The 57,671-nt window shown below is 71.6% G+C and carries 46 protein-coding genes, 1 pseudogene and 1 riboswitch (2 of these 48 cut by a window edge); of the genes and pseudogenes, 16 read left to right on the forward strand and 31 right to left on the reverse strand.

The genetic code is table 11. The features are described from left to right. Both ACFVT1_RS27765 and ribD read right to left on the reverse strand, forming a co-directional pair. Positions 1-229: the start of a riboflavin synthase gene (locus tag ACFVT1_RS27765; RefSeq protein WP_389800255.1), read on the reverse strand. It extends 389 nt beyond the left edge of the window; the window shows 229 of its 618 coding nt (coding positions 1-229); it begins with the start codon at positions 227-229; its stop codon lies off the left edge, out of view. Continuing rightward, complete coding sequence (gene ribD, locus ACFVT1_RS27770; RefSeq protein ID WP_389800257.1) at positions 230-1,330, reverse strand: bifunctional diaminohydroxyphosphoribosylaminopyrimidine deaminase/5-amino-6-(5-phosphoribosylamino)uracil reductase RibD; 1,101 nt, start codon at positions 1,328-1,330, stop codon at positions 230-232. It abuts the gene before it with no gap. A gap of 158 nt (positions 1,331-1,488) precedes the next feature. Then, a riboswitch (FMN riboswitch) is annotated at positions 1,489-1,619 on the reverse strand. 78 nt (positions 1,620-1,697) lie between these two features. Between ribD and ACFVT1_RS27775 the strand changes: the two are divergent. After that, a pseudogene (locus tag ACFVT1_RS27775) lies at positions 1,698-1,908 on the forward strand (hypothetical protein); the annotation flags it as partial. Positions 1,909-2,102: 194 nt separating this feature from the next. On the opposite strand, the gene ACFVT1_RS27780 reads toward ACFVT1_RS27775, so the two are convergent. Then, the gene (locus tag ACFVT1_RS27780; RefSeq protein ID WP_389800258.1) at positions 2,103-3,293 is read right to left on the reverse strand and encodes an ROK family transcriptional regulator; all 1,191 of its coding nucleotides are present in this window, start codon (positions 3,291-3,293) and stop codon (positions 2,103-2,105) included. A gap of 160 nt (positions 3,294-3,453) precedes the next feature. Here ACFVT1_RS27780 and ACFVT1_RS27785 point away from each other — a divergent pair, with 160 nt between their 5' ends. Together ACFVT1_RS27785 and ACFVT1_RS27790 are read left to right on the forward strand one after the other, a co-directional pair. After that, on the forward strand, positions 3,454-4,686 hold the full coding sequence (locus tag ACFVT1_RS27785) for an MFS transporter (RefSeq protein WP_389800260.1): 1,233 nt from the start codon (positions 3,454-3,456) through the stop codon (positions 4,684-4,686). 176 nt (positions 4,687-4,862) lie between these two features. Next, the gene (locus tag ACFVT1_RS27790; protein WP_389800262.1) at positions 4,863-6,254 is read left to right on the forward strand and encodes a uracil-xanthine permease family protein; all 1,392 of its coding nucleotides are present in this window, start codon (positions 4,863-4,865) and stop codon (positions 6,252-6,254) included. A 194-nt stretch (positions 6,255-6,448) separates the two neighbouring features. Here the strand turns inward: ACFVT1_RS27790 and ACFVT1_RS27795 are convergent, their stop codons facing one another. Continuing rightward, on the reverse strand, positions 6,449-8,026 hold the full coding sequence (locus ACFVT1_RS27795; RefSeq protein WP_389800264.1) for an FAD-dependent monooxygenase: 1,578 nt from the start codon (positions 8,024-8,026) through the stop codon (positions 6,449-6,451). Between the two features lie 102 nt (positions 8,027-8,128). Here ACFVT1_RS27795 and ACFVT1_RS27800 point away from each other — a divergent pair, with 102 nt between their 5' ends. Next, positions 8,129-8,671 (forward strand): CGNR zinc finger domain-containing protein, encoded by a 543-nt coding sequence (locus ACFVT1_RS27800; RefSeq protein WP_389800266.1) that lies wholly within the window; start codon positions 8,129-8,131, stop codon positions 8,669-8,671. 196 nt (positions 8,672-8,867) lie between these two features. On the opposite strand, the gene ACFVT1_RS27805 is transcribed toward ACFVT1_RS27800, so the two are convergent. From ACFVT1_RS27805 to ACFVT1_RS27830, 6 genes are all read right to left on the reverse strand, one after another. Further along, positions 8,868-9,800 (reverse strand): GNAT family N-acetyltransferase, encoded by a 933-nt coding sequence (locus tag ACFVT1_RS27805; RefSeq protein ID WP_389800268.1) that lies wholly within the window; start codon positions 9,798-9,800, stop codon positions 8,868-8,870. Beyond that, positions 9,797-11,968, reverse strand: a complete 2,172-nt coding sequence (locus ACFVT1_RS27810) for a peptidase C14 (protein WP_389800270.1) — start codon at positions 11,966-11,968, stop codon at positions 9,797-9,799. Before ACFVT1_RS27810 ends, ACFVT1_RS27805 begins: the two co-directional genes overlap by 4 nt. 64 nt (positions 11,969-12,032) lie before the next feature. Further along, positions 12,033-12,872 (reverse strand): SDR family NAD(P)-dependent oxidoreductase, encoded by an 840-nt coding sequence (locus ACFVT1_RS27815; RefSeq protein WP_389800272.1) that lies wholly within the window; start codon positions 12,870-12,872, stop codon positions 12,033-12,035. A gap of 189 nt (positions 12,873-13,061) precedes the next feature. Then, complete coding sequence (locus tag ACFVT1_RS27820) at positions 13,062-13,907, reverse strand: amidohydrolase family protein (protein ID WP_362212828.1); 846 nt, start codon at positions 13,905-13,907, stop codon at positions 13,062-13,064. Continuing rightward, positions 13,904-15,091 carry a mandelate racemase/muconate lactonizing enzyme family protein gene (locus ACFVT1_RS27825; RefSeq protein ID WP_389800274.1) on the reverse strand — a complete coding sequence of 396 codons (1,188 nt, stop codon included), beginning with the start codon at positions 15,089-15,091 and terminating at the stop codon, positions 13,904-13,906. The genes ACFVT1_RS27820 and ACFVT1_RS27825 overlap by 4 nt, the downstream gene beginning before the upstream one ends. Continuing rightward, complete coding sequence (locus tag ACFVT1_RS27830; RefSeq protein WP_389800276.1) at positions 15,091-16,461, reverse strand: aspartate aminotransferase family protein; 1,371 nt, start codon at positions 16,459-16,461, stop codon at positions 15,091-15,093. Before ACFVT1_RS27830 ends, ACFVT1_RS27825 begins: the two co-directional genes overlap by 1 nt. A 292-nt stretch (positions 16,462-16,753) precedes the next feature. Here ACFVT1_RS27830 and ACFVT1_RS27835 point away from each other — a divergent pair, with 292 nt between their 5' ends. From ACFVT1_RS27835 to ACFVT1_RS27880, 10 genes are all read left to right on the forward strand, one after another. Beyond that, positions 16,754-17,611, forward strand: a complete 858-nt coding sequence (locus ACFVT1_RS27835; RefSeq protein WP_389800278.1) for an IclR family transcriptional regulator — start codon at positions 16,754-16,756, stop codon at positions 17,609-17,611. A 207-nt stretch (positions 17,612-17,818) separates the two neighbouring features. Then, positions 17,819-19,969 carry a peptidase C14 gene (locus tag ACFVT1_RS27840; protein ID WP_389800280.1) on the forward strand — a complete coding sequence of 717 codons (2,151 nt, stop codon included), beginning with the start codon at positions 17,819-17,821 and terminating at the stop codon, positions 19,967-19,969. 125 nt (positions 19,970-20,094) lie between these two features. After that, positions 20,095-21,351 (forward strand): Gfo/Idh/MocA family protein, encoded by a 1,257-nt coding sequence (locus ACFVT1_RS27845; protein WP_389800282.1) that lies wholly within the window; start codon positions 20,095-20,097, stop codon positions 21,349-21,351. 47 nt (positions 21,352-21,398) lie between these two features. Then, positions 21,399-22,652, forward strand: coding sequence for an ABC transporter substrate-binding protein (locus ACFVT1_RS27850; RefSeq protein WP_389800284.1), 1,254 nt, complete (start codon positions 21,399-21,401; stop codon positions 22,650-22,652). A gap of 108 nt (positions 22,653-22,760) precedes the next feature. Then, on the forward strand, positions 22,761-23,669 hold the full coding sequence (locus ACFVT1_RS27855) for a carbohydrate ABC transporter permease (RefSeq protein WP_389800286.1): 909 nt from the start codon (positions 22,761-22,763) through the stop codon (positions 23,667-23,669). 2 nt (positions 23,670-23,671) lie between these two features. Then, positions 23,672-24,619 carry a carbohydrate ABC transporter permease gene (locus ACFVT1_RS27860; RefSeq protein ID WP_389800288.1) on the forward strand — a complete coding sequence of 316 codons (948 nt, stop codon included), beginning with the start codon at positions 23,672-23,674 and terminating at the stop codon, positions 24,617-24,619. A gap of 6 nt (positions 24,620-24,625) precedes the next feature. Continuing rightward, positions 24,626-25,654: an NAD-dependent epimerase/dehydratase family protein gene (locus ACFVT1_RS27865; RefSeq protein WP_389800290.1), complete on the forward strand. Its 1,029-nt coding sequence runs from the start codon at positions 24,626-24,628 to the stop codon at positions 25,652-25,654. Positions 25,655-25,662: 8 nt separating this feature from the next. Beyond that, entirely contained in the window at positions 25,663-26,718 is a 1,056-nt protein-coding gene (locus tag ACFVT1_RS27870; protein ID WP_389800292.1) for a dihydrodipicolinate synthase family protein, read from the forward strand. Next, complete coding sequence (locus ACFVT1_RS27875) at positions 26,702-27,724, forward strand: hydroxyacid dehydrogenase (protein ID WP_389800294.1); 1,023 nt, start codon at positions 26,702-26,704, stop codon at positions 27,722-27,724. The genes ACFVT1_RS27870 and ACFVT1_RS27875 overlap by 17 nt, the downstream gene beginning before the upstream one ends. Before the next feature lie 73 nt (positions 27,725-27,797). Beyond that, the gene (locus ACFVT1_RS27880; RefSeq protein WP_389800295.1) at positions 27,798-28,646 is read left to right on the forward strand and encodes a fumarylacetoacetate hydrolase family protein; all 849 of its coding nucleotides are present in this window, start codon (positions 27,798-27,800) and stop codon (positions 28,644-28,646) included. 28 nt (positions 28,647-28,674) lie between these two features. Here ACFVT1_RS27880 and ACFVT1_RS27885 read toward each other — a convergent pair whose 3' ends face one another. From ACFVT1_RS27885 to ACFVT1_RS27905, 5 genes are all read right to left on the reverse strand, one after another. Beyond that, positions 28,675-30,381 (reverse strand): flavin monoamine oxidase family protein, encoded by a 1,707-nt coding sequence (locus ACFVT1_RS27885; protein WP_389800296.1) that lies wholly within the window; start codon positions 30,379-30,381, stop codon positions 28,675-28,677. 50 nt (positions 30,382-30,431) lie between these two features. Continuing rightward, positions 30,432-31,229: a carbon-nitrogen hydrolase family protein gene (locus ACFVT1_RS27890; protein WP_389800298.1), complete on the reverse strand. Its 798-nt coding sequence runs from the start codon at positions 31,227-31,229 to the stop codon at positions 30,432-30,434. A gap of 361 nt (positions 31,230-31,590) precedes the next feature. Beyond that, positions 31,591-32,046: an Lrp/AsnC family transcriptional regulator gene (locus ACFVT1_RS27895; protein ID WP_351202323.1), complete on the reverse strand. Its 456-nt coding sequence runs from the start codon at positions 32,044-32,046 to the stop codon at positions 31,591-31,593. 110 nt (positions 32,047-32,156) lie between these two features. After that, the gene (locus tag ACFVT1_RS27900) at positions 32,157-33,614 is read right to left on the reverse strand and encodes an aldehyde dehydrogenase family protein (protein ID WP_389800300.1); all 1,458 of its coding nucleotides are present in this window, start codon (positions 33,612-33,614) and stop codon (positions 32,157-32,159) included. Positions 33,615-33,815: 201 nt separating this feature from the next. Then, positions 33,816-35,282, reverse strand: a complete 1,467-nt coding sequence (locus ACFVT1_RS27905; protein WP_389800302.1) for a GuaB1 family IMP dehydrogenase-related protein — start codon at positions 35,280-35,282, stop codon at positions 33,816-33,818. A 307-nt stretch (positions 35,283-35,589) separates the two neighbouring features. On the opposite strand from ACFVT1_RS27905, the gene ACFVT1_RS27910 reads away from it, so the two are divergent. Next, positions 35,590-36,612 carry a terpene cyclase gene (locus ACFVT1_RS27910; protein ID WP_389800304.1) on the forward strand — a complete coding sequence of 341 codons (1,023 nt, stop codon included), beginning with the start codon at positions 35,590-35,592 and terminating at the stop codon, positions 36,610-36,612. A 107-nt stretch (positions 36,613-36,719) separates the two neighbouring features. On the opposite strand, the gene ACFVT1_RS27915 is transcribed toward ACFVT1_RS27910, so the two are convergent. From ACFVT1_RS27915 to fmt, 6 genes are all read right to left on the reverse strand, one after another. Continuing rightward, positions 36,720-37,736 (reverse strand): sugar-binding transcriptional regulator, encoded by a 1,017-nt coding sequence (locus ACFVT1_RS27915; RefSeq protein WP_389800585.1) that lies wholly within the window; start codon positions 37,734-37,736, stop codon positions 36,720-36,722. A 164-nt stretch (positions 37,737-37,900) separates the two neighbouring features. Further along, on the reverse strand, positions 37,901-38,584 hold the full coding sequence (gene rpe, locus ACFVT1_RS27920; RefSeq protein WP_389800306.1) for a ribulose-phosphate 3-epimerase: 684 nt from the start codon (positions 38,582-38,584) through the stop codon (positions 37,901-37,903). 486 nt (positions 38,585-39,070) lie between these two features. Further along, the gene (locus tag ACFVT1_RS27925) at positions 39,071-40,033 is read right to left on the reverse strand and encodes a hypothetical protein (protein WP_389800307.1); all 963 of its coding nucleotides are present in this window, start codon (positions 40,031-40,033) and stop codon (positions 39,071-39,073) included. Positions 40,034-40,454: 421 nt separating this feature from the next. Beyond that, positions 40,455-41,486, reverse strand: a complete 1,032-nt coding sequence (locus tag ACFVT1_RS27930; RefSeq protein ID WP_389800309.1) for an alpha/beta hydrolase — start codon at positions 41,484-41,486, stop codon at positions 40,455-40,457. Positions 41,487-41,940: 454 nt separating this feature from the next. Beyond that, positions 41,941-43,374, reverse strand: a complete 1,434-nt coding sequence (locus ACFVT1_RS27935; RefSeq protein ID WP_389800310.1) for an RsmB/NOP family class I SAM-dependent RNA methyltransferase — start codon at positions 43,372-43,374, stop codon at positions 41,941-41,943. Positions 43,375-43,499: 125 nt separating this feature from the next. After that, positions 43,500-44,432 (reverse strand): methionyl-tRNA formyltransferase, encoded by a 933-nt coding sequence (fmt, locus tag ACFVT1_RS27940; RefSeq protein ID WP_389800312.1) that lies wholly within the window; start codon positions 44,430-44,432, stop codon positions 43,500-43,502. 229 nt (positions 44,433-44,661) lie between these two features. On the opposite strand from fmt, the gene ACFVT1_RS27945 reads away from it, so the two are divergent. Beyond that, a complete protein-coding gene (locus ACFVT1_RS27945) occupies positions 44,662-45,210 on the forward strand; it encodes a hypothetical protein (protein WP_389800314.1) in 549 nt (182 codons plus the stop codon). Between the two features lie 129 nt (positions 45,211-45,339). On the opposite strand, the gene ACFVT1_RS27950 is transcribed toward ACFVT1_RS27945, so the two are convergent. The 10 genes from ACFVT1_RS27950 to carA form a co-directional block, all read right to left on the reverse strand. Then, positions 45,340-47,484, reverse strand: a complete 2,145-nt coding sequence (locus ACFVT1_RS27950; protein ID WP_389800316.1) for a primosomal protein N' — start codon at positions 47,482-47,484, stop codon at positions 45,340-45,342. Between the two features lie 143 nt (positions 47,485-47,627). Next, positions 47,628-48,851 carry a methionine adenosyltransferase gene (gene metK, locus ACFVT1_RS27955; protein WP_362205722.1) on the reverse strand — a complete coding sequence of 408 codons (1,224 nt, stop codon included), beginning with the start codon at positions 48,849-48,851 and terminating at the stop codon, positions 47,628-47,630. Between the two features lie 243 nt (positions 48,852-49,094). Beyond that, entirely contained in the window at positions 49,095-50,297 is a 1,203-nt protein-coding gene (gene coaBC, locus ACFVT1_RS27960; RefSeq protein ID WP_389800318.1) for a bifunctional phosphopantothenoylcysteine decarboxylase/phosphopantothenate--cysteine ligase CoaBC, read from the reverse strand. Positions 50,298-50,429: 132 nt separating this feature from the next. Continuing rightward, positions 50,430-50,702, reverse strand: a complete 273-nt coding sequence (rpoZ, locus tag ACFVT1_RS27965; RefSeq protein WP_003970369.1) for a DNA-directed RNA polymerase subunit omega — start codon at positions 50,700-50,702, stop codon at positions 50,430-50,432. A gap of 94 nt (positions 50,703-50,796) precedes the next feature. Beyond that, positions 50,797-51,414, reverse strand: coding sequence for a guanylate kinase (gene gmk, locus ACFVT1_RS27970; protein WP_389800320.1), 618 nt, complete (start codon positions 51,412-51,414; stop codon positions 50,797-50,799). A 38-nt stretch (positions 51,415-51,452) separates the two neighbouring features. Beyond that, a complete protein-coding gene (locus tag ACFVT1_RS27975) occupies positions 51,453-51,776 on the reverse strand; it encodes an integration host factor (RefSeq protein ID WP_389800322.1) in 324 nt (107 codons plus the stop codon). A gap of 244 nt (positions 51,777-52,020) precedes the next feature. Continuing rightward, positions 52,021-52,860 (reverse strand): orotidine-5'-phosphate decarboxylase, encoded by an 840-nt coding sequence (gene pyrF / locus ACFVT1_RS27980; RefSeq protein WP_389800324.1) that lies wholly within the window; start codon positions 52,858-52,860, stop codon positions 52,021-52,023. Further along, positions 52,857-53,966 (reverse strand): quinone-dependent dihydroorotate dehydrogenase, encoded by a 1,110-nt coding sequence (locus tag ACFVT1_RS27985; protein WP_389800326.1) that lies wholly within the window; start codon positions 53,964-53,966, stop codon positions 52,857-52,859. Before ACFVT1_RS27985 ends, pyrF begins: the two co-directional genes overlap by 4 nt. A 56-nt stretch (positions 53,967-54,022) precedes the next feature. Continuing rightward, a complete protein-coding gene (gene carB, locus ACFVT1_RS27990; protein WP_389800327.1) occupies positions 54,023-57,331 on the reverse strand; it encodes a carbamoyl-phosphate synthase large subunit in 3,309 nt (1,102 codons plus the stop codon). Next, on the reverse strand, positions 57,324-57,671 hold the 3' end of the coding sequence (carA, locus tag ACFVT1_RS27995) for a glutamine-hydrolyzing carbamoyl-phosphate synthase small subunit (RefSeq protein ID WP_389800329.1). 810 nt of this gene lie beyond the right edge of the window; only the last 348 of its 1,158 coding nucleotides appear in the window; the start codon falls outside the window, past its right edge; it ends in the stop codon at positions 57,324-57,326. The genes carB and carA overlap by 8 nt, the downstream gene beginning before the upstream one ends.

Genomic DNA, 57,671 nt, shown 5'->3' on the forward strand with positions numbered 1-57,671 from the left:
TCTCCAGGGCGCCGAGGCTGGACCGGTTGAGGGTCTCGGCCATCACATCGGCGGTGAACTCGCCGTCGCCGAGGTCGACGACGGTGAGGCAGACGCCGTTGACGGCGATGGAGTCGCCGTGCTTCGCGCCTTCGGTGACCACGGGACCGCGCAGGCGGAAGCGGGAGGCGTCGCCGAGTTCCTCGACGGCGGTGACTTCACCCAGTTCTTCGACAATTCCGGTGAACACTCAGTTTCCCTTCCGGGCAGGGCCGGGGACGGCGGTGATGCGCAGATCGGGGCCGATACGGACGGTCTCGGTCACATCGAGGCGCAACGCCTCGGCGATGGTGGAGATTCCGGCGTCGGCGAGGGCCGCGGGGCCGGCGCCGAGAAGCACGGGGGCGAGATAGCCGACGACCTTGTCGACCGTTCCCGCGGCGACGAAGGCCCCGGCCAGGGTCGGGCCGCCTTCGAGGAGTACGGAGCGGATGCCCCGCCCGTACAGGGCGGTGAGCAGGGCGGGGATGTCCAGGCCGGGGCCGGTGGCGGCGCGCGGCAGCCTGAGCACGGCCGCTTCGGGAAGGTGGCGGGCGTCGGCGTCCTCGGCGACGGCGACCAGGGTGGGCGCGGTGCCGTCGAGGACGCGGGCGCCCGGACGTACGGCGGTGGCGCCGGTGTCCACGACCACCCGCAGGGGCTGCACGGCGCCGTCGACACCCCGTACACCGAGCTGCGGGTCGTCGGTGCGGGCCGTGCCGGAGCCGACCACGACGGCGTCGGTCTCGGCGCGCAGGCGGTGGACGTCCGCGCGGGACTCGGCAGAGGTGATCCAGCGGCTGGTGGCGTCGGCGGCCGCGATCCGGCCGTCGAGGGTCGCCGCGTACTTCCACAGGACGTACGGGCGGCGGAGGCGCGCCGAGGCCAGCCAGGCCGCGTTGCCCGCCTCGGCCTCGTCCGCGAGAAGCCCCTGCTCGGCCTTGATCCCGGCCGCGCGCAGGGTGTCCGCGCCGCCGGTGGCCTGCGGGTTCGGGTCGCCGACCGCGTAGACGACCCGGGCGACCCCGGCCTCGATCAGCGCCTGGGCACAGGGGCCCGTGCGGCCGGTGTGGTTGCAGGGTTCGAGGGTGACGTAGGCGGTGCCGCCCCGGGCCCGGTCGCCCGCGGCGCGCAGGGCGTGGATCTCGGCGTGCGGCCCGCCGGCGCGCTGGTGGAAGCCTTCGCCGGCCCGGTGGCCCGCGGCGTCGAGGACGACGCAGCCGACGACCGGGTTGGGGCTGGTGGAGCCGAGACCGCGGGCGGCGAGCGCGATCGCTCGGCGCATGGCAGTGATGTCGGCTGCGGTGTCCACCGGGTCCTCCTGCCTCTTCGGGCACGGACTCCGGGGCCTGTCGATGACGACAGATGAAGCGGGAACGCAACAGGGGAACGCCGAATGCCGGAACGCACGGATGGGATCGGTTGCCCGAAGACCATCCGCCGACGGCGGCGTACCCGTGAAACGGCCCGCCGCGCACTGCCTCCCATCCGGACTTTAACCGTCGGTCCAGGAATTTCACCTGGTCAACCGGCCGCTGGCTGCGGACGGGTCGCGGACTATAACCGCCGGTTCGGAATTGCACCGACCCCGGAGTGCGCTGCTACTGGTACACGGTCAGTGTGCCATGCCTGCCGAGAGGCCATATGGGTGAGTGTGTGTGGAGTGGCTCACAGCGGCCGACAGCGGCGGGCGGGCGGGCTCCGGCGGCTTCCCCCGATGGCGACCAAGGCCGACGGGTCGGTGAACGAGGCGGGCATCGACACCTTCGCCGGCTCGGCCGTCGGCCTCGTCCAGAAGTACGGGTTCAGCGGCGTCGGCATCGGAAGTACCGCTTCAACGGCGTCGACATCGACTGCGCGTACCCGACGGCCATGAGGGCCGGCCGCCCGGACAGGGGCGGTCCCGGAGATCGGGGCGCTTCCCGGTCCGGCCCGCGCCCGTCCGCGGGCGACCGGACCGGGACGGCCCCTGCCGTTCGTACGGCCGCCGGGCCGGGCGTACGCCGGGCAGCGGCGCGGAGACCGCTTGAGCCCCGAACGGGGAGCGGGCACGGCGGCGCCCGGGGAACATCTCGCCGCGCGGTTCAGCCGGCCGGAGTGAACAACTCGTCCTGAGCCGCCTCCCGGGCCGCCAGCAGCGCGCCGCGGAGCACCGCGGCGCCGCCCAGCCGCCCCGCCCTGACCTCGGTGCGCAGCGGAGACATCCCCGCGAGCCGTTCCTCGACCCGCGCCGCGAGCGCGTCGCCGCCCGCGTGACCGACCTCGCCCGCGAGCAGCACACAGCCCGGGTCGAGGACCGAGGCGATGGCGGCGGCGCCGAGCGCGAGGCGTTCGGCGAGGGCGTCCAGGAACGCCTCGCTGTCCCCCTCCCCCGCCAGCGCGGCCCGTACGGCGACCGCGGCGCCCGGCTCCTTGTCCCCCTCGGCCGCTCCCTGGGGCACCTGGATCCCGTGGGCGGCGGCCAGTTCGCAGACCGGCGCGGAGCCTGCCAGCGAGTGGAACCCGCCGTCGCAGTTGACGGCCGACGGAGTGCCGGTGGTGCCCGGCACCGGCAGGAAGCCGATCTCGCCCGCGCCGCCCGAGGCCCCGCGGCGGAGCTTCCCGTCCAGCATGACGGCGGCACCGACGCCGTGGCCGAGCCAGAAGAGGACGAAGGTGTCGCGGTCGCGGGCCGCGCCGATGCGGTGTTCGGCGACGGCGGCGAGATTGGTCTCGTTCTCGACCAGCACGGTGGCGGGCAGCCGCTGCTGGAGCACCCGGACCAGCCGCCGGTGCCAGGCGGGCAGCCCGGTGGTGTCGCGCAGCTCGCCGGTGACCGGGTCGATCAGCCCGGGTGCGCCGATGCCGACGCTGTGCAGCGGGGCGGCGCCCGCCTCGCGCGCGGTGCGTTCCAGCAGTGCCGCGGCCTGCTCGGCGGCGGCCTCGGTCCCGGTGTCGCTGCCGATGGGCAGGGTGGCCTCGGCCAGCGTGGCACCCAGGAGATCGGCGACGACCACGTCGACGCTGCCGGTGCGTACGTCGAGCGCGGCGAGATGGGCGCGGTCGGCGGCGATCCCGTACAGCCGGGCGTTGGGGCCGCGGCGCTCGGCGCCCGCCTCACCGACCACCCGGACCAGGCCGGCCCCCTGGAGCCGTTCGACGAGGTCGGCGACGGTGGGGCGGGAGAGTCCGGTCAGGGTCTTCAACTGCGTGGCCGTCAGCGGGCCGTCCTGCTGGAGCAGTCGCAGGGCGAGCCGGTCGTTGATGGCCCGAGCGGTGCTCGGTGATGCGGGCATGCCGGGATCCTTCCAGATCGCTGCCGTACGGGACGGAGGGGCGGGCCTGAGCAAACACACTATTTATCAGGCAGGGTTCCTGATAGTTTACGGCCCGCAGCGTGGAGACGGGCGCCGGGGTCGCCGGCGGCAGAGGATTCCCAAGGGAGGGCACGGCGGTATGACAACGGATTCCACCGAGGCGGTCTTCGGCATGGAGCAGGTGAGACGGGCCAGGTTCGCCGTCGCCGCGGTCTTCACCGTGCACGGCGCGGTGACCGGCAGCTTCGCCACCCGGGTGCCCTGGATCCAGGACCACGCCGGGGTCAGCGCCGGGCAGCTCGGACTGGCCCTCGCCTTCCCCGCGATCGGCGCCTCGCTCGCGATGCCGCTGGCCGGCGCGATCAGCCATCGCTTCGGCGCCAGGACCGCGCTGCGCGGACTGCTGGCCCTGTGGACGCTGGCGCTGATCCTGCCGGCGATGGCGCCCAACCTGCTGACGCTGTGCGCGGCGCTCTTCGCGTACGGGGCGTCGGCCGGCATGTCGGACGTGGCGATGAACGCCCTCGGCGTGGAGGTGGAGAACCGCCTCGACAAGTCGATCATGTCCGGGCTGCACGGCATGTGGAGCGTGGGCGCCCTGATCGGTTCGGCGGCGGGCACGGTGGCCGCGCATCTGGGCACCGACGCCCGGCTGCACCACTGCGTCGCCGCCCTCGTCCTCACCGCACTGGGCCTGCTCGCCTGCCGGGGCGTACTGGACCTGCGCAGCGAACCGGACGAGGAGCCGCCGCCGCGCTTCACGCTGCCGCCGAAGTCGGCGCTGATCATCGGTGCGGTGGGCTTCTGCGCGGTGTTCGCGGAGGGGGCCAGCCTGGACTGGTCGGCGGTCTATCTGCGGGACATCATGGACACCTCCGCGGGGCTCGCCGCGGCGTCCACGACGGCGTTCGCGCTCACCATGGCGGTGGCCCGGATCGTCGGTGACAAGGTCGTCGACCGCTTCGGTGCGGTCAGGACGGTACGGGTGGGCGGCGTCCTCGCAACGGTGGGCGGGCTGCTCGTGGTCGCGTCGCCGAGCGCGGCACCGGCCATGTGCGGTTTCGCGCTCCTCGGTCTCGGTGTCGCCGTGGTCGTGCCGCTCGCCTTCGCGGCGGCCGGGCGCAGCGGCCCGAACCCGAGTCAGGCGATCGCGGGCGTCGCCACCATCACGTACACCTCCGGGCTCATCGCCCCGTCCGCGATCGGCTCACTGGCCGAGGCGACGTCGCTGGTGGTGTCGTTCGGCCTGGTGACGGTGCTGGCGTTCGGCCTGGTGCTGGGGGCCGGGGTGCTGCGGGCGGGCGACCGCAGGGCCGCGCCGTCCTCGGACACCGGTGCTCCGAGTGCGGCGGCGGCCGAGCCGCGCCCCTGAGCCGCGGTACGGGCGGGGCGCGGGCCCCCGCCCGTACCGCGGGCCGCGCTCCCGCGTCCACGGCCCGACCGCGGGCGCGCCCCGATCCGGCATTACCATGGCGCTGATCATTTTCCGCGGTGTGCACCATGCCGGGCGAGGCACTGGACTCCGCACCTACACACTAGGGAGCGACCATGGGCCTCGGCGTGCGCTGGACCTTGCACGGCGACGGGAAGACCCCCGCACCGGGGGCCGTGGTCCGGCCGGACGAACGGCTTTCATGGCCTCGTACGTTCGGGCTCGGCGCCCAGCACGTGGTCGCGATGTTCGGCGCGTCGTTCGTCGCTCCGGTGCTCATGGGTCTGGACCCGAACCTGGCGATCATGATGTCGGGTGTCGCGACGGCCATCTTCCTGCTGGCCACGCGCGGCCAGGTGCCCAGTTACCTCGGCTGTTCGCTCTCCTTCGTCGGGGTCGCCGCGACGATCCGGGCGAGCGGCGGCTCCAGCGCCGTGGTCACCGGTGCGGTCTTCGTCGTCGGTGTGGTGCTCTTCCTCGCCGGGCTCGCGGTGCAGCGGTTCGGTGCGCGGATCATCCACGCGGCGATGCCGCCGGTGGTTACCGGCGCCGTCGTCATGCTGATCGGCTTCAACCTGGCTCCGGTGACCGCGTCGACGTACTGGCCGCAGGATCAGTGGACGGCGCTGCTGGTGATGCTGTTCACCGGATTGGCCGTGGTGTGCCTGCGGGGATTCTTCTCGCGTATCGCGATCTTCCTGGGCCTGGTCTTCGGGTACGTGCTGTCCTGGGTCCTCGACCGGGTCTTCGGGAAGATCCACTCCCCGGCGGGCGGCGCCGGGGCCGTCGACCACTGGCGGCTCGATCTGTCGGGTGTCGCCAAGGCCGACTGGATCGGCCTCCCGTCCTTCCACGCGCCGAGCTTCGAGTGGTCGGCGATCCTGGTCGCCCTGCCGGTGGTCATCGCGCTGATCGCCGAGAACGCCGGACATGTGAAGGCCGTCGGCGAGATGACCGGCGCCTCGCTGGACGACAAGCTGGGCACGGCGATCGCCGCCGACGGTGCCGCCTCGATGCTGTCGACCGCGGTGGGCGGCCCGCCGAACACCACGTACTCGGAGAACATCGGCGTCATGGCCGCGACCCGCGTCTACTCCACCGCCGCGTACTGGGCCGCCGCCTGCTTCGCTCTGCTCTTCGGGCTCTGCCCCAAGTTCGGCGCGGTCGTCGCCGCCGTCCCCGGGGGTGTGCTCGGCGGCATCACCGTCATCCTGTACGGCATGATCGGCCTCCTCGGCGCCCAGATCTGGCTGCACGCCGGGGTCGATCTGCGCAATCCGCTGAACCTGGTCCCGGCCGCCGCGGGCATCATCATCGGCGTCGGCGGGGTCAGCCTGAAGGTCTCCGACAACTTCGAGCTGAGCGGCATCGCGCTCGGCACCATCGTGGTGATCACCGGCTACCACGTGCTGCGGGCCTTCGCCCCCGCCCACCTCAAGACCCAGGAACCCCTGCTGGACTCGGGGACGTCCGCGTACGACGAACAGCACCCGGACGACAGGTCCTAGTACGACGCCCCTGCGCCGAACGCCGACCGGTCCCCCCGGGCGCCGCGGCCCCACCGGGTGACGGCGGCCTCGCCGCGCCGGTGGCCGCCGTACGGGAGGTGCGTGCGCCGGCGGGACCGTTCCGCGACCGGCCGCGGAAGCCGGGCCGGGCGCGGAAGCCGGGCCGGGCGCGGAAGCCGGGCCGGGCGCGGGTCTCACGCGGTGGACAGGACGCGGTGCAGGACCTCCGCGAGGGCGGTGCGCGAGGAGCCGGAAGCGCACCAGGCGACATGCCCGTCGGGGCGGACGAGGACGGCGTCGTCCGACTCCGCGCCGCCGCGGTGGCGGGCCCACTGCCCGGGGACGGCTTCGCGCTGCGTGCCGGTGTCGAGCGGGCGGACGACGACCGGGATTCCCGTCCCGCGGACGATGTCGGCCTGCCGGCGCCATGCCGGACTGTCGGTCCTCGTGAGGAGCGTGAAGCCGGGGCCGACGAGGTCGAGGGTGGAAGTGACTCCCGGCGGCCCGCCGACCAGGCCCACGTGGGGCGCGCGCCGCCCGGGGGCGCAGCCCGGGTGGCAGCCCGTGGGGTCCAGTGCTTCGTGACCGGCCGTTCCGGCAGGGGCGACGACGGCGGTGGACCGGTAGTCGGCGGTCAGCAGGAGTTCGTCGTCGATGCGGTAGCCCGCGCGGTTGCGGGCGTTGTCGGTGGAGATGTCGAGGACCCGGCGGGCGACCGGCCGGCGTTCGGCCTCGTAGCTGTCGAGCAGGGCGTCGGTGGCGTGTCCGGCGACGACGGCTGCGAGCTTCCAGGCGAGGTTGTCCGCGTCGCCGATGCCGGTGTTCATTCCGTGCCCGCCCGTCGGCGGGATCGCGTGAGCCGCGTCGCCCGCGAGGAGGACGCGCGAGCTGCGGTAGGCGGCGGCGAGCCGGGCGTCCATCCGCCAGGTCATCGTGTCGCGCACGGTCACGTCCAGATCCGGGATGCCTGCCGCTGTGCGGATGAGTCCGGCCAGGTGTCCGTGGTCGGAGAGGCCCTGCGGCTGATCCGCCTCCGGATCCAGCGGGTACTGGTAGATCCAGTGCCGGTCGTTGTCGACGGCCATGAAGCCGCCGCGTCCCGGCACCGTGAGGAAGTACGAGGCGCTCGCACGGTCGGCCACGACATCGCCCAGGGGCGCCTCGAAGCGGACGCTGAGGTACCGGCCCAGACCGGTGGGGCCTTCCCTCGCGATTCCCGCCGCGGCGCCTACGGTGCCGGCGGCGCCGTCACAGCCGATGGCCCAGTCCGCGCGCACGGGGTGCCGGGTTCCGGTGGCGGTGTCCTCGACGACGGCTTCCACGCCGCGGCCGTCGTCGTCCAGGGACACCAGCCGCGTGCCGAACCGGATCCGCGAGCCGGCCAGGTCCTCGGCGCGCCGCAGCAGGATCGGTTCCAGGACGTCCTGGGAGCAGATCAGACCCGGTGACGGGGTGTGCTCCTCCCCGCTGTCGGCAGACCCGTGCGCCGGCTCGGTACGGACGAAATCCGGATCCACGAGGTCGCGCCCGCGGTAGAAGAAGACCTGGGACGCGGGGAGACCGGCCTCCCGGATGGCAGCCTCCAGGCCCATCCGCCGGAAGATCTCCATGGAACGGGCCGACAGACCGCGCGCCTTCGGATGACGGGAGGTCTTCGGGCGGGCCTCGACCAGCAGGTGGTCGACCCCGTATCCGGACAGCAGGGCCGACAGGGTCAGGCCGACCGGGCCGCCCCCGGCAATCAGTACGGACACTTTCGAAGGAACAGACATGACCCTCCCCATGCGCATGACCCGCCGGCCAAGTAACGACTAATTCTCGATTTGACGTTACCATGGGGTGGGACAGGACGGCGCGAAGCAAAAGGAGACGCGATGAGCGGCAGCAGCCCCGGTGACGGCAATCCACGTGGTCTGTACTTCCTGACCGACCTGGTCAACACGGTCCGGGACGGCGGACCGGCGAACGCGGCCGATCTCCGAGCCGTGGTGGAACGCCACGGCGGACCGCCGATCGCGCTGACCGACACCACCGCGCGGGAACTCCGCGACGCGGCCGTCTCCCTCATCCGGATCCTGGACCTGGACGACGAGGACCGGGCGGCCGATGCCATCAACACCCTGCTCGACCGGTACCCCGCCCGGCCGCGGCTGGCCCGCCTGCCCGGACGCCCCTGGTCACTCCACGCCCAGGCTCCCCACGACGCGGAACCCGCCCACTGGCTCCTGTCCACGGCCGCCCTCGCCCTCGCGCTCTGGCTCGGCGAACGCGGCTACTGCGCCTGGGGCCGATGCGCGGCACCGGGATGCCACCGCTACTTCATCGACACCGGCCGCCGCTCACCGCAGCGCTACTGCACGCCCCGCTGCGGCACCCGCGTACGCGTCGCCGCGCACCGCGCCCAGCGCGACCAGTGAGCCGACCGGGGCCGCCTGCGCCACGGCGCCCGCCCCGGCACACGGGGCGCGGCCGCTCCCCCGCCCCGATGCCTCCGGCCGGTCGCTGCCGTGGCGGGTCCGCGGCGGGGGCGCCGGCCCACGGCGCGGTTCGCGCCGGAACGCACGGACCCGCCCGCTCCCTGCCCTTCTGGCGGACCTGCCCGCCCCGGCCCTCCTAGAAGCAGTCGCCGTACCAGTGCACCGCACCGGGCGCCGTGACCGTGGCCCGGACGGATTCGGCGGTGGCGTGCAGCGGGCGCGCCATGCCCACGTGCTCCTCGACCGGCCGGGGGTCCGCCAGCAGGGCCGGCAGGGCCGCCCGGACCCCGGGGCCGTCGGGGATCCGGACCCGGGCCCGGCTCAGCCCCGCGCCCCGGCCCTGCTCACCGACGGCGGCGAGCAGTTCGCCCAGACACCCGGGTGCGCCCGCGAACTCCCGCACCTCCACGTACTCCCCCGCGTGCTGGGCCACGATCCAGCCGACGAGAGCCCCCGACGCGGGGTCCTCCGCCACGAGCGACCGCTCGGCCGGGCCGTACCAGGCGGGTACCCGCACCGCCCAGTCCTCGGGTGCCCGCAGCGAACTGAGTGCCCGGTTCGCGTTGTACGCGTGGTGCAGGGCGACCACCTCCGCACCGTCCTGAGCAGTGGCCGCACGGACCCGGAACGCCCCGGGGGCGGCCCGGGGCGCCAGCGTCCCCTCGGTGTACGCGCTGCCGAACTCCTGCCATCCCGAGCCCCGGTAGACGCCGGGCGTGCCGGTGAACAGCAGGGACCAGGCGCACTGTTCGGCCCTCATGGTGCGCTCCGCCTCCACCAGCAGCCGTCGCACCAGGCCCTGGCCCCGGGCTTCGGGCCGGGTGGCCACGCTGCCGATGCCGCCGACCCGCTGCGGGGTGCCGTGCGCGTCGCGGATCAGCCGGGGTACGTAGACGACGACCGCGTCGATCCCGCCTCCGGGACCGTTCTGCGCGACGAACGTGTGCCGGTGCCGGTCCGGGTCGAGGGCGTGCAGGGCGGCGATGTGCGGGGCGTCGAAGCACCGTTGCCACAGGGCGGCCAGGGCCGGATCGTCGGCCGCGGTCGCGGTCCGCAGGACGGCGGTCACAGGATCAGGTTCCCGTCCGTGCGGACCGAGTCGCCGTCCGCGGGCATCGCGGCGCGCTTCGTACCGTCCTCCACGCACGCCGTGTGCAGGACCGAGTCCAGGGCCTCCGGGGCGAGATGGAGCGTGCCGCCGGTGAAGCGGCTGCCGGTCGCCGCGTAGTGGTTCGTGCCGTCGGTGATGCGCACATGGGCGGTGTCCGGTCCGGAGGCGGCGCTGCTGAGCGCGGTGATGTCCCAGGTCACCTTCCCCGGGCCGGCCGCCCGGCCGAGCAGCGCCTTGGCCTTGTTGCTGCCGGTGAGGCGGGCCCCGCCGGTGACGGTGAGCCGCTGATCGCGCACGGCGCTGAGTTCGATGCCGGTGTTGTCGTAACTGCCGCCGTCGATCCGCAGATCGGCCGATCCGACCGAGAGCGGGGCGGCGTTCTCGGCGCCGGTGACGGTGCAGTCGGTGAAGTGGACGGGCCCCGCACCGCGCAGGACCGCGCCGTCGACACCCTTGAAGGTGCAGCGTATGAAGTGGACGGGAGCGGTGACCGGCGTCTGGACGAGGACGGCGCCCGCGGGCAGCTCGAAGGAGCAGTCGCTGATGGTGGTCGGGCGGGTGGAACGGGCGGAGCGCTGGGCGACCGCGAAGGTCTTGGCGGTGCAGCCGCGGACCTGGGCGCCGTCGGCGTTGACGGTGAGGGTGCCGGCCTGGTCGAAGGTGGGGCGCGCGATCACCGTGATGTCTTCGAGGGTCAGATCGGTGATCTTGGTGTTGGCGGTGAACCAGGAGCAGACGTGTCGGCGTACGGTGATCCGCTTGGCGGAAATGCCCCACTGCGCACCGGAGTTGGCGATGTCCATCAGCCCGGAGTTGCCGTCGAAGAGCAGGTCGTGCTCGTACTGCCCGTGGGTCGTGAAGGGGTTGCCGCCCGCGTCGTCGCCGTCGCCGTGGCAGTTCACGACGGTGCAGTAGGCGGAAGCGGTGAGGTCGTTGAGGTGGCGGACGTTGCTGGTCGTGCAGTCCGCGACCCGTCCGTACAGGCAGTAGATCTGCTGGGTGAGGTAGCCCGCGCCGCCGTACTCGACGGTGGGCGGGTTCTTCAGGCTGCACTCCTCGGTGCGGAACCGGGTGCACCAGCGGCGCATGATGACCGGCCAGAAGGATCCGGTGGCGTGGATCCCGGAGACGTCGCAACCGACGGCGTACTCGAAGCTGACGGGGTGGGAGCCGGTGTACTCGTCGGGCCCCGCGCCCTCGAAGGCGATGTTGCGGATGTGGGTGTTGCGGACCGGCTCGACGCGGGTCCAGGTGAGGGTGCGGCCCGCGGCGAGTTCCCAGCCGTTGAGGTAGCCGATCCGGATGTGGTCCGCGTCGACGATCTCGGTGATCTCGACCAGCTTCTGCAGCTCGCGTTCGTCTCCGCCGCCGCCCGCGACCGGGTCGACCTGCACGGCCCACCACTGGCCGACCTCGAACGCCTTGGCGTCGGGGACCGGGAAGGTGTCGGTGAGTTCGATGACCTTGCCGGAGAGCGTGTGTTTGACGGTGGTGTCGGTGACGGTGCCGCGGAAGGAGAGGACGGCGCCGAAGGGGTTGTCGTGGGTGTTCTTCTCGATGCCTTCGGTGCGCATGCGGTGGCCGCCGAAGTCGAGTTCGATGTGGGAGCGGTCGAAGAGGTGGCGTTGGGTGAAGAGGAGGTCGGTGTGGGCTTCGATGCGGTGGACGCTCCGGTCGGCGATCATCGCGTCGAGGGCGGCGTCGGCGGGGGTCTTGGCGTCGAAGTGTCCGAAGGTGCGGAAGTCGAGGGTTCCGGTGTGGAGCTGGAGCCAGCGGCCGGTCCTGGTGTCTTCGGGGGCGAGGACCGTTCCGCCGTTGTGTGCGGCGGTGGACTTCCGGTCCCAGCGCACGGCCATCGCGCCGCCGTCGCCGGGGGTGTGGTAGCCGGCGATCAGGACCTGGGTGCCGTGGTCGAGCGGCTTGGTGTTCAGCCTGCGCAGCTCGGCGACGGTGTCGACCCGCAGCACGTCGCCCGCGTGCGCGGGTGCGGCCTGTGCCGAGCCGGTGGCCACGGCCGAACCGGCCATGACCAGACCGGCCAGTCCCGAAGCCCGCAGCAGAGCACGACGGGACGAAGCGGAGGAGGAGGCGGAGGAGGAGGCTGGGGACGATGCATGGACGGACATGGCGGAGGTGCTCCTCGCGGTGTCGATGCGTGCTCGATGAGGACCGACTGCCGGCCGGTCGCGGTCAGATCGTGTTGCGGTACGGCGGCATGAAGCGCATACGCGGCATCTGGTCGGCCAGCACGCCCCCGTCGACGACGATGCGTGCCCCGGTGAGGTACGCCCCGGCGTCCGAGGCGAGCAGCAGCAGTGCGCCCACGCACTCGTCGGGCTGTGCGTACCGGCCGAGCGGGATGCGCTCGCGGTACGCGGATTCGAAGGCCTCCCGGTCGAAGGGGAATTCACCGTCGATGGGCGTCTCGACCATGCCGGGAGCGAGGGTGTTGGCGGTGATGCCGTGCGGGGCGAGTTCGACCGCCAGGGTCTCGGTGAGCAGTTGGGCAGCGGCCTTGGAGGCGTTGTAGTGGGCCAGGCCCGCCTCCGCCACCAGCGCGTTCTTCGACGTGATGGTGATGATGCGGCCGGCGACGGAGTCCGCCGTCATGTGCTCGGCGACGCGCTGGCTGAGGAAGAAGACGGCGTCGACGTTGACCCGCATGATGTGCGACCAGCTCGCGGGGGTGATCTCGTTGAAGCGCTCCAGCGCCGCCGTTCCCGCGTTGTTGACCAGGATGTGCAGCGGTCCGGCCTCGGCGCGCAGGGCGTCGACGAAGCCGGGCAGCGCGTCGATGTCCGCGAGGTCCTGTCCGTAGGTTCGGACTTGGCGGCCCAGTGCCTCGACGGCCGCCGCGGTCTCGGCGACGCCGTCGGCGCCGGGGAGGTCGACGAGGACCAGATCGGCGCCCGCTTCGGCGAGCCCGACGGCGAAGGACCGGCCGAGGCCCCTGGCGGCTCCGGTCACGACCGCGGTGCGGCCGGTCAGGTCGAAGCGTTCGGTTCCGCGGGGCGGGGCGGCAGCGGTCATGGCGGGGGTTCCTCCAGGCGGAGAGGTACGGAGAAGGGTGCGGCGGGTCGGGCCCTGATCCGCCGGAGGAATCCGGGCCGCCGCGCAGGGACACTGGGGTGGGAGCGCGACGGCCCGGCTGCCGGCCGGCGCCCTCGGACAGGGGGTTGACCCGGGCGCGGGCCGGCAGGTTCGTGGGGAACGGCCCAATCAGCCGTTCAGGCCCAGCAGGTCCAGCGACGGGCGGTGGATGATCTCCTCCACCGCGTCCGCGTCGAGCGGCGGCAGTCCGGGGATGCCGGGGATGCGGGCGATCTCCCGCAGCCCCTTCACCGAGTCGTCGACCGTCGTGAACGGGTAGTCGCTGCCGAACATCAGCTTGTCGAAGACCCCGTAGTCCTGGACGAGCCGGAGGCTGTGCCAGAGCTGGAAGGGCCGGTAGTGCAGGGCGCTGATGTCCGCGTACACATGGGGGTGCTTGCGGATGACCGCGATGCACTCGCCCTCGAAGGGGTGGCCGAGGTGGGCGAGGACCATCCGCAGTTCCGGGTGGCGGATGGCGACCGCGTCCAGGTGGCGGGGCATCGCCCACTCCAGCGGCGCCTTCGACACGAAGGTCGTCCCGGTGTGCACGAGGAGCGGGAGGCCGTGCCGTTCGGCGTAGCCGTACAGCTCGTCGTACTCCTCGGCGGCCGGGTCGAAACCCGCGTACATCGGCATCAGTTTGATGCCGCGCAGGCCCAGTTCCTGGTGGCCGTAGCGGAGTTCGTCCTGCCAGCCGGGCTGGGTGGGGTCGAGGGAGAGGTAGCCGATCAGCCGGTCGGGGTGCTGTCCGGCGTACGAGGCGACAGCCGCGTCGTCGACCCAGAGGCCGCTGCGCCGGGCCTTGCCCCCGACGACGATCGTGCGGGTGCCCTCGGGTGCGGTGGCGGCGTACTCCTCCCACTTCACCGTGAGGTCGACCTCGCCCGCGTGAGCGCGGGCGGAGTCGGACTTGAAGGGGTCGGTGAAGTCGTGGCTGTGCCGGAAGAGGTGCGAGTGGACGTCGACGATCATGTCCGGTTCCGCTTCTCCCAGCCGTCCGCGAACATGTTCCAGAAGCGGTGGCTGGGCGGGTGCTCCTCGAAGACCTCGTCGACCAGCTCGACACCCAGGCCCGGGGCGGTCGGCAGGCCGATGCGGCCGTCGACGATCGGAAGGGTGCCCTTGAGCGCGTCGAAGACGTAGTCCTCCAGGAGTCCGTCGAAGGTTTCGAGGATCTTGAAGTTGGGGACGCCGAGCGTCGCGTGCACCGAGACGGTGGTGCAGAGCGGCGAGTTGGAGTTGTGCGGGGCCACGAGCATGCCGTGGGTGTCGGCGATCGCGGCGAGTTTCCTGACCTCGGTGAAGCCGCCGGCCATCGAGAGGTCGGGCTGGATGATGTCGACCGCGTTGGTGGCGAAGAGCTGCTTGTACTCGTAGCGGTTGTGGAAGTGCTCACCGCCGGAGATCGGGAACGCGGCGCGCTGGCGCAGTTCCGCGTACCGCTCGATGTGGGTCCAGGGCATCGGCTCCTCGAACCAGCCGATGTCGAAGGGTTCCAGCTCCCGTACCAGTCGGGCCGCGGTCGGCATGGCGAATCGCGCGTGGCCCTCGATGAAGAGGTCCACGTCCGGTCCGATGGCCTCGCGGACGGCGGCCACGAGGTCGACGGAGCGGCGCAGTTCGGCGCGCTCCAGCTCGTGCAGACCGGGGCCGAAGGGGTCGAACTTGAGGGCGGTGAAGCCCTTCGCGACGGTCTCCTTCGCCTTGGCGGCGAAGGTCTCGGGCTCGCGTTCGCCGGTGTACCAGCCGTTGGCGTACACGCGCACGTCGTCCCGGCAGGCACCGCCGGTCAGCCGGTACGCGGGGACGCCGAGCGCCTTGCCCATCAGGTCGTACATCGCCTGGTCGAGGCCGGACAGGACGATGCCGCCCATGTCTCCGCCGCGCAGGAAGTCGCCCTGGTAGACGCGGAGCCAGAGCTCCTCGATGTCGAAGGGGTCGGCGCCGATGAGGTGCCGCTGGGCCAGCGCCTCGGTGAGCGCGCAGACCTCGCGGACCCGGTAGGGGTGGGTGATCTCGCCGATGCCGGAGAGGCCCTCGTCGGTGTGGACCCGGACGTAGCCGAAGTCGCGCCACGAGGTGCCGAGCATCAGCGTCTCGACCCGGGTGATCCGTCCGGCGGGGCCCGCCGGGCGGGTGCGGTTGACGGTAAGCATCAGCGGGTCGCTCCACCCATGGTCGAGGTGTTCTCCAGGTCACGGGCGCCGCCGTCGGCGAGGACCGCCGTGACGGCGGCCTCGGTGCCTTCGATCAGGCGGTCCACGTCGGCGTCGGTGTGGGCGTAGCTGATGTGGCTGCGCTTGAGGTTGAGCGGCAGCTCGAACAGGCCGTGGTCCAGGAGCCTGCGGCGGTAGCCGACGAAGAGCGAGGCGTCGTTGTCCAGCAGGTCCGCGTAGGTGCGGGGGGCCTCGCCCGGCATGAAGTAGCTGACGAAGACGGAGCCGTAGCCGGTGACGACCGCGGGGACGCCGAGGCGCTCGTACAGTCCGGTCAGCTCGGTACGGACACGCTCGCCGAGCCGGAAGACGTGCTCGTGGACCGGCTCCTCGCGAAGCTTGCGCAGGGTGGCGAGGGCCGCGGCGACGACGGACGGGTGGCCGTTGTACGTGCCGGCGAAGAAGGCGGGGGCGCCGGGGCGGGTGGAGAAGAGGTCCATCAGGTCGGCGCGGCCGCCGATCGCGCCGACGGGGGCGCCGTTGGCGATGGCCTTGCCGAGGGTGGTGAGGTCGGGGGTGACGCCCGAGATCTTCTGCCAGCCGCCGATGTCGTGGCGGAAGCCGGTGATGACCTCGTCGAAGATCAGGACGCTGCCGGCCTTGGTGGTCTCCTCCCGCAGCGTGGTGAGGAACTCCTGGTACGGCAGGAGCGCGCCCACGTTGTGCGGGACGGGTTCGACGATGACGGCGGCGATGTCGGAGCCGTGCTCGGCGAAGGTGCGGCGGACGGCCTCGCTGTCGTTGAAGGGCAGGACGAGGGTGGCTTCGAGGACCTCGGGCAGGATGCCGGTGGAGATCGGGTCGTGGCCGCCGACCTTTTCCGGGGCGGAGATGACATTGAGGCTGACCGCGTCGTGCCAGCCGTGGTAGCAGCCCTGGAACTTGACGACCAGGCGGCGGCCGGTGGCGGCGCGGGAGACGCGCAGCGCGTGGAACGTGGCCTCGCTGCCGGTGCTGGTGAGCAGCACCTTCTCGATCGACGGGATGAGCTCGGTGAGCTGTTCGGCGAGGAGGACCTCGCCCTCGGTGACACCGACGCCCATGTGGCCGAGGGTGGCACCGGCCTCGGCGGTGGCGCGGGCGACGTCGGGGTCGTTGTGGCCGAGCAGCGGCGGGCCGAACGCCGAGTGGAAATCGGTGTACTCGCGTCCGTCGGCGGTACGGAACCGTGCGCCGTCGGTCCCGGTGACGACCAGGTCGGTCAGTCCGGGAACGCTGCGCTGACCGCTGTTCACGCCGCCGGGTACGACCTGGCGGGCGCGCTCGGCGAGTCGGGCTCCGGATTCGTTGCCTACCGGGCCTGAACTCATGATGCTTGCTCCTTGCGTCGAGAGTCGTCGGTTTTCGCAGGCCCTGCCCGGCCTGTGAGTCCCTGGCGCCATCCGCCCGGCAGTCGCCGCAGGAAGAGGGTGAATCCGTGGTGCTTGGGTGGTGCGTTTCGCTTTTTCTGAACGCTGTTCTGTAGAGCAGAACAGTGCCTGGATATTACGTGCGCCCTCAGGGTCGGTCAACCCCTTTCGGGACGCAATAAGGCCGGTTCTCAGGCTTTCTTGGCGGAGAAAGCACCTTCCGACTTCCCGAAAGGCACTAGGCTGTTCTGCTATGACGAACAGTGCTGCCCCAGAAGAACCGAAGTACTGGGTCAAGAGCGTGGCCAGGGCAGCGGACATCCTCGAAGCGCTCGCCGCCCCCGCGCAGGGGAACGGCCTGAGTGTCACGGAGGTCGGCCAGGCCTGCTCCATCTCCAAGAGCGCCGCCTTCGGCATGCTCCAGACCCTGCGTGCCTACGGCCTCGTCTCGGACGACGGCGAGGGCATGAACCGCCGCTACCGGCTCGGCATGAGCCTGGCCCGGCTCGGCGACCGGGCCCGCTCCCAGGTGTCCCTGCGCGGAGTGGCCCACCCCGTCCTGAGCGAGCTCACCCGGACCACCGGCATGGCGTCCAGGCTCGCCGTGCCCGAGGACGGCCACGCGGTCGTCGTGGACCAGGTCGAGCTCGACCAGCGCGTCCGGCTCGATCTGCGGATGGGCCAGCGCGAGCTGCCGCACTGCACGGGCCTGGGCAAGGCGCTGCTGTCCGCGATGCCGCCGAGCGAGGCCGCCGCGGTCGTCGAACGGTTCGGGCTGCCCCGGCGCACGTCCCGCACGATCACCGACCCGGCCACCTTCCTGTCGCATCTGCGCGACATCGCCCGGGTCGGCTACGCCCTGGACGACGAGGAGGACGCCGAGGGCATCATCTGCATCGGCGCGCCGGTCTTCGACGACCGCGCGGTATGCGCCGGAGCGGTCTCCATCACCGGCCTCAAACTCGGCCTGCCGGCCTGGCGCTACCAGGAGCTGGGCGGCCAGGTACGGGACGCGGCCCGGCGGATCAGCCTCTCGCTGGGCTGGGTCGACGACGCCGAGGACACCGCACCCGACACCGACACATCGCATTCCGACGGGTTCGGGTCTTGACCAATCGGCTCAACCCGCCGTAGGTTCCCTGCCAACCCCAGTGACACTCGCACGTCACCGGCGATTTACCCCTTCCGGTCCCCTTCCGACGCCTGCCCATCGCGTCGTGAACATCCGACGACCGGACCCTTTTCAGCCATCCGCCCATGGCAGTCCACCGCAGGAACGCTCCCTCTTTCTCGGCACTTCTCGGAAGGCGAAGTCCGCATGAGCGTTCCGCACCACCCCTCCTCCGCTTCGTCCCGTCGTGCTCTGCTGCGGGCTTCGGGACTGGCCGGCCTGGTCATGGCCGGTTCGGCCGTGGCCACCGGCTCGGCACAGGCCGCACCCGCGCACGCGGGCGACGTGCTGCGGGTCGACACCGTCGCCGAGCTGCGCAGGCTGAACACCAAGCCGCTCGACCACGGCACCCAGGTCCTGATCGCCGGCTACCACACCCCCGGCGACGGCGGCGCGATGGCCGTGCGCTGGGACCGGAAGTCCACCGCCGCACACAACGGCGGAACGGTCCTCGCCCCCGAAGACACCAGGACCGGCCGCTGGCTCCAGCTCCACACCGGAACCCTCGACTTCCGCACCTTCGGCCACTTCGACGCCAAGACCCCCGCCGACACCGCCCTCGACGCGATGATCGCCGACCGCAGCGTCCACCGCATCGAAGCCCACACCGACCTCCTCTTCACCCAACGCCACCTCTTCGACCGCTCCCACATCGAACTCGACTTCGGCGGCCACCGCATGCGCACCGAAGGCATCGAGAAGAACACCCACGACAACCCCTTCGGCGCCGTCCTCTCCTTCCGCGGCACCGTCACCGACACCACCGTCAAACACACGCTGAGCGCGGCGATGCCGGATCTCTCGGACCTCTTCGAGGTCGGCGACTCCGCGAAGTTCTCCGTCGGCCAGTGGTGGGCCGTGGAGATCAACGCCCTGTCGGGGCAGTACGAGAAGGAGATCCAGCGTCTCGTCCAGGTCACCGATGTCGTCGACTCGACGCACATCCGGGTCAACTACCAGATCGGCTGGGACCTGGCCGCCGGCCGCACCCTCACCTGGACCCGCGTCGAGCCCGTCGACCGCGCCCACGTCCGCAACCTCGTCTTCGAGGGCTGGGGCGAGGACGAGATGACCGGCTCGCACCCGGTCGCGTACGAGTACGCGGTGCGCTGCGACGTCTCCGGGATCGAGGCCATCGGCACCTTCTGGCCGGTCGTGATGCGCCGCTGGTGCACGTACTACCGCACCGAGCAGTGCTCGCTGACCAACCCCAAGTCCGTGACGTACGGCGGCGCGGGCTACCTCACCCAGCAGATCTACTGCCTGTACGGGCACGTCGAGGACTGCCACACCTCCAACGCCCGCCACCTCAACGACTTCACGGCCTCCGCCTACTGCTACGTCACCAACTGCCACGGCGACGGTGACGACGAGGGCCCGTTCGTGACGCACGGGCAGTTCGAGCACGACCTCGTCTACACCGGCAACTCCGGCCTGATGACGTTCGCCAACTCCGGCGCCGCCTGGGGCGGCAGGGCCAAGCGGATCACCGTCCGCCGGCACGCCTGCTCCTGGTTCGTGGCCCGGGTCAAGATCACCGATCTGACGCTGGAGGACGTCCTGGTCATCGGCAAGAAGTCCCTGGCCGGCTCCGGCATGCTCTGGGTCAACGCCGACGGTGTGCAGATGCGCGGTTGCACGGCCTCCGGTCCGCTGATCGTCTCCCGGGCCTCCGACCTCTCCGCCCGCCCCAATGTGATCGCCGACTCCTCGTTCGCCTTCGCGGCGGGCGCGGAGATAACCCAGGCCAATGTGACCGCCCCGCTCACCCTGCAGCGCAATACCCTGAAGGGCGTCGACGGCGCGGTCCTCAACGGCACCGGACCGCTCGTCCTGGACCAGTGCACCCTGACCGGCTCCAAGGACACCGCCCCGGTCTCGCTCGCGCACGCCGACATCACCGTCCTCGGCGGCGAACTCCGCGACACCGGCCTGAAGCTGACCTCGTCCAAGGACCAGCGCCTGCGCGTCGACGGAACACGGCTGACCGGAACCAACAAGGACGGCGCCCTGCTGGCCCGTACCGGCTCCGGACGGACCGTCGACTGGCAGCTGGCCGGCCTCGACTCGACCGCGCCCGAGGGCACCGCCCATGTGCTGGTCACCGAGGGCGCCAACCGCTACCGGGCCACCGGCTCCACCTTCACCGGCGGCCGGCTCGAACTGCGGCCCGCGGCCTTCGGCGGCACCTCCAGCCATCTGCTGCACACCGGTTGTGTCGAGGACGGCACCGAGCGCACCGCGATGCCCGACGAGGGCGACCGCGTCGCCCACACCGCGGCCACGCTGCGCTTCTGACCACCTCGGGGACTCCCGTCCGGATCAGGCCGGGCTCGCGGGGTCTGGCACCCGCGCTCTCCGGTCCGGCCTGATCCGAACGAACAGCCCCACCCCTCCCCATCCATCGAGTACCAGGGATTCCCGTGTCCACGCATACCCCGATCACCGGCCGGCCCGTACGGGTCGCGCTCGTCGGCGCCGGCAACCGCGGTCTGACGTACGCCGAGTGGATCAAGGCGCACCCCGAGCGCGCCGAGCTCGTCGCCGTCGCCGATCCCCGCCCCGCGGCGCGGGCCGCCGCCGGTGCGCCCGTCGAGTTCGACGACTGGCGGCCGCTCGTCGAGAACCGCATCGCCGACGCCGTCATCGTCGCCACCCAGGACCGCTTCCATGTGGAGCCGGTACTGGCCCTGGCCGAGGCCGGATACGCGATCCTCGCCGAGAAGCCCCTCGCCCCGACCGAGGACGAGACCCGGCGCATCGTCGAGGGCGTGGAGCGGGCCGGGGTCCTGTTCGCGGTGTGCCACGTCATGCGGTACACCCCGTACACCGACCTGGTGAAGGAGGTCGTGGACTCCGGCGTGCTCGGCCAGCTGGTCTCCCTCGACCATCTGGAGCCGGTCGGCTGGTGGCACTACGCCCACAGCTATGTGCGCGGGCCGTGGCGCAGCGAGAAGGACTCCTCCCCGATGCTGCTCGCCAAGTCCTGCCACGACCTGGACTGGATCACGTACGTCATGGGCGGCCGGATCGAACAGGTCACGAGTTTCGGCGGGCTGAAGCACTTCCGGCCGCAGAACGCTCCGGCCGGGTCCGCCGACCGCTGCCTCGACTGTGCGGTCGAGTCCGACTGCCCGTACAGCGCGCTGAAGCTGTACATGCCGACGCTGCGCGAGAAGGGCGCGGTCTGGCCGGTCACCCATGTCACCGAGGCGACCGACGAGGCCGGGCTGGTGCGGGCGTTGCGCGAGGGGCCGTACGGCGTCTGCGCGTACCGCAGCGACAACGACGTGGTCGACCACCAGGTGCTGGCGATGCAGTTGACGGACGGGGTGACCGCGACCTTCCAGATGGTCGCGTTCACCGAGCAGACGCATCGCCAGACCCGGATCTTCGGCTCGCACGGCTGGCTGATCGGTGACGGTGAACGGGTCACGGTGCAGGACTTCCGGACCGGCGAGTCCACCGTCCATGAACTCGGCGCGTCGGGTTCGAACGCGGCCGACGGGCACGGCGGCGGGGACGCCGCGCTCGTCGAGGCGTTCGTCGCCGCTGTCGCCACCGGTGACGCCGGGGCCGTCCGCTCCGGTCCCGCCACCTCGCTCGGCAGTCATCTCGCGGCGTTCGCCGCCGAACGTGCCCGGCACACCGGCACCGTCCAGACGGTCCCGGCCAAGTGACACCCCCTCTTCCCCGTCCCACCCTCACGTCCTCGGAGGACCGCCTCATGTCCCGTCTTCTCACCCGCCGTTCCAGAGTCCGCGCCGTCGCCGCCCCCGTCCTGGCCACCGCGCTCGCCGCCGGTGTGCTGGCCGGCTGTTCCAGCAGCGGCGACGACAACACCGTCACCATGTGGACCTACCCGGTCATCTTCGACGAGGCCAAGAACAAGGCGTACTGGGACGGCCTGGTCAAGGCGTTCGAGAAGGAGCACTCGGGCGTCAAGGTGAAGGTGGAGACCTTCCCGTGGGCCAACCGCGACACCGCGCTGGCCACCGCGATCGCCTCCGGCAAGGGCCCGGACGCGGTCTACCTGATCCCGGACCAGCTGCCGAAGTACGCCAAGAGCATCGTCCCGGCCGACGACTACATGCCGGCCGACGCAAAGTCGGACTACACGGACTTCGCGCTGAAGTCCGTCACGATCGACGGCAAGGCGCTCGGCACCCCGGTCCTGACCAGCGCCAACCCGCTGATCTGCGACAAGCGGGTGTTCGCCGCGATCGGTGAGAAGAACTACCCGACGAGCTGGGCGGACCTGGAGGCACTGGCTCCGAAGCTGAAGGAGAAGGGCTACTACGCCACCACCTACTACGGCGACACCCAGCAGACCCTCAACATGACCTTCTACCCGCTGCTGTGGCAGGCCGGCGGCGACGTCTTCTCCGAGGACGGCAAGACCGTCACCTTCAACGACGCGGCGGGCGTCAAGGCCCTGACCTACCTGAAGAAGCTCGTCGACGGCGGCTACACCGACAAGGACCTGGTCACGACCACGCCCAAGCTGGAGCAGACCCCGACCGCCAAGGGCAAGGTGGCCTGCACCTGGCAGAACACCCCGACGGACGTCGAGCCGTTCTGGGGCAAGGAGAACATCGTCGTCCAGCCGCCGCTGAAGGACGTCGAGCCGGTCGGCTACGGCACGGTCGGCGCCCTGTCGATGCTGAAGGGCGCCGGCAAGAAGAACACCGGCGACTGGCTGAACTTCGTCGCCGAGTCGAAGAACGCGGCCGGTCTGCAGAAGGCCGCGGGCTACTTCCCGGCCCGCAAGTCCGGTGGCGACCTGTACCCGGGCGACGCGCTGCAGACGGCGGTCGGCGCCACGCTGCCGAGCATGACCGTGGGCCCGCTCCAGGACAAGGCCCGTGAGGTCCAGGGCATGCTCGCGCCGGAGATCCAGGCGGCGCTGCTGGGCAAGAAGAGCCCGCAGGAGGCGCTGAACGCCGCGCAGAAGGCCGCGCAGGCGATGCTCGGCCGCTGATCACGCGCGGGGCCGGGGTCCGGCCGCACCCGGACCCCGGCCCCGCACCCTCCCCGGGGGAACCCTCCCCCGACCCCCCGCAATCCCCCGTACCGCAAGGAGATCCCCGTGGCAGTCGTCGCGGAACCCACCCGCCGCCGGGGCCGTCGCAGCGGGCCGCAGGCGCGCCGCGAGGCCCGGATCGGCCTGCTCTTCGTCCTTCCGTGCTTCCTGCTCTTCCTGGCCTTCCGGTTCGGTCCGGGTGTCGCCGGTGTGCTGATGAGCTTCACCGACTACTCCCTGACCGGCGGCGGCAGCTTCGTCGGGCTGGACAACTTCACCCGCCTGTGGGACGACCCGCTGTTCTGGCAGGCGCTGAAGGTCACGGTCCTCTACACCGTGCTCGCCGTGCCGGGCACGCTCATCGCGTCGGTGTCCCTGGCACTGATCACCCGCCGTGCGTTCCGCGGCGCCAAGTTCTTCCGTTCGGTGTTCTTCCTGCCGGTCGTCACCTCGCTGGTGCTGGCCGCCACCGTCTTCGTCTGGATCTTCTCGACCGGCGGCCCGTGGTCCACGCTGATGAGCTGGTTCGGGATGTCCGAGGGCTCCTGGCTCTCCGACGACGTGCTGGTGCTGCCCGCGCTCGCGATCGTCGGCGTCTGGTCCCGCTTCGGGTACGGGATGCTCATCCTGCTGGCCCGGATGCAGGACATCCCGCGGGAGCTGGAGGAGGCGGCGCTCACCGACGGCGCCGGTCCCTGGCAGCGGTTCCGGTACATCGTGCTGCCGCAGCTCAAGCCCGCCCTGTTCTTCCTCGCCGTGATCGAGACGACGGCCTCCTTCCAGGTCTTCGACGCGGTCTACACGATGACCGGCGGCGGCCCCGCCAACGCCAGCTACACGCTCGTCTTCCAGCTCTACGACGCGGGCTTCAAGTACTTCGACCTGGGTTACGCCTCCGCCATCGGTGTCGCGCTCTTCGCGCTGACCGTGGTGGTCGCGGTGATCCAGCGGCTCGTGATCGGGAAGGACCAGTGACCATGACCACAGCACCCGTCAAGACCGGGACCCCTCCGCCGAGCAAGGCTCCCGCGGCACCCGACCGGGCCGCGCGCCGGGCCGAACGCAAGCTGCGCAAGCTCTCGGAGCAGGACACCGTCCCGCACGGCATGCGCCCCACCCGGGCCGGCCGGATCGCGCGCGCCGCGTTGCTGACGGTGGCCGCGATCGCGACGGTCTTCCCGTTCTACGCGATGGTCGTGCTCTCCCTGAAGCCGTCCGCGGCGGTCGAGTTCCCCGGCAGTCTGCTGCCGTGGCCGCTGACCGGCGAGGCGTACGACACCGTCATGAACGCCCAGGACGTACCGCGCTGGCTGCTCAACACCCTGGTCTACTCGGTCGTCTCGGTCGTCGGCGTGCTGCTGCTCGCCTCGCTCGCCGGGTACGCCTTCGCCAAGAAGCGCTTCCCGGGCCGGGAGGCGATGTTCTGGTCGTTCCTGTCGATGGTGATGGTCCCGTACCACGTCACGATGATCCCGACGTTCGCGATGATCGCGAAGCTGGGCGGCGTGGACACGTACTGGGGTCTGATCGTGCCGACCCTGGCCAACGCCCAGGCGGTGTTCCTGATGCGCCAGTTCATCCAGGGACTGCCGGACGAACTCTTCGAGGCGGCCCGGCTCGACGGCTGCAGCGAGTGGCAGATCTTCTACCGGATCGTGCTGCCGCTGCTGAAGCCGATCCTCGCCACGCTCGGCGTCTTCGTCTTCCTGTGGCACTGGAACGACTTCCTGTGGCCGCTGGTCATCGGCCAGTCCACCGACATGCGCACCCTCACGGTCGGCATCGCCTCGCTCCAGCAGCAGAACGTGCCGCTCAATGTGGTGCTCTCCGGCTCCGTCATCGCGTTCGTGCCCATCTTCGCCGCGTACATGGTGGGCCAGCGCTACTTCACCGAGGGCGTCACCGCGTCCGGAATCAAGGGATAGTCACGCATGTTCACCGATGAGGCCGCTCTCGAAGAGCGGCTCGCCACCCCCTCCCCCGCACTCGTCGCCGACCTCGGCCGCCTGGAAGGCGATCTGCTGGTGCTCGGCGCTGGCGGCAAGATGGGCCCCAGCCTGTGCCGGCTGGCCCGACGGGCACTGGACGCCGCGGGCCGTACGGACGTGACCGTGTACGCGGTCTCCCGCTGGTCCGACAGGTCCGCCGCAGACGAGCTGGAGGCCGCCGGGGTCTCCACCGTCGCCTTCGACCTGATGGACCCGGCCGCCGACCTGGCCGAACTGCCGGACGCCGGGAACGTGATCTTCATGGTCGGCGCCAAGTTCGGTTCCGCCGGGGCCCCTTCGCACGCCTGGGCCGTGAACGCCGCGATGCCGGACCGGGTGGCCCGCCGCTGGTCGGATTCGCGGATCGCCGCGTTCTCCACCGGCAACGTGTATCCGCTGGTGCCGGTCTCCTCCGGCGGCTGCACCGAGGCCGACCCGGTCGGTCCGGTCGGGGAGTACGCCATGTCGTGCCTCGGCCGTGAACGGATCTTCGGCCACGCGGCGCTGACCCGCGGCACCAAGGTCGCCAACATCCGCCTCAACTACGCCGTCGACCTGCGCTACGGCGTCCTCGCCGACATCGCGTACCGCGTGCAGGCGGGCGAGCCGGTCGATGTGACGACCGGCCACGCCAACGTGGTGTGGCAGGGGTACGCCAACGAGGTCGCCCTGCGTTCCCTGCTGCACGCCACCGACGGCGAGGCGTTCACCCTGAACCTCACGGGCCCGGAGACCGCTTCGGTGCGCCGCATCGCCCAGTGGTTCGGCGAGGAGTTCGGCAAGGAGCCGGTCTTCGCCGGTGCGGAGGCTCCCACCGCGCTGCTCTCCGACGCGAGCCGCTGCCACGCGCTCTTCGGCTACCCGGACGTCGCCCTGCGCACCCTCGTCGAGTGGCAGGCCGACTGGCTGCGCCGCGGGCTGCCGCTGTCCGGCAAGCCCACCAAGTTCCAGGTCCGTGACGGAAGGTTCTGATCCACTCCATGTCCACTCCCTCCTCCCTCACCACCCCTGCCCTGGACGCGCTCGCCCGCGGGGCCGTGATTCCCGCGCACCCGCTGGCACTGCACGACGACGGAACCTTCGACGAGCGCCGCCAGCGTGCGCTGACCCGCTACTACCTCGCCTCGGGAGCGGGCGGCGTCGCCGTCGCCGTGCACACCACCCAGTTCGAGATCCGCGAACCCGAGGTCGGTCTGCTGCGGCCGGTCCTGGAGCTCGCCGCCGAGACGATCGACGCCGAGGCCGGCCGCCCGTTCATCAAGGTCGCCGGTGCCTGCGGCTACACCGCGCAGGCCGTCGCCGAGGCCGAGACCGCCGCCGGCCTCGGCTATGACGCGGTGCTGCTCAGCCCGGCCGTGCCCGGTGCCGACGAGAAGGGTCTGCTGGACCGCGCCCGAGCCGTCGGCGAGGTGCTGCCGGTGATCGGCTTCTATCTCCAGGAGGCCGTCGGCGGACGGTACCTGTCGCCAGGTTTCTGGTCCGCCTTCACCGATCTGCCGAACACGGCCGCGGTGAAGATCGCCCCCTTCGACCGGTACCGCACGGCCGATGTCGTACGGGCGGTGGCCGCCGCGGACCGGGCCGACGAGGTGGCGCTGTACACCGGCAACGACGACGACATCATCGGTGATCTGCTCACCCCGTACGAGACGGCCGGCGGCAAGCCGCGCTGGTTCGCGGGCGGCCTGCTCGGCCAGTGGGCCGTGTGGACGAGCTCCGCGGTGACGCTCCTCGACGACGTCCGCAAGGCACGCGGCGGCGACCACGAGGCGATGGTGCGCTGCCTGGCGCGCCGCTCCGAACTGACCGATGCCAACAGCGCGGTCTTCGATGTGCGCGGCGCCTTCCGCGGCTGCATCGCCGGGGTCCACGAGGTGCTGCACCGTCAGGGCCTGCTGGCGAACATCCGGTGCCTGGATCCGGCCGAGACGCTCTCCCCCGGACAGGCCGAGGAGATCAGCCGGGTGGCCGCGGCCTACCCTTGGCTGACCGATGACGCCTTCGTTGCGGAGCACCTCGATGCCTGGCTCTCCTGATCCTGCCGGCCGTTCCCGGGTGGTCGTCGCCGTACCGCCGGGGCTGCGGGCCCAGTTCTTCACCCCCGAGGTGTGGCAGGAGCTGGAGCGGGCGGCGGAGCTGACGGTCCTGGACGACCACGCGGACCGGGCGGCGGTGGCCGCGGCGCTGCCCGGTGCCCGCGCGCTCATCACCTCGTGGCGGGCACCCCGGGTGGACGCCGGACTCCTTGCCTCGGCCGACCGGCTGGAGCTGGTGGCGCACACCGGTTCGGCGGTCGCGCCCTATGTCACGGAGGAGGTGTTCCGGCGGGGCATCCTGGTCACCCAGGCCGGGGACGAGATGGCCCGCCCGGTCGCCGAGGTGGCTCTCGCGTTCACGCTCTCGCTGCTCCACCGCATCCAGCGCTTCGACCACGCCCTGCGCGGCGGGCTGGACTGGACGGCGGCGAGCGAGGCCCCGCCGCGCCACGAGATCCACGGCAGCGACATCGGTGTGATCGGCGCCTCCCGCACCGGGCGCGCCTACATCGCCCTGGTCCGGGCGATGGGGGCACGGGTGAGTGTCACCGACCCGTACCTCTGCGACGCGGACGCCGAGGCGCTCGGTGTGCGGTCCGTGGAGCTGGAGACGCTGCTGTCGCACAGCAGGATCGTGGCCGTGCACGCGCCGGTCACCGAGGAGACCCGCAGGATGATCGGCGCCGAGCAGCTGGCGCTGATGCCGGACGGCGCGGGCCTGGTGAACACCGCCAGGTCATGGCTGGTCGACGAGGACGCGCTCCTCGCCGAGGTGTCGTCGGGCCGGCTGGACGCGGCGATCGACGTCTTCGACGCCGAACCGCTGCCCGTCGCCCACCCCTTCCGCTCCCTGCCGAATGTGCTGCTCACCCCGCACCAGGCGGCGGGCAGCGTCGAATGCCGGCAGCGGCTCGGCAGGAGCGCCGTCGGCGAAGTGCTCCGGCTGCTCGCCGGACGCCCCCCGGTCCACGCCGTCACCGCCGACGCCCTCACCCGTCTGCACTAGGGCATGTTCTGAACGTCCGCGAACGCCCGCAGTCCCTCCCCAACCCCCGTACCTGTCAGGAGAATCCACCGTCATGCGACTGATGCGCATCGGCGAGCCGGGCCACGAGCGCCCGGTCGCCGTCTGCCCCGAGGGCCGGCACCACGACCTTTCCGGCATCACCGACGACATCGACGGCGCGTTCCTCGCCGCGCTCGCCGACAATCCGCACCTGATCCCCGCCGAGCCGGCGCTCCCCGAGACCGACATCACGGGCCTGCGGGTCGGTGCCCCGGTGGCCCGTCCCTCCGCGCTGCTCTGCATCGGCCAGAACTACGCGGCCCACGCCGCGGAGTCGGGCAGCGAGCCGCCCGAGCAGCCGATCCTCTTCTACAAGTCGCCGAACACCGTCGTCGGCCCGTACGACGACGTGCTGATCCCGCGCGGCTCGAAGAAGACCGACTGGGAGGTGGAGCTGGCCGTCGTCATCGGCCGCCGCGCCTCCTACCTGGACTCCCCCGCCGACGCCGCCGCGCACATCGCGGGCTACGCCGTCAGCAACGACGTCTCCGAGCGTGCCTTCCAGCTGGAGGAGTCGGGCGGCCAGTGGTCCAAGGGCAAGAGCTGCGCCACGTTCAACCCGCTGGGTCCGGTGCTGGTGACGGCCGACGAGGTCGGTGACCCGCAGCGGCTGCGGCTGCGCAGTTATGTGAACGGGGAGCCGCGGCAGGACTCCAGCACCGCGGACATGATCTTCAGCGTGGCGCACCTGGTGCACCATCTGTCGCAGTACCTGGTGCTGGAGCCCGGCGACGTCATCAACACCGGCACCCCGCAGGGCGTGGCGCTGTCCGGCCGTTTCCCCTACCTGGGTCCGGACGACGTGATGGAGGTCGAGATCTCGGGCCTGGGCCGGCAGCGCAGCGTCTGCCGGCCCGCGTAGCCCGGAACGGATCCGGGACCGGCCGGTCTCAGTCCTCCGGGAGTTCGACCGGGGCGATGTCGTCGAAGACATCCCCCGGGCCGGGGTTCGTCGCATCGGTCGCGCCGCCGAACTGGGTCATCACGCCCCAGACGGCGTTGAGCGCGGTCTGTACGGCGCCCTCGGCCCATCCGGCCGTCCAGGAGATGTCGTCGCCCGCGAGGAACAGGCCCCGCCGGTCGGCGGGCAGCCGGTCCTGCATGAAGTGGGTGAACAACCGCCGCTGGTAGCGGTAGTGGCCCGGCAGATTGGCCTTGAACGCACCCATGAAATAGGGCTCGTTCTCCCACGAGACCGTCACCGGGTTGCCGATGACGTGCTTCCTGATGTCGACGTCCGGGTAGATCTCCCCGAGCGACTTGAGCATGACGTCCATGCGCTCGTTCGGGGAGAGCGGCAGCCACTTCAGGCTGTCGTCGCACCAGGTGTACGAGAGGCAGATGACGGCGGGCCGGTCGGGGCCGTCGTCCAGGAGGTACGTCCCCCGGGTCATCCGGTCGGTGAGCGTCATCGACATGGTGTCCCGCCCGGTCGGAACCCCCCTGTCGTCGACGGCCTCGTCCAGCCAGAACGGACGGTCGACGGGGACGAACAGCTTGGACGACTCCATGTAGTGGGTGCGCTCCATCGCCGTCCAGTGGTCGATCGGGAAGAGCGCGTCGTCGCAGTCGATCTTCGAGAGCAGCAGCCAGGACTGCCCGGTGAAGATCGCGGCCGGGTAGGTACGGATGTCGCCGGCGGCGTCGGTGACGGTGATCCGGTTCCCGGCGGTGCGGTGCAGCCGGGTCACGGCGGGGCGCGGTTCGCCCCCGTGCAGCGAGGACAGCGACGTGCCGAGCGGCCAGTGGACGATCTTGCGGGGTTCGCGGTCCCAGAGCCGCAGCGGAAGCTGCTGGCTGCCGCCGACGATGCCCCGGTGGTGGTCGTCCGCCTCGGTGTAGACGACGCGCAGGATCTCCAGGATGGAGTTGGGGAAGTCGGTGTCCCAGCCGCCGGTGCCGAAGCCGACCTGGCCGAAGATCTCCCGGTGCCGGAACGACGTGAAGGCGTCGGAGTCGCAGAGGAATCCGTAGAAGGTCTGGTTGTCGAGCTTCTGGACGAGCTCCGCCCAGATCTCCCGGATGCGCGGCACATCGCGTTCCCGCATCGCGCGGTTCATGTCGGAGAAGTCCGCGCCCTCCTCCAGGCACCGGTTCCAGGCGTCCATCACCTCGCGGTAGACCTGCGGCAGGTCGTCGATGGTGCGGGCGTAGTGCGAGGTGCCCTTGAGGTCGACGACGGTCGACGGGGTGGCCGGGGAGAGCGGGTTGGGGAACGGCTTCGTCTCCAGGCCGACCAGGTCGATGTAGTGCTGGAGCGCGGTGGAGGACGGCGGGAACCGCATCGCGCCCATCTCGGCGGTGAGTCCCGGGTCGCAGCCGTCGAATCCGACGGTGCGCAGCCGGCCGCCGATCTCGTCCGCCTCGTAGACGACGGGCCTGAGCCCCATCTTCATCAGCTCGTACGCGGCGATGATGCCGGAGAGTCCGCCGCCGATGACGGCGACCTCGGTGCCGTGCTCCGTCGCCGGTACCTGCCCGATCCCCGCGGGGTGCGCCAGGAAGTCGTCGTACGCGTAGGGGAAGTCCGGCCCGAACATGGTGATCGGCTCGGTGGCGTCGGTGTGCTGGACGGCGGTGGGCACCGTGGACGTCATGGGGTACGGACTCCTTGCGCGGGTGAAGAGTTGGAACGGGGAGGACGGGCTCAGACGAGGGAGCCGTACAGACCGGGGCGGCGGTCGTGCAGATACGGGTTGGCGGCGCGCGACGTGTCCAGGAACTCCGGGTCGACCTCACCGACGACCAGTTCCTCGCCGCGTCCGGCGCGGGTGCGGACGGTGCCGTCGGGACCCGCCAGGCAGCTCAGCCCGACGAACTCGAACTCGCCCTCCGGGCCGGTCCTGTTGACGTACGCCACGTACATCTGGTTCTCGAAGGCGCGGACCGGCACGACGGATTCGGCGACGAACTGGAAGGGGTGCATCTGCGCGGTGGGCACGAGCAGCAGATCGGTGCCCGCGAGGGCGTGCGCCCGGACGTTCTCCGGGAACTCGACGTCGTAGCAGATCATGATCCCGATGCGGACGCCGTCGAGTTCGGCCTGGACGACGGGCTGCTCGCCCGGGGTGAACCACTCCTGCTCGAAGCAGCCGAAGAGGTGGGTCTTGCGGTAGTTCGCCGACGTCGTGCCGTCCGGCCCGACGAGGCGCGCGGCGTTGAAGATCTGCTCGCCCGCGCGCTCCGGGTAGCCGTAGAGGACCGCGAGCCCGTGCCGGGCGGCGATCTCGTCGACGGCACGGGCGGAAGGACCGTCGGCCGGCTCGGCCAGCCGGGACACATCGGCCCCGATCGCGTACCCGGTCAGGAACAGCTCGGGACAGACCAGCAGCCGGGCCCCGGCGTCCGCCGCCCGCCGCGCCGCTCCGTCGAGCACGTCGATGTTCTCGTCCACGTGCCCGGGTCGTCCGGAGCTCTGGAGCAGGGCGGTGCGCAACGGCGGCATGGCTGACCTCGGACGGTGCGGGCGGGGTGGGGACGTATCGACGGTACGGTCCACCGCGCGGGCCCGACAAGGCGCGACCGTTGCGCGTACACCGTCGATCCATTGCGCCCGGACAGCCTGTCCCGGCGATTCATTGCGCACCCTGTCTTCGCAGGTCAGGCAGGTGACTCAGGTCTCACCCCGGCGTGCCCCGCCCGATACGGCCAGGCCCGCCCGGCGCACGTCGAGCCGGCCGGCCGAGGGTGGAGACGGCACCGTCACCACGGCGCTCCGGCGCCTCTCCCCGAGACTCCGCACCCGGTCTCCCGAACCCGTCGGGCGATCGAGGACGGAGCGGCCGCCGGGCGGCCGTCCGGCACCGTTACTCCGGCGACCCCGACGAGTACCGCCGCAACAGCGGAGACAGCACCAGCACGGACTTCGTCCGCTCCACGTACGGCTCGCCCGCGATCCGCTCCAGCACCTGCTCGAAGTGGCGCATGTCCGCGGCGAAGACCTGCACGATCGCGTCGGCCTCCCCCGTCACCGTGGAGGCCGACGCGATCTCCGGATACCGGGCGAGTCCCTGCTTGATCGCCTCCGGCGATGTGTTGCGGCTGCAGTAGATCTCGATGAACCCCTCGGTCTCCCACCCCAGCGCCGCCGGGTCCACCCGCACCGTGAAGCCGGTGATCGCACCCTCGGCGCGCAACCGGTCCACCCGGCGTTTCACGGCGGGCGCGGACAGGCCGATGATCGCGCCGATGTCCGCGTAGGAGCGCCGGGCGTCTTCGGCGAGGGCGTGGACGATGCGTTCGTCGAGGTCGTTCAGGCGCACTTCGGGCGGTTCACTTCTCTGCGATGGCCGGTGTCGGGGGCGGCAGGGCCGCCCCCGAAGTAGACCACGGCGCCGCCCCGCCGGGCGCGCCCACCGCAGTGGGTGACCGGTCAGAACGGGAACTGCGAGCGGCCGTGCTGCACCGAGATCCACTTCTGGGTGGTGAATGCCTCGACCATCGAGTCGCCGTTCAGCCGGCCGAGGCCGGAGCTCTTCTCGCCGCCGAACGGGACGATCGGCTCGTCGTGGACCGTGCCGTCGTTGATGTGGATCATGCCGGTGTGGACGCGCTGCCCGAGCCGTACGCCGCGCTCGATGTCACCGGTGTGCACCGCGCCGCTCAGGCCGTACGGGGTGTCGTTGGCGATCCGTACCGCCTCGTCGTCACCGTCGAACGGAACCAGGAGTGCGACCGGCCCGAAGATCTCCTGGGAGAGGACGGGGGAATCGGCGGCCAGCCCGGTCAGCACGGACGGGCTCACCACGTTGCCGTCGGCCCGGCCGTGCAGCAGGGCGGTGGCACCGGCCTCGACGGTCTGGTCGACGAGCGACGAAATGGCCTCGGCCTGCGAGGAGTTGATCAGCGGGCCGATCACCGTCTCCGGGTCCGCCGGGTCACCGACCCGCAGCGAGGCGACCTTGGCGACGAATTTCTCGGTGAACTCCTTCTCCACCGCCCGGTCGACCAGGATGCGGTTCGCCGCCATGCAGACCTGGCCCTGGTGCACGTACCGGCTGAAGACGGCCGCGTCCACGGCGTAGTCCAGATCGGCGTCGTCGAGCACGATGAGCGCGCTGTTGCCGCCGAGTTCGAGCACGGCGCGCTTGAGGTTCGCCGCGCACACCGTGGCGACGTGCCGCCCCACCTTGTCCGAACCGGTGAAGGAGATGACCTGCGGAATGGGGTGCTCCAGCAGTGCGTCGCCGATCTCGGCGATGTCGGTGACCACGACGTTCAGGAGCCCGGCCGGCAGTCCCGCCTCCTCGAACACCTTCGCCACCAGCGTGCCGCCGCAGACCGGGGTGTTCTGGTGCGGCTTGAGCACGACGGCGTTGCCGAGCGCCAGGGCGGGGGCGACCGACTTCAGCGACAGCAGGAACGGGAAGTTGAAGGGGCTGATGACACCCACGACACCGACGGGCAGCCGGTAGACGCGGTTCTCCTTGCCCTCGGTCGGCGAAGGCAGTATCTGTCCGGAGGGCCGCAGTGCGAGCTGGACCGACTCCCGCAGGAACTCCTTGGCGAGATGCAGCTCGAAGGCCGCCTTCAGCCGGGTGCCGCCCAGCTCCGCGACGATCGCGTCGCTGATCTCGGGCTCGCGTTCCTCGACGATGCGCAGCGCCCGCTCCAGCACCAGCCGCCGGGCGTACGGGTTGGTGTCGCCCCACGCCCGCTGGGCGGTCTCGGCGGCCCGGTACGCCTGGTCCACCTCGTCGGCCGTGGCGACCGTGATCGAGGCGAGCTTCTCCCCGTCGTACGGATTGAAGTCGACGATGTCCCAGGACCCCTTGCCCTGCCTCCACTCTCCGTCGATGTACTGATGGGCCAGGTCGGTGAAGAAGGACATGAGATCCCTTACCACAGAGGAACGGGCGGCTGATTGGGGTTCATGTTACTTACATCCCAACGGGGTTGAGGTGCGGAGTCACGGTATCCGAGGGCCCGGAATCGGACATCCGCGCCGCCCCGCGGCCACCTGCGAAGACACCGGTGCCCCTCCGGGCACGAACGGCCCGGAGGGGCACCGGCGTCGGGTGCGGCCGCGGGATCAACTCCAGCTGGCGTGCAGCGGCTTGCCCTCGGCGTAACCGGCGGCGCTCTGCACCCCGACGACCGCCTTCTCCGCGAACTCCTCCAGGGAGGCCGCACCGGCGTAGGTGCAGGAGGAACGGACGCCCGCGATGATCGAGTCGATCAGGTCCTCGACGCCGGGACGGGTCGGGTCGAGGAACATCCGGGAGGTGGAGATGCCCTCCTCGAAGAGCGCCTTGCGGGCCCGGTCGTACGCCGACTCGTCCGACGTGCGGTTCTTCACGGCGCGCGCGGACGCCATGCCGAAGGACTCCTTGTAGAAGCGGCCGTCGGCGGACTGCTGGAGATCGCCGGGCGACTCGTACGTACCGGCGAACCAGGAACCGATCATCACGTTGGACGCACCCGCGGCGAGCGCCATCGCGACATCGCGCGGGTGGCGGACACCGCCGTCGGCCCAGACGTGCTTGCCGTACTTCTTCGCCTCGGCGGCGCACTCCAGGACGGCGGAGAACTGCGGCCGGCCCACACCCGTCATCATCCGGGTGGTGCACATGGCGCCGGGGCCGACACCGACCTTGATGATGTCCGCGCCGGCCTCGACGAGATCGCGCACGCCCTCGGCGGCGACGATGTTGCCCGCGACGATCGGCACCTGCGGGTCGAGCGCACGGACGGCCCGGACCGCGTTGATCATGGACTCTTGGTGGCCGTGGGCGGTGTCCACCACCAGCGTGTCGACGCCCGCGTCGAGCAGCTGCTTGGCCTTGCCCGCGACATCGCCGTTGATCCCGACGGCGGCGGCGATCCGCAGCCTGCCGCCGGTGTCGGTGGCGGGGGTGTACAGGGTGGCGCGCAGTGCGGCCTTGCGGGTGAGGATGCCGACGAGCCGCCCGTCCGCGTCGACCGCGGGGGCGAGCTTGCGGTGGGCGCCGTCGAGCTTGTTGAAGGCGTCGCGCGGGTCGATGTCCGCGTCGAGCAGCACCAGGTCCCTGGACATGACCTCGGACAGCTGGGTGAAGCGGTCGACCCCGGTCAGGTCGTGGTCGGTCACGACACCGACGGGCCGCTGCTCCTCGTCGACGACGACACCCGCGCCGTGCGCGCGCTTGGGCAGCAGGGACAGGGCGTCGGCGACCGTCTGGCCGGGGGCCAGCACGATCGGCGTGTCGAGCACCAGGTGGCGCGTTTTCACCCAGGAGACGACATCGGTGACGACCTCGATCGGGATGTCCTGGGGGATGACGACGAGCCCGCCCCGGCGGGCGACCGTTTCGGCCATCCGGCGGCCCGCGATGGCCGTCATGTTCGCGACGACGAGCGGGATGGTGGTGCCGGTGCCGTCGGGCGAGGAGAGATCGACACCCTGGCGGGAACCGACCGCCGAACGGCCCGGAACCATGAAGACGTCGTCGTAGGTGAGGTCGTACGGGACCGAAGGAGAGTCTGTGTAGCGACCGGTGCCGGGCTCAAGAAAACGCATAACGCTCATTTTTTCATACGAAACGGAGCGGGTCGCTTCCCCGAAGGCACAACGAACGACCCCCGCGTTCGTATGTTCCTCCAGGGAACCGGGCGGGGGCTCGGGCAAGCGGAACCTGCCGTGCCGGCGGACCCTGTCCGAGCGGCATCCGAATCATTCGCGATCATCTTCCCTGGACCTGGTGACAAGGGGTCCGGTAGCTTCAAAACCCGCAGGTCCCGTGGGTCGCCACGACGCCCCGGAGGGAACAGTCGGAAGGGTCACAACTTCCGTCACACGTACGACCGGAGAGGATCACGACCCACCCGTGGAGAGCGAACTGCCGGACATCTACTGCCCGTTCCCCCAGCGGACGAATCCGCACGTCGGGCACACCAGGGTCCACCTCGGCGCCTGGACCCGCGACACCGGTCTGGTGCACCGCGATTCAGCCAGGGAACGCTTCGAGCAGGCGGACTTCGGGGCGTTCGTCGGCATGGTGTACCCGACCGCCGACGACAGGAATCTCGACCTCGTCGCCGACTGGTTCGTTTGGCTGTTTCTCGTCGACGACCAGCTCGACGACGGTCACCTCGGACGCAGCCCGGAGCGGGTGCGGGACGTGGTCGACGTGATGCGGTCCGTGATCCACGGCAACGGCACGGGCGACCTGCCGGACGAGGAGCTCCCCGCCGCCGTGGTCGCCCTGGTCGATCTCTGGCAGCGGACGACGCCGACCGCGGCCCCGCACTGGCGCACCCGGTTCGGCTGGCACCTGACCACGTATCTCACGACGGCCACCACCTGGGAGGCCGGGAACCGGGCCGCGGGCGTGGTGCCGTCCGAGGAGACGTACATCGCCAAGCGCCGCCACACCGGCGCGATACATGTCTGCATGGACCTGATAGAGATCGTGGCCGGGATCGAGGCACCCGAGTCGATCCACAACGACTCCCGGTTCATCACCGCGCTGGAAGCCTCGTGCAACGTCGTGTGCTGGGCCAACGACGTGTACTCGTACGAGAAGGAGCAGGTGCTCGGCGAGATCCACAACCTCGTCCACCTGGTCCGGCACCACCGCGGGTACGGCGAGCGGCAGGCTCTCGAACACGTCTGCGCCCGGATCGCCGCGGAGACGGAGCGGTTCCTCGCCGCCGAGGCCGAGCTGCTGGCCGCGTACCCGCAGCTGGGCTCGATGCTCGTGCCGTACCTGGACGGGATGCGGAGCTGGATGCGCGGCAACCTGGACTGGTCGCGGCAGACCCCCCGCTACAACCCGGCCGATGTGAGCCAGTACGAGGAGCCGCAGGAGTACCTGGAAGCGACGGTCCTGGGTGTGGCCCGGGACTGAGCCGCCGGGCCGGACACCGCCCGGACAGCGCATCCACTGTCCGGGCCCGTCTCCGCAACGGCCTCAGGGCGGCCCCGGCAACCGGTCACCGGCGCCCGCCACCCGCGTCAGACTCCGTCCGGATCCGCCCGCTCCAGCGCCGGACGCCGCGGCGCCGCCGACTCGGTCAGCAGGTACTCCGCCGCAGCCGTGTCCGTCACCAGGCTGGTGACCAGCCCGGACCGCAGCACCGCACCGATCGCCGCGGCCTTGCGCTGGCCGCCCGCGATCGCCACCACCTCGGGAATCCGGCGCAGCCGGTCGGCCTCGACCGTGATGCACCGCTCCCCCAGGTCCCGGCCGACCCGCCGCCCCTCCGCGTCGAAGAGGTGCGCGGACATCTCCGCGGCGACGCCGAGCGACGCGTAGTGCGCCCGTTCCTCGTCCGTGAGCATGTCGTGGACGGTCGAGATGCCCGGCTCCCAGGAGCCGATGGACACCGCGGCGACCGTCACCTTGTCGAAGTACTCGAAGGCACGCGCGATACCGGTCTGGTGGCGCAGCGCGGCGGCCGTGGCCGGGTCGGGGAGCAGCATCGGCGCGTAGATCGGGTGGGCCTCACCGCCGGCCACCTGGGCGGCCCGGCGGACCGCCTCGACCGAGCCGCGCTCGGCCGTCCCCGCGTCGTACACCCCGGTGAGCTGCACGACCGTGCACGGCGGCAGCCGGTCGAGAGCCGCGGCCATGTGGATCGTGGAGCGGCCCCAGGCCAGGCCGAGCACATCGCCCTCGTTCACCAGTTCGCCGAGGAGATCGGCCGCGACCTCCCCCAGGTTCTCCGGGTCGGGTGCGTCGTCCTGCTCCTCCGCCGGGGATTCGACGACGACCGCGTGACGCAGCCCGTAGCGGGCCCGGAGCGCGTCGGAGCGCTCGGCGTCCAGCTCGGCGGGGACACGGATCTCGATCCTCACGAGGTCGCGCTCAAGAGCCGTCTCCAGGACCCGGGCCACCTTGAAGCGGCTGACGCCGAATTCCTCGGCGATCTGGATCTTCGACTTTCCTTCGAGGTAGAAGCGGCGGGCCATGGCCGCCGCCTGCACCAGCTCCGCGGGCCCCATCCGCAGGGCGGACCGTCCCGCCGACATTGCAGACACCGCGATCTCCTCACTGCTGTTCACACTCTCGATACGCCGTTCATCCTGTCAGATCCGGCGACCCTTGATCGGTCCCGTCGGACCACGTTCATCTGCCCTTGGCCGGGCCGACCCGCAATCGGGGACCGGAGAGGGTTCCGGCTCCCGTTCCGGCTTCAGTGGCGGCACGCCCAGGCCGACGAGGCGGTGGCCTCGTCGGCCCTGGCCCGCAGTGCGCGCACCGCTTCGGCCGGGTCCTGGGCCCCGTACACCGCCGAACCCGCGACGAACACATCCGCGCCGGCCTCGGCGCACCGCTCGATGGTCGACTCGGAGACTCCCCCGTCGACCTGGAGCCAGAGTTCGAGTCCGTGCTTCGAGATGAGCTCACGGGTGCGGCGGATCTTCGGCAGCATGATGTCCAGGAACGCCTGACCGCCGAAGCCCGGCTCCACCGTCATGATCAGCAGCATGTCGAGCTCGGGGAGCAGGTCCTCGTACGGCTCGATGGGAGTCGCGGGCCTGAGCGCCATGGAGGCGCGGGCGCCCTTGGCCCGGATCTCCCGCGCCAGTCGTACGGGGGCTGCCGCCGCCTCCACGTGGAAGGTGACGGAACCGGCCCCCGCCTCGACGTACTGCGGCGCCCAGCGGTCCGCGTCCTCGATCATCAGATGGCAGTCCAGCGGCGTGTCCGTGGCCCGGCTGAGCGATTCCACGATGGGCACGCCGAGGGTCAGATTGGGCACGAAATGGTTGTCCATCACGTCGACGTGGAGCCAGTCGGCGCCTTCGACCGCCTTCGCCTCCTCGGCGAGACGGGCGAAATCGGCGGACAGGATGCTGGGGTTGATCTGGGCCATGTGCCAAGCCTGCCATGTTCCGCGCCACTTCCCCGCCCCAGTGCGGGCCAAAGCCTCACGGGATCATTACAGTTCGGGGGACCCGGGCCTCCCGCGCTGCGCGATCCGGGGTGCGGGTGCCCTTCGGGGTGCCCCATTCCGCGCCGATGACCTGGGGTTATACCGACCGTCTCGGACCTGGGCCGGGCGATGGCGTCTCCCGATCCCGGCCCACCGCCGGGCCCGCCCGCCCGCGACTCCAGTCGGCCGGGTCGCCCGATTCCACGTACGCGGCCCGATGCGACCGCTCCCCGCCCCGCCGCCTCCCTCGCGCGGGCCCTCGCGCACGGCGCCACCCGCTTCGCCGCTTGATCCACCACGTGCGCAGACGGGGCGGGCGGACCGTCGGCCCGGACCGCCGTCGGATTCCGGTCCGCGGTGCGTCCCCGGGTGTTCCGGGCGGCCCCCACCGCCCGGTCCCGTGGGCCGACGGCCCGGCATGATCGGTCAGGCGTAGTAGTGGATGGTGCCGTGGAGAGCCGCTGTCGTTCCTTCACAACGCTGCAGGAAGGTGGCCGCGAGGGCCTTGACCTTGCCCTGGCCGTCGATGGCGAGCCGGGTAATGGTGAGCTCCCCCGTACTGACGCCGCAGCCGCGGCTGCCGTGCGAGACGGAGAGGAACGCGGCGGTCTCGTCTCCGATGTCGGCCGTCTGATAGGTGCGGCCCGCCTGAAGCTGCTCGCCCTCCGGTGCCGCGAACCGCACACTCCACGTTTCGCGTTGGCCCGACCCCGTGTAGCCGACGATGCCGTCCGCGGAGCCGGTGAGCCGGAAGAGGCTGGTGGCTCCGGTGTAGCTGTTGCTGGTCCCACCTCCGATGTAGTCGCCGGCCTCGCTCGTATAGGCGTAGGAGAGAGGGAACGCCCGGTACTTGATGTCCCCGGTGAGCGCGGGCGCGTCAGCGCTCTCGCATCGCTGCGTGAAGGTCAGGTCCACCAGCGTCGCCAGACCCGATGCGTCGAACTCGATCTGGTTGACGGTGAATCCGCCGAATACCTCGTTGCACCCCCGGTCGAAGCCGGTGGCGTCCAGGCCCGGCGCCCGCCCGGAACGAACAGAGACACGCTCGGCGTCCCGGAAGACCCCCGGCCGCAGCGGCTCCCCTCGGGGCGCGGCGAGTTTGATCGTCCAGAAACTCGTGGAAAGCACGATTTTCTCAGGGCTGGGGTCGACGACATTGTTGTTCACCGTCACACTGCCGTAGCTGCCCGACCCGCCGCCGCCGACCCAGTCACCCTGTTCGCTTCGGTACGAGTACGACGAGACCGCCACCGGCTCCGCGTCCGTCGCCCCGGCCGGTGCCGCCTGGGCCCGGGCCGGTGTCGCCTGGACCCCGATCCCGACCCCGGCGAGAGCGAGCCCCGCTGCCAGGGCCACGCCGATCCGTCTCGCGCGCATCCAGAACTGCATGAGAATCCCCTCCCTAGAGCACCTGTTCTATACAGGCGGTCAATCCCTACCCGCCCGCCCCGGGCGATGACACCCCACATCGGTGACATCGGTGGATCAAGACCTCCAGGGCGCCACGTCGCCGGCTCCGGAATCGCGTACCGGCAGAGAAGGGCGCGATCGTCCCCGTCGAGGGATGGTCGCGCGTACCGAGTGACGCGGGTTCATCGCCGGCATCCGGACATGCCGGCCCCGGGGGCAAGGGCGATGTGATCCGGCGGTGGGCCGGGCCCGCCGGGCCCGGTGGCTCGCCGTCGCTCGGCGCACCACCGGAGCCGGAACCCCGATGTGACAGCACGGGATGCCCGCCAGGAGTACGGGGCGGCGTTGTCGCACGGCAAGGAGAGCGGTGGACGTCCCTCGTCCCGCGGCCGCAACGGGCTCAGCGGGCAGGTCCGCCGCTCGCGTCGGACTGTGTGAGGACGCGCCTGAGCCAGCGGGAACGGGCGTCGCGGGCGTCCTGGCTGAGAGCTGCCCGCGGTGCGAAGGTGTCGAAGCCGTGGAAGGCTCCGGGCCATACGTGCAGTTCGGCTTGGCCACCGGCCTGCCAGATCGCATGGGCGTACGCCACGTCCTCGTCCCTGAGGGTCTCGGCCGACCCGACCTCGATGTAGGCCGGGGGCAGCCCGGACAGGTCCGTGGCGCGGGCGGGAGCCGCGTAGGCAGGCAGGTCCGCAGCGCCGTACCGGTCACCCAGCAGCGCCTGCCACGCGGTTGCGTTGGAGGTTCGGTCCCAGGTGTCGATGCCGGCCATCTGGTGGCTGGAGAAGGTGTTGCTGCGGTCGTCGAGCATGGGACACAGGAGCAGTTGCCCGATCGGTGCGGGCCCGCCTCGGTCACGGGTGAGCAGGGCCAGTGCCGCGGCGAGCCCGCCACCGGCACTCTTTCCTCCGATGACGATGCGGTCCGCGTCGATACCCAGTCCGGCCGCGTGCGCAGCCGCCCAGACGAATCCGGCGTAGCAGTCCTCCACCGGTCCGGGGTACTGCGCCCGCGGTGCCAGCCGGTACTCGACGGAGATCACGGCCAGCTCCAACGCGAGGGCCCATTCGCGAAGCAGCTGCGGAAGTACGGACCACGCGTTGCCCATGATCATTCCGCCGCCGTGCATGTAGTACAGCAGCGGCAGCGGCCCGGCGATCCCGGCGGGCCGTGCGCTGACGAGTGTGACGTCCTGCCCGCCCGGCGCTCCCGGCACACACAGCTCGTCCACCTCGAAGCGGCCGTCGGCCCGGAGATCCCGGACCGTCGGCCTGGGCCGGGCCGCGGCATCCCGTTCCTGCCGGGCCGCAAGGTTCTCCGGGGTGAACGGCTCCCTCGCCTCGTCCCCCAAAGCCGCCAGCGCCGCGCCGAGTTCGCGGTCGAAGGCAGGCGCGTCCCGGGCCGCCGAGGCGGGGCCGGGGTCCGACGGCATGCCACCGGCACTCACGCCAGGCCGTCCCACCGGGCGAGGAAAAACCGGAGGAAGCACCGGTCGCCATCCCGACCGGAACAGCCCGTCAGCACGTCCGTGCACACAGGGAACGCTCGCGCGAGGTCCATACGGCGTAGTCAATCACCTGCCGGGCGGAGGCCACCGCTCCTCAGCGAAGGAAACAGGTCGCGCGGCTCGGGCCCCGCCAACGACTCCGCCGCCGCGGCCCGGTACCGGCCCGGAATGTGCCGCTTCCCTCGGTGGGACGCGAACCACCGGACCGGGGCACCGGCTCGAACACCACCCGGGCCGCTGCCCCGGGCACCGGCTTCCGTGGCCCACCACCGTCCCCGGCCCCACCGTCCGGGCAGGGGCCGGACCGAAGGGGAACGGGCCGGTGCGCAGGAGGCGCTCCAACGTCGGACGCGGACACGGACACGGGCGGGCGGGCGGGTCAGGCGGTACGCCGCAGCAGCGCCAGGTACATCGCGTCCGTGCCGTGCAGGTGCGGCCACAGCTGGACGTCGGGACCGTCGCCGAGCGCGGGCACTCCGGGCATCAGCGGGCGGGCGTCGACCCACTCCGCCTCGACCGGCTCCCCGCCTCGCCCCTTGAGCACGTCCTCGACGACGACCCGGGTCTCCGCGAGATGCGGCGAGCAGGTCGCGTAGCCGACGATGCCGCCGACCCGTACCGCCTTCAACGCCTCGCGCAGCAACCCGCGTTGCAGCGGTGCGAAGCCCTCCAGGTCCTCCGGGCGGCGCCGCCAGCGCGCCTCCGGGCGGCGGCGCAGCGCGCCGAGGCCGGAGCACGGCACGTCCATCAGGATCCGGTCGAAGGTACCGGGCCGCCACGGCGGGCGGGTGCCGTCGGCGGTGATCACCTGGTACGGGCCGGGGTTGCCGGCCAGCGCGCGCGCCACGAGGCGGGCCCGGTGCGGCTGCTTCTCGGCGGCGAGCAGGGCGGCGCCCCGTTCGGCGGCCAGGGCTGCCAGCAGGGCGGCCTTGCCGCCGGGCCCGGCACAGCCGTCGAGCCAGCGGGTGTCGCTGCCCTCCACCGGCGCGTTGGCGAGGGCGACGGCCACCAGCTGGCTGCCCTCGTCCTGGACCCCGGCGCGGCCCTCCTGCACGGCCGTGAGGGCGCCGGGCTCGCCGCCCTCGCCCATCCGTACGGCATGGGGCGACCAGCGGCCCGGCAGGCCGTTGCCGTCGCCGAGGGCGGTGAGCAGCTCATCGGTGGTGGCACGGCCGGGACGGGCGACCAGCGTGACCTCGGGCCGTTCGTTGTCCGCTTCGAGGAGGTCCTCGATCCCTGCGCGGCCACCGCCCAGCGCGTCCCAGAGGGCGGAGACGACCCAGCGCGGATGCGAGTGCACGACCGCGAGGTGGTCCTCGGCGTCCTCGTCGTACGACGGGGCGACGCGCGCCACCCAGCCGTCGAGGTCGTCCGCGGAGACCTTCCGCAGGACGGCGTTGACGAACTTCGCCCGCCCCTCGCCGAGCACCACCCGGGCCAGCTCCACGCTGGCGGAGACGGCGGCATGGGTGGGGATGCGGGTGTCGAGCAGCTGGTGCACACCCATGTCGAGCACATCGAGGACCGGCGGATCGACCTCGCGCAGCGGCCGGTCGATGCAGGCCGCGACGATGGCGTCGTACGTCCCCTGGCGGCGCAGCGTCCCGTAGACCAGCTCGGTCGCCAGCGCCGCGTCCCGGCTGTCGAAGTCGCCCTTGGCCCGGGCCTTCTTCAGCAGCGGGGGCAGGACGAGGTTGGCGTACGCATCGCGTTCGTCGACGGCCCTGAGCGCTTCGAAGGCGAGGAACCGGACGGGGTCCTTCTTGGGGCGGCGATGCGGCTTGGCGGGACGGCGACGCTGCTGGTCGTTCACGTGAAAGGTGCTCCGCTGATGGTGAGGGGGCGAACCCTCCCAGCGTACGTCGCCGCCCCGGACCGGGTCCCGCCAAGGGTTGTCCCGTGGTCCCTGGTGGCCCGCCGGGGATGATGGGACAGCCCTCAGCTGCCCAGCAGCTCGCCGTGGACGATCCGCACCCCGCGGGCCCAGTCCGCGGCCCGCATCGGCTTCTTGCCCTGCGGCTGCACCCAGAGCAGCTCGACGGCGTGGGATCCGGTGCCCGCGTACACATTGTTCTTGGCTGCCGACAGTTCGCCGGGGGCCAGGTCGGCGCGGTCCAGTACGGGCACCGCCTGGATCAGCTTCAGCCGTTCCCCGCGGAACAGCGTCCAGGCCCCCGGGGCGGGTGTGCAGCCGCGCACCACCCGGTCGACCCGCAGAGCGGGGGCGGACCACTGCACCTGGGCGTCCTCGACGGTGATCTTCGGTGCGAGGGTGACGCCGTCGGCGGGCTGCGGCACGGCGTGCAGCGTGCCGTCCTCGATGCCGTCCATGGTCGCGACCAGCAGCCCCGCGCCGGCGAACGCCAGCCGGGTGAGCAGGTCGCCGCTGGTGTCGGTGGGCCGCACCTCTTCGGTGAGGACGCCGTACACCGGGCCGGAGTCGAGTCCCTCCTCGATCAGGAAGGTCGACGCACCGGTCACCTCGTCCCCGGCCATGACCGCGTGCTGCACGGGAGCCGCGCCGCGCCAGGCGGGCAGCAGGGAGAAGTGGAGGTTGACCCAGCCGCGGGCGGGTACGTCGAGCGCGGTCTTGGGCAGCAGTGCCCCGTAGGCGACGACGGGACAGCAGTCCGGGGCGATCTCCCGCAGCCGCGCCAGGAAGTCCTCGTCGCGCGGACGGGCGGGCTTGAGCACCTCGATCCCGGCCTCCTCGGCACGCTCGGCGACGGGGCTGGCGACCAGGCGGCGGCCCCGCCCGGCGGGGGCGTCGGGCCGGGTGACGACGGCGGCCACCTCGTGCCGGCCGGAGGCGATCAGGGCGTCCAGGGCGGGTACGGCTACCTCGGGGGTGCCTGCGAAGACGAGCTTCATGGGTGGCTGACTGCCTCTCAGGCCGAAACGTACGGTGACGAGCAACGCACAAGTCTATGGGCCGGGCGCCCGGGGGGCGTACGCACCACTGCGCGCCCCTTGGATATGCGCACGCGCCCCTCCAGCGTGACCAGATCCACGGCTGACGCGTTGGTCAAGAGAGATTGACCGAAGCGAGCCGCCACGGTGCGGCCCGATCCCTTTCAACGCCGGTTCGAGAGGCTTCTTCATGGCCGACCACGCAACCCACGACGCCCAAGCGAGGGCCAGCCTGCATCTGCTGGTGCGGGACATCGAGCGGGTCCGGCGGCAGGTGGACGCACTGCGCACGCTCACCGCCCAACTCGGCAACGTCTACCGTCCGCGCCGCTCCGGCCCGTCCACGGGCTTCGTCGTCTACGGCAGGGCCCCGGCCCCCACGGTCAGGCTGGCCCAGGAGCTGCGCGACAGCGTCGAGACCCTGGTCACCGCGGCGGTGGACTTCGACCGCTCGCTGGGCTTCTCCTGGGACGCGGTGGGCTCCGCGCTCGGGGTCACCAAACAGGCGGTGCACCGCCGCTACGGCGCCCGCCGCAACGCCCGGCAGCCGGGGCCGGCCGACACCGCCGCGGAGACCGCGGTGCCGCGCCCCCTGCCCATGGCGCCCGGCTCCACCGGCGCGCCGACGCTGCCCGCCGTACCCGCCGCGCGCTCCATGCCCCCGCAGCCGTTGGCGGACCGCCCGTCACTGCGCGAGGATCTGCGCCCCGGCGCCTTCCCCAGCCCACGCAACGGCTGACCCCCTCGTCCGTCCCTGCCCCGCCGCGCCCGACGCACGGCGGGGCAGCCGCATCGAGGGCGGCCCGGCCGCCTGGTGGCCACCGGCCGCACCGCGTCCGGCCCGCGCCACGTGCCCGTCCACGCGTCGTCACCCGATGTCCGGCGGGTCCACCCTGATCCGGACCTGCTCGCCGCTCCCCCGGGACATCCGCGCCGCCTGCGCCGCCTTCAGCGCGGCCGCGAGTGCCGCCCCGTTCCCCGGAGGCACCCTGAGCAGCACCCGCTCCCACGACTCCCCCGGCGGCGCGTCCCCGGGCCTGCGAGGTCTGCCGGGTTCGGTGCCCGGCACCGGGACCGGGCCGAGCACCTCGGCCTGCGGCGGCAGTTCGGCCGCCGCGAGAAACGCGGCGAGCGCCTCCGGCGAACCGGTTACCGAGGCCATCCGGGAGACCGGCGGAAAGCCGAGCTCGGCCCGCTCCGCCAGCTCACGGCGGGCGTGTCCGACCGGGTCCCAGCGCACCAGGGCCTGCACCGCCCGCAGGGTCGGCTCGGCGACGACCACCACCGTGCCGCCCTCCGGCCGGCCCCGTACCAGCGAGGCCGCGGCCGTCCAGCGGCGCAACGCCTCCTCGCCGGCCCGCAGGTCGGGGCGGCCGACCATCGCCCACCCGTCGAGCAGCAGCGCCGCCGCGTAGCCGCCCTCGGCAACGGGTTCGGCGCCCGGGGTACTGACGACCAGCGCCGGCACGTCCGGCACCGAGTCCAGGATGTGGTCGCGGCCGGACGTCCGTACCGGCACGGCGGGGAACGCCCGGCCCAGCTCCTCCGCGGTGCGGCGGGCGCCGACGATCTGGGCCCGCAGCCGCTGGGAGCCGCAGGCGACGCAGTACCAGGCGGTCTCGGCCCGTCCGCACCAGGCGCAGTCGAGATCCCGTTGGTCCGGCGCCTGAAGCGGCCCGGCGCAGTGCCGGCACCGAGCGGGTTCACGGCAGCGCTCGCAGGCCAGCCGGGGCGCGTATCCGCGGCGCGGCACCTGGACGAGGACGGGGCCGCTGCGCAGCCCGTCCCGCACGGTCTGCCAGGCCAGACTGGGCAGCCGGGCCGTCCGCGCGGCCCCGTCCCGTGCCAGCTCCCCGTCGCCGACGGTACGCACCAGGGGCGCCGCCGTCCGCAGCTGCTCCCGGTCCGCGCGCAGCGGCAGCGCCCAGCCGCTCTCCACCAGCTGGGCGGCCTCCACCGTGCAGTTCGTACCGCCGAGCAGGAACGCGCACCGGCCGTGCGCGGCCCGTAGTTCGAGTACCTCGCGCACATGCGGGAAGGGGGCGTTGTCGTCGCTGTGGCTGGAGTCACCGTCGTCCCAGACGGCGACCAGTCCGAGGTCGGCGACGGGCGCGAACATCGCGGCCCGCGTTCCGACGACCGCCCGCACGGAGCCCCGCCGCACGGCGAGCCACTCCCGGTACCGCTTCTCCGGCCCGGAGTCTGCGGTCAGCAGTGCGTGGCGCCCCCGGCCGAGCAGTTCGGTCAGCGCGGCATCGACCCGCCCCGCCCCCCGGCCGTCGGGCACGACGACGAGTGCGCCGCGCCCGGAGGCGAGGGTCGCGGCCATGGCCCTGGCGATCTCCTCGGGCCAGTGCGGGCCGGGCAGCGCCGTCCAGACGGCGCGGGGCGCACCGCCCTCGGCCAGGGCCCGCAGAAACGCGGGCCCCTGTGCGTATCTCTCCCAGCTGCCCGCCGACGGGGCGGGCGGCGGGGGCAGCGGCTCGGGCGAGGGCTTGGCCTCGGCCCGTCCGTTCCTGGGGGGCACGGCGAGTTGCAGCACATCGGCGAGACTGCCCGCGTAGCGGTCCGCGACGGCCCGCGAGAGGGCGAGCAGCTCCGGTCCCAGCACCGGCTCGGGCGATACGACGTAGGCGAGCGCGGCGAGGGCACCCGTGTAGTCCGATTCGGCGCGCCGCTCGACGAGGAACCCGTCGATCAGCCCGCCGCCCTCGCGCCGGCCGCCGCGGACATTGCGTGCCCCGGCTCCGAATCGCACCCGCACCCGCACGCCGGGCTGTGCGGCGGCGTCGAGCTCCTCGGGGACGGCATAGTCGAAGTACTGGTCGAGATGGAGCACGCCCTTGTTGACCAGCACCCGGGCGACGGGCAGCTCCTCGGCGAGTGCGGCGCCGCGCCACGTCCGCGGCTTCGCCCGCGGCACCTTGGCCTTGCGCACCGTCTCCCGAATCAGCGCAAGCTGCTCCGGGGCCCCGCTCCCGGGGTCCTCGGACCGCTCGTTGTCGCTGCTCACAGCCAAATTCCTACCAGACACCACGGACAGCGGCCCCGGCGCGAGCGCACCGGCGGCCGCACGCGCCGGGGCCCGGACACCGCGTGCGGTGTCCGGGCCCCGGCGTACAGACGGAGAGCGGCAGGCTTACGACACCCAGGTCGTCACAGCCCGGCCGCGGTACGCAGCGCGTCCACGCGGTCCGTGCGCTCCCAGGTGAAGTCGGGCAGCTCGCGGCCGAAGTGGCCGTACGCCGCGGTCTGGGCGTAGATCGGGCGCAGCAGGTCGAGGTCGCGGATGATCGCGGCCGGGCGGAGGTCGAAGACCTCGCCGATGGCGTGCTCGATCTTCTCGGTCTCGACCGCGGCGGTGCCGAACGTCTCGACGAACAGGCCGACGGGCTCGGCCTTGCCGATCGCGTACGCGACCTGCACCTCGCAACGGGCGGCGAGGCCCGCGGCGACGACGTTCTTGGCGACCCAGCGCATGGCGTACGCGGCGGAGCGGTCGACCTTCGACGGGTCCTTGCCCGAGAAGGCGCCGCCGCCGTGGCGGGCCATGCCGCCGTAGGTGTCGATGATGATCTTGCGACCGGTCAGACCGGCGTCGCCCATCGGGCCGCCGATCTCGAAGCGCCCGGTCGGGTTGACCAGCAGCCGGTAGCCGTCGGTGTCCAGCTTGATGCCGTCCTCGACCAGCTGCGCGAGCACGTGCTCGACGACGAACTCGCGGATGTCGGGCGCGAGCAGCGAGTCGAGGTCGATGTCGCTGGCGTGCTGCGAGGAGACGACGACCGTGTCGAGACGGACGGCCTTGTCGCCGTCGTACTCGATGGTGACCTGCGTCTTGCCGTCCGGGCGCAGGTACGGGATGGTCCCGTTCTTGCGGACCTCGGAGAGCCGGCGCGAGAGCCGGTGCGCGAGGTGGATCGGGAGCGGCATGAGCTCGGGCGTCTCGTCGCAGGCGTAGCCGAACATCAGGCCCTGGTCGCCAGCGCCCTGCTTGTCGAGGTCGTCCCCTTCTTCACCTGCGGCGGAACCCTCGACCCGCTTCTCGTACGCGGTGTCGACGCCCTGTGCGATGTCGGGCGACTGCGCACCGATGGACACCGAGACGCCGCAGGAGGCGCCGTCGAAGCCCTTCTTGGAGGAGTCGTAGCCGATTTCGAGAACCTTGTTGCGTACGAGGGTCGGGATGTCGGCGTAGGCCTTGGTCGTGACCTCACCCGCAACATGCACCAGACCGGTGGTGATCAAGGTCTCGACGGCGACGCGGGACCGGGGGTCCTCACGGAGCAGTGCGTCGAGGATGGTGTCGCTGATCTGGTCAGCGATCTTGTCGGGGTGGCCCTCGGTGACAGATTCCGAGGTGAAGAGACGGCGGGACACATCGCTCCCTGGGGTTGCAGCGGCTGCTGGCTGATCATTTGGCGGACGGCCGGGAGCTGCGCCCGACACCGTCCGCAGGTCAGTTTATCGGTCGCTTTCCTTCGGCGGACAGCGTGTCTCGCCCTTTGGGAGTTCTGTGACCTGTCGCACGGTCCTCAGCTGTACGGAAATCGTCGGTCGAGAAAGCCATTTACGCCCATATTTCAAGGGTTTCGGCCGCTGCGAAGACAAGAAACGAGAATTTCACGCGAATCGCGACGACACGAGATCCCAGACCGTGTCGGCGAGCGCCTCCTTGGGGCCGTGAGGCACCGGGGTCTCACCGCCGTCGGCCGCGAGCACCACCGCTTCGTTCTCCTCGGAGCCGAAGGTCCTGCGCTCCCCCACCTCGTTGACGACGAGGAGATCACAGCCCTTGCGGCGCAGCTTCTCGCGGCCGTTGGCGAGGACGTTGTCGGTCTCGGCGGCGAATCCGACGACGATCTGGCCCGGCCGGGCGCGTTCACCGGCGACCTCGGCGAGGATGTCGGGATTGCGGACGAGCTCGATGGGCGCGGGCTCCTGGCCGTCCTTCTTCTTGATCTTCCCCGTCGCGTACGCGGCGGGCCGGAAGTCGGCGACCGCCGCCGCCATCACGACCACGTCGGCGTCCGCGGCGGCCTTGAGCACCGCCTCGCGCAGCTGTACGGCGGTCCCTGCGTGCAGGACGTCGGCGCCGGCCGGGTCGGGCAGGGCGGTGTTGGCCTCGATGAGGGTGACCCGGGCGCCGCGGGCGACCGCGGTGCGGGCCAGGGCGTAGCCCTGCTTGCCGGAGGAGCGGTTCCCGAGGTAGCGCACCGGGTCGAGCGGCTCGCGCGTACCGCCCGCGCTGATCACGACGTGGCGGCCGGCCAGGTCGGCCTCGACGGGCCCGCGGGCCAGCACCCGGCGGCAGACCTCGAAGATCTCCCCGGGGTCGGGCAGCCGGCCCTTGCCGGTGTCGACCCCGGTGAGCCGGCCGACGGCGGGCTCGATGACGACGGCGCCGCGGCGGCGCAGCGTGGCGACGTTCTCCCGGGTGGCGGGGTGCTCCCACATCTCGGTGTGCATGGCGGGCGCGAAGACGACCGGACAGCGGGCGGTCAGGAGCGTGTTGGTGAGCAGGTCGTCGGCGAGACCGTGGGCGGCCCTGGCGAGCAGGTCGGCGGTGGCGGGAGCGACGACGACCAGGTCGGCGCCCTGTCCGATCCTGACGTGCGGCACCTCGTGGACGTCGTTCCAGACCTCCGTGGAGACCGGGTGCCCCGAGAGCGCCGACCAGGTGGCCGCCCCCACGAAGTGCAGCGCCGACCCGGTCGGGACGACGCGCACGTCGTGACCGGACTCGGTCAGCCTGCGCAGCAGCTCGCACGCCTTGTACGCGGCGATGCCCCCGCTGACCCCCAGAACGACCTTCGGCTTGTCCACTGCGTCTCCCCGCACTCGGATACGAACACCCCCATGCTGCCTCACCGCGCCCGGTCCGATGCCGTCGCCCCGGACACACCACAGGCCCGGCTGCCGCAGCCGCCGGGCCTGTGGTGAAGGTGCTGCTCCTGCTTACTGCGCGGGGCCCTCGATGGCCTCGGAGGTGAGCAGGCCCGCGTTGATCTCGCGGAGCGCGATCGAGAGCGGCTTCTCGTGCACGTGGGTGTCGACGAGCGGACCGACGTACTCCAGGAGACCCTCGCCGAGCTGCGAGTAGTACGCGTTGATCTGGCGCGCGCGCTTGGCGGCGTAGATCACGAGGCTGTACTTCGAGTCGGTGGCCTCGAGGAGCTCATCAATCGGCGGGTTGATGATGCCCTCGGGCGTGGTGATGGAAGAGGACACTCTCTGCCTTCCGAAGGGGGTAAAGGTCAAAGAAATCTTTGACAGTGCGGAGTTCCGTGGTGCGTGGTTCCGTGGTGCGTGTGCGTCGGCCGCGTCACTCACCGCCGGCACGGTGGCCGGAAACCTCCAGCATCAAGGCTAGCAGCTCACGGGCCACGTCCTCGACGGAGGTGTTGACCAGTGTCGCATCGAACTCGGACTCGGCGGCCAGTTCGATCCTGGCGGCGGCGAGGCGGCGCTCGATCACCTCGGCGGACTCGGTCCCGCGGCCGGTGAGCCGGCGGACCAGTTCCTCCCAGCTCGGCGGAGCCAGGAAGACGAGCCGGGCGTCCGGCATCGACTGCCGGACCAGCCGGGCGCCCTGGAGGTCGATCTCCAGCAGCACCGGCTCGCCCGCCTCCAGGCGGTCGAGCACGGCGCGGCGCGGCGTGCCGTACCGGTTGCCCGCGAACTCGGCCCACTCCAGCAGTTCGCCGTTGGCGATCAGCTTGTCGAACTCGTCGTTGTCCACGAAGAAGTAGTGGACACCGTTGCGCTCACCGGGACGCGGCTTGCGGGTCGTCGCCGACACCGAGAGCCATACCTCGGGGTGGGCCTTGCGCATATGGGCGACGACCGTGCTCTTGCCGACCCCCGAGGGGCCGGAGAGCACGGTCAGCCGCGGACGTACGTCCGGGGGTACGGGGGACGTCCCCCGGGATGTTGCAGCCATGGAGCGATTATCCAGGTTCTCAGGAGTGCCTGAGAACGTCAGGCGGCCTTGTCGCCGAACTCGCGCTCCAGGGATGCGATCTGGTTGGAGCCGAGACCCCGGACCCGGCGGCTCTCGGAGATGCCGAGCCGCTCCATGATCTGCTTGGCGCGGACCTTGCCCACGCCCGGCAGGGACTCCAGGAGGGCGGAGACCTTCATCTTCCCGATGACGTCGTTCTCCTGGCCCTGCTTGATGACCTCGTTGAGGGAGGCGCCGGAGTGCTTGAGTCGATTCTTGACCTCGGCCCGCTCCCGGCGAGCCGCGGCGGCCTTTTCGAGCGCGGCTGCGCGCTGTTCAGGGGTAAGGGGCGGAAGAGCCACGCCTACGTCACCTCGGATGTCGATCTGTCGGATACGGACCGGTGAGGAAGCTGGACGCTCCACACCAGGTGAGCGACGGACAACGTGCGTACGTCGGCTCTCGACGGAGACTAGCGGCCAAGGCCGCCCGAGTCAGCGAGAACCAACGAAAAGTCCTGGTCAGCCTCAGCCGACCAGGACATTTCAGGCATAACAACCGAGATTTTTGGTCAGGATTCAGTCAACGCCCTGTTACATGGCATGGTCATGTACCTGCGACGGCCGTCCGGACCTCGTCCGCGAGCCGCTCGGCTGCCGCGCGCAGCCCCGCCACGTCCGGTCCCCGGCTCAGCACCCCGCGGCTCACACTGGGCACCACATTGCCCACGGCTTCGCCGAAGACACCGGGCAGATCGGCGGGCGTCGCCCCCTGGGCACCGATCCCGGGGGCGAGCAGCGGGCCGTTGATGGCGAGATTCACACCCGCGTCCTCGAGCGTGGCACCGACCACCGCGCCGACGGAGCCGAGCGGAGTCGCCCCCTCGTTCTCGGCGGCCATGTGGTCGAGCATCAGCTGGGCCAGCGAGCGGCCGTCGGCGGCGGTGGCGCGCTGCACCTGAGCCCCCTCCGGGTTGGAGGTCAGGGCGAGCACGAAGACGCCCGCACCGGAGAGGACCGCCGCGTCGAGCGCCGGACGCAGCGACCCGAAGCCGAGGTACGGCGAGACGGTGACCGCGTCCGAGAACAGCGGCGAGCCCTTCTCCAGATAGGTCGCCGCGTAGGCGCCCATGGTGGAGCCGATGTCGCCGCGCTTGGCGTCCATCAGGACGAGTGCGCCGGCCGCCCGCGCCTCCTCGACGGCCTTCTCCAGCACGGCGATGCCGCGCGAGCCGAAGCGCTCGAAGAACGCGGACTGCGGCTTGAGCACCGCGACCCGGTCCGCCAGGGCCTCGACGACGGTGCGCGTGAACCGCTCCAGACCCGCGACGTCGTCGTCCAGGCCCCAGGCGGTGAGGAGCGAGGCATGCGGGTCGATGCCGACGCAGAGCGGCCCGCGGGTGTCCATGGCCCGGCGCAGACGTGCGCCGAACGGTTCCGGGATCATGCGGTGGCCTTCCTGGTCGCTGCGCCGACGGCCTCGGCGAGGGTGGCGTACGGGGATGCGGCCAGGCGCGCGGCCAGGCCCTTGTGGATCGCCCGGGCGTAGAACGGGCCCTCGTAGATGAAGGCGCTGTAGCCCTGGACGAGCGTGGCCCCGGCGAGAATGCGCTGCCAGGCGTCCTCGGCGTTCTCGACGCCCCCGACACCGACCAGGGTGATCCGGTCGCCCACCCGCGCGTACAGGCGGCCGAGGACCTCCAGGGAGCGTGCCTTGAGGGGCGCGCCGGACAGCCCGCCGGTCTCCTCGACCAGGGACGGCGAGGACTTCAGGCCGAGGCCGTCCCGGGCGATGGTGGTGTTGGTGGCGATGATGCCGTCCAGCCCCAGCTCGACCGCGAGATCGGCGACCGCGTCGACGTCCTCGTCCGCGAGGTCCGGGGCGATCTTGACGAGCAGGGGGACCCGCCGGCCGGTGACGGACCGGTCGGCCGCCTCGCGCACGGCGCCGAGCAGCGGCCGGAGCGCCTCGGTCGCCTGGAGGTTGCGCAGGCCGGGCGTGTTGGGCGAGGAGACGTTCACCACGAGGTAGTCGGCGTGGCGGGCGAGCCGCTCGGTGGACTTCACGTAGTCGCCGACCGCTTCGGCCTCGGTCACGGCCTTGGTCTTGCCGATGTTGACGCCGACCGTGGTCCTGAAGACCGGCCTGCGGGCGGCCAGCCGGGCGGCCACGGCGGCCGAGCCCTCGTTGTTGAAGCCCATGCGGTTGATCAGCGCGCGGTCCGGGACGAGGCGGAAGAGGCGCTTCCTGGGGTTTCCGGGCTGCGGCTCGCCGGTGACCGTACCGATCTCGATGTGGTCGAAGCCGAGCATCGACATGCCGTCGATCGCGACGGCGTTCTTGTCGAAGCCGGCCGCGAGGCCGAAGGGGCCGTGCATCCGCAGGCCGAAGGCCTCGGTGCGCAGCTCCTTGTGGCGGGGGGCGAGCACGGCGGCGACGAAGGTGCGCAGCACGGGGATGCGGGCCGCGAGGCGGATCCAGCCGAAGGCCAGGTGGTGCGCCTGCTCCGGGTCCATCCGCCGGAAGACCAGCTGGAAGAAGAATGCGTACATCGGGGGTGTCCTCACAGAGAGGGGGACACCGTTTCCGGTGTCCCCCTGCCGGTCTGCTAGTCGCGGGCCGCGGTCAGACGTTCCGCGTGTTCCTGGAGGGAGCGGACGCCGACGCCTCCGTGGTTGAGCGCGTCGATGCCCTGCACGGCGGCGGCGAGCGCCTGGACCGTCGTCAGGCACGGCACGGACCGGGCCACGGCGGCGGTGCGGATCTCGTAGCCGTCGAGGCGGCCGCCGGTGCCGTACGGCGTGTTGACGATCAGGTCGACCTCGCCGGCGTGGATCAGCTGGACGATGGTCCTCTCGCCCTGCGGGCCCACGCCCTCGGACTGCTTGCGCACGATCGTGGCGTTGATGCCGTTGCGCTTGAGGACCTCGGCGGTGCCGGAGGTGGCGAGCAGCTCGAAGCCGTGGGCGACGAGTTCACGCGCCGGGAAGATCATCGAACGCTTGTCGCGGTTGGCGACCGAGATGAACGCGCGGCCCTTGGTCGGCAGCGGGCCGTAGGCGCCGGCCTGCGACTTGGCGTAGGCCGTGCCGAAGACCGAGTCGATGCCCATGACCTCACCGGTGGAGCGCATCTCCGGGCCGAGGACGGTGTCGACGCCGCGGCCGTGGATGTCGCGGAAGCGCGACCACGGCATGACGGCCTCCTTGACGGAGATCGGCGCGTCGAGCGGCAGGGTGCCGCCGTCGCCGTTCGCCGGGAGCAGTCCCTCCGCGCGCAGCTCGGCGACGGTCGCCCCCAGCGAGATGCGGGCGGCGGCCTTGGCGAGCGGGACCGCCGTCGCCTTCGAGGTGAAGGGGACGGTGCGCGAGGCGCGGGGGTTGGCCTCCAGGACGTACAGGATGTCCCCGGAGAGCGCGAACTGGATGTTGATCAGCCCGCGGACGCCGACGCCCTTGGCGATGCCCTCGGTGGAGGCGCGCAGCCGCTTGATGTCGTAGCCGCCGAGCGTGATCGGAGGCAGTGCGCAGGCGGAGTCGCCGGAGTGGATGCCGGCCTCCTCGATGTGCTCCATGACGCCGCCGAGGTAGAGCTCGGTGCCGTCGTAGAGCGCGTCGACGTCGATCTCGATCGCGTCGTCGAGGAAGCGGTCGACCAGGACCGGCCGGGTGGGGCTGATCTCGGTGGACTCGGCGATGTACGAGGAGAGCCGCGCCTCGTCGTACACGATCTCCATGCCGCGGCCGCCGAGCACGTACGACGGGCGCACGAGGACGGGGTAGCCGATCTCGTCGGCGATGGCCTTGGCCTCGTCGAACGTGGTGGCGGTGCCGTGCTTCGGGGCCGGCAGCCCGGCCTCGGCCAGGACGCGGCCGAAGGCGCCCCGGTCCTCGGCGGCGTGGATCGCCTCCGGGGACGTGCCGACGACCGGCACGCCGTTGTCCTTGAGCGCCTGCGACAGACCCAGCGGGGTCTGGCCGCCGAGCTGGACGATGACACCGGCGACCGGGCCCGCGAGGGTCTCCGCGTGCACGATCTCCAGCACGTCCTCCAGCGTCAGCGGCTCGAAGTACAGGCGGTCGGAGGTGTCGTAGTCGGTGGAGACGGTCTCCGGGTTGCAGTTGACCATCACGGTCTCGTAGCCCGCGTCGCTCAGCGCGAAGGAGGCGTGGACGCAGGAGTAGTCGAACTCGATGCCCTGGCCGATGCGGTTGGGGCCGGAGCCGAGGATGATCACCGCGGGCTTGGTGCGGGACGCGACCTCGCTCTCCTCGTCGTAACTGGAGTAGAAGTACGGCGTCTTCGCGGCGAACTCGGCGGCGCAGGTGTCGACGGTCTTGTAGACCGGGCGGATGCCCAGCGCGTGCCGCACCTCGCGTACGACGTCCTCGCGCAGACCGCGGATCTCGGCGATCTGGGCGTCGGAGAAGCCGTGCCGCTTGGCCTCGGCGAGCAGCTCGGGGCCGAGCTTGTCGACGGCGGCCAGCTCGTCGGCGATCTCCTTGATCAGGAAGAGCTGGTCGACGAACCAGGGGTCGATCTTCGTGGCGTCGAAGACCTCCTCCTGGGTGGCGCCGGCCCGGATCGCCTGCATGACGGTGTTGATCCGGCCGTCGGTCGGGCGGACCGCCTCGGCCAGCAGCTCGGCCTTGTCGCCGGTCTCACCGGTGAAGGAGAACTGCGAGCCCTTCTTCTCCAGGGAGCGCAGCGCCTTCTGGAGCGCCTCGGTGAAATTCCGGCCGATCGCCATGGCCTCGCCCACGGACTTCATGGTGGTGGTGAGGGTGGAGTCGGCGGAGGGGAACTTCTCGAAGGCGAACCGCGGGGCCTTGACGACGACGTAGTCGAGGGTCGGCTCGAAGGAGGCCGGGGTCTTCTCGGTGATGTCGTTCGGGATCTCGTCGAGCGTGTAGCCGACGGCCAGCTTGGCGGCGATCTTGGCGATCGGGAAGCCGGTGGCCTTCGAGGCGAGCGCCGAGGAGCGGGAGACGCGCGGGTTCATCTCGATCACGATGACCCTGCCGTCGGCCGGGTCGATGGCGAACTGGATGTTGCAGCCGCCGGTGTCGACGCCGACCTCGCGGATGATCGCGATGCCGATGTCGCGCAGCCGCTGGTACTCGCGGTCGGTGAGCGTCATCGCCGGGGCGACGGTGATCGAGTCGCCCGTGTGGACGCCCATCGGGTCGAAGTTCTCGATGGAGCAGACGACCACGACGTTGTCGTTCTTGTCGCGCATCAGCTCCAGCTCGTACTCCTTCCACCCGAGGATGGACTCCTCCAGGAGCACCTCGGTGGTCGGCGAGAGCGTGAGGCCCTGTCCGGCGATCCGGCGCAGCTCGTCCTCGTCGTGCGCGAAGCCGGAGCCGGCGCCGCCCATGGTGAAGGACGGGCGGACGACGACGGGGTAGCCGCCGAGGGTGTCGACGCCCTGGATGACGTCGTCCATGGAGTGGCAGATGACCGAGCGGGCGGACTCGCCGTAGCCGATCTTCGCTTTGACGGCCTCGACGACGCCCTTGAAGAGGTCGCGGTCCTCGCCCTTGTTGATGGCCTCGACGTTGGCGCCGATGAGCTCGACGCCGTACTTCTCCAGGACACCGTTCTCGTGCATGGAGATCGCGGTGTTGAGCGCGGTCTGGCCGCCCAGCGTGGGCAGGAGCGCGTCGGGGCGCTCCTTGGCGATGATCTTCTCGACGAACTCGGGGGTGATCGGCTCGACGTAGGTGGCGTCGGCGATCTCCGGGTCGGTCATGATCGTCGCCGGGTTGGAGTTGACCAGGATGACGCGCAGGCCCTCGGCCTTGAGGACGCGGCAGGCCTGGGTGCCGGAGTAGTCGAACTCGGCGGCCTGGCCGATGACGATCGGGCCGGAGCCGATGACCAGGACGGACTGGATGTCGGAGCGCTTAGGCACGCTGGCCCTCCATCAGGGAAACGAAGCGGTCGAAGAGGTACGCGGCGTCGTGCGGGCCGGCGGCTGCTTCGGGGTGGTACTGGACGCTGAAGGCGGGCTGGTCGAGGAGCTGGAGCCCCTCGACGACCTGGTCGTTCAGGCAGACGTGGGAGACCTCGGCACGGCCGAACTCCGTGTCGGACACCCTGTCGAGCGGGGCGTCGACGGCGAAGCCGTGGTTGTGCGCGGTGACCTCGACCTTGCCGGTCGTGCGGTCCTGCACGGGCTGGTTGATGCCGCGGTGGCCGTACTTCAGCTTGTAGGTGCCGAAGCCGAGGGCGCGGCCCAGGATCTGGTTGCC

It is taken from the genome of Streptomyces sp. NPDC057963, assembly GCF_042887155.1.
Taxonomy (GTDB): domain Bacteria; phylum Actinomycetota; class Actinomycetes; order Streptomycetales; family Streptomycetaceae; genus Streptomyces.

Coding starts and splice junctions, on each gene's coding strand:
- ACFVT1_RS27780 (WP_389800258.1), bottom strand. CDS start 3,293: ATGCCCGCATCACCGAGCACCGCTCGGGCCATCAACGACCGGCTCGCC.
- ACFVT1_RS27785 (WP_389800260.1), top strand. CDS start 3,454: ATGACAACGGATTCCACCGAGGCGGTCTTCGGCATGGAGCAGGTGAGA.
- ACFVT1_RS27790 (WP_389800262.1), top strand. CDS start 4,863: ATGGGCCTCGGCGTGCGCTGGACCTTGCACGGCGACGGGAAGACCCCC.
- ACFVT1_RS27795 (WP_389800264.1), bottom strand. CDS start 8,026: ATGTCTGTTCCTTCGAAAGTGTCCGTACTGATTGCCGGGGGCGGCCCG.
- ACFVT1_RS27800 (WP_389800266.1), top strand. CDS start 8,129: ATGAGCGGCAGCAGCCCCGGTGACGGCAATCCACGTGGTCTGTACTTC.
- ACFVT1_RS27810 (WP_389800270.1), bottom strand. CDS start 11,968: ATGTCCGTCCATGCATCGTCCCCAGCCTCCTCCTCCGCCTCCTCCTCC.
- ACFVT1_RS27815 (WP_389800272.1), bottom strand. CDS start 12,872: ATGACCGCTGCCGCCCCGCCCCGCGGAACCGAACGCTTCGACCTGACC.
- ACFVT1_RS27820 (WP_362212828.1), bottom strand. CDS start 13,907: ATGATCGTCGACGTCCACTCGCACCTCTTCCGGCACAGCCACGACTTC.
- ACFVT1_RS27825 (WP_389800274.1), bottom strand. CDS start 15,091: ATGCTTACCGTCAACCGCACCCGCCCGGCGGGCCCCGCCGGACGGATC.
- ACFVT1_RS27830 (WP_389800276.1), bottom strand. CDS start 16,461: ATGAGTTCAGGCCCGGTAGGCAACGAATCCGGAGCCCGACTCGCCGAG.
- ACFVT1_RS27835 (WP_389800278.1), top strand. CDS start 16,754: ATGACGAACAGTGCTGCCCCAGAAGAACCGAAGTACTGGGTCAAGAGC.
- ACFVT1_RS27840 (WP_389800280.1), top strand. CDS start 17,819: ATGAGCGTTCCGCACCACCCCTCCTCCGCTTCGTCCCGTCGTGCTCTG.
- ACFVT1_RS27850 (WP_389800284.1), top strand. CDS start 21,399: ATGTCCCGTCTTCTCACCCGCCGTTCCAGAGTCCGCGCCGTCGCCGCC.
- ACFVT1_RS27860 (WP_389800288.1), top strand. CDS start 23,672: ATGACCACAGCACCCGTCAAGACCGGGACCCCTCCGCCGAGCAAGGCT.
- ACFVT1_RS27865 (WP_389800290.1), top strand. CDS start 24,626: ATGTTCACCGATGAGGCCGCTCTCGAAGAGCGGCTCGCCACCCCCTCC.
- ACFVT1_RS27870 (WP_389800292.1), top strand. CDS start 25,663: ATGTCCACTCCCTCCTCCCTCACCACCCCTGCCCTGGACGCGCTCGCC.
- ACFVT1_RS27875 (WP_389800294.1), top strand. CDS start 26,702: ATGCCTGGCTCTCCTGATCCTGCCGGCCGTTCCCGGGTGGTCGTCGCC.
- ACFVT1_RS27880 (WP_389800295.1), top strand. CDS start 27,798: ATGCGACTGATGCGCATCGGCGAGCCGGGCCACGAGCGCCCGGTCGCC.
- ACFVT1_RS27885 (WP_389800296.1), bottom strand. CDS start 30,381: ATGACGTCCACGGTGCCCACCGCCGTCCAGCACACCGACGCCACCGAG.
- ACFVT1_RS27890 (WP_389800298.1), bottom strand. CDS start 31,229: ATGCCGCCGTTGCGCACCGCCCTGCTCCAGAGCTCCGGACGACCCGGG.
- ACFVT1_RS27900 (WP_389800300.1), bottom strand. CDS start 33,614: ATGTCCTTCTTCACCGACCTGGCCCATCAGTACATCGACGGAGAGTGG.
- ACFVT1_RS27905 (WP_389800302.1), bottom strand. CDS start 35,282: ATGCGTTTTCTTGAGCCCGGCACCGGTCGCTACACAGACTCTCCTTCG.
- ACFVT1_RS27915 (WP_389800585.1), bottom strand. CDS start 37,736: ATGTCGGCGGGACGGTCCGCCCTGCGGATGGGGCCCGCGGAGCTGGTG.
- rpe (WP_389800306.1), bottom strand. CDS start 38,584: ATGGCCCAGATCAACCCCAGCATCCTGTCCGCCGATTTCGCCCGTCTC.
- ACFVT1_RS27925 (WP_389800307.1), bottom strand. CDS start 40,033: ATGCAGTTCTGGATGCGCGCGAGACGGATCGGCGTGGCCCTGGCAGCG.
- ACFVT1_RS27930 (WP_389800309.1), bottom strand. CDS start 41,486: ATGCCGTCGGACCCCGGCCCCGCCTCGGCGGCCCGGGACGCGCCTGCC.
- fmt (WP_389800312.1), bottom strand. CDS start 44,432: ATGAAGCTCGTCTTCGCAGGCACCCCCGAGGTAGCCGTACCCGCCCTG.
- ACFVT1_RS27945 (WP_389800314.1), top strand. CDS start 44,662: ATGGCCGACCACGCAACCCACGACGCCCAAGCGAGGGCCAGCCTGCAT.
- gmk (WP_389800320.1), bottom strand. CDS start 51,414: ATGGCTGCAACATCCCGGGGGACGTCCCCCGTACCCCCGGACGTACGT.
- pyrF (WP_389800324.1), bottom strand. CDS start 52,860: ATGATCCCGGAACCGTTCGGCGCACGTCTGCGCCGGGCCATGGACACC.
- ACFVT1_RS27985 (WP_389800326.1), bottom strand. CDS start 53,966: ATGTACGCATTCTTCTTCCAGCTGGTCTTCCGGCGGATGGACCCGGAG.